The following is a 55,701-nucleotide window of genomic DNA, read 5'->3' as shown; positions in this document are numbered from 1 at the left end:
ACCCTCTCTTTAACAGGGCCTAGACTCCCGTGCGTACAGATCGTCGAACGGGTTCGAGGGAGCGAGGGACGGACATGGCGGATCTGCCGGAATCGACTGTTCTCGCGTCGGACTACTTCGACAGCTATTCAGTGGTCGGACTGCTCGCTGTGATCGGCGTGCTGTTCGTCGCCGTCGCCTTCGGGGCCGGCCGGCTGCTGCGCCCCGTGGTCCCCACACCGGAGAAGCTCCTGACGTACGAGTGCGGCGTGGACCCAGTGGGTGAAGGATGGGCACATACCCAGGTCCGTTATTACGTTTATGCCTTCCTGTACGTGATCTTCGCCGTCGACTCGATCTTCCTGTTTCCGTGGGCGACCGTATTCGCCGCACCCGGATATGGGGCGACGACTCTGGTGGAAATGTTCATCTTCCTCGGTTTCCTGGCCGTGGGACTGCTCTACGCATGGAAGAAGGGCGTCCTCGAATGGACGTGACGAGCCCGCCGCCCCCCGAGCACCGGCCCGCAGCGGGGTCGGGGCCGGAGCAGGAGCCCGGCGCGGTTTCCGAACCGCAGCCCGTTCCGACGTTCCTGCCGGAACCCAAGCGGCTCGGCGTCCTGTCGCGCCTGGCTCCCGAGCCGATGAAGGTGGTCCTGAACTGGGGCCGCCGCTACAGCCTCTGGGTTTTCAACTTCGGGCTCGCCTGCTGCGCCATCGAATTCATCGCCGCCTCCATGGCCCGCCACGACTTCATCCGGCTCGGCGTGATCCCGTTCGCGCCGGGCCCGCGCCAGGCCGACCTCATGATCGTTTCCGGCACGGTGACGGACAAGATGGCCCCGGCCGTGAAGCGGCTGTACGAGCAGATGCCCGAACCCAAGTACGTCATCTCCTTCGGCGCCTGCTCCAACTGCGGCGGCCCGTACTGGGACTCGTACTCCGTGACGAAGGGCGTCGATCAGATCATTCCGGTCGATGTCTACGTCCCCGGCTGCCCGCCCCGGCCGGAGGCGCTCCTCCAGGGCATCCTCAAGCTTCAGGAGAAGATCGCACGCGAGTCGCTGGGTGAGCGGTACGCGACGGGCGGCGGCAGCCGTCCCTCCACCGCCGCACTGCGCAGCGGCCTGGTCGCCGCCCCGCCGACGCCCGGGGAGGAGCAGAAGTGACCGGCACGGAAAACCACGACGCGGAAAGTCACGACCGGAAAATCCGCGACCGGAAAAGCTATGACCGGGAAGGCTATGACCGGCTGCCGGACGCCGCCGCCGAGTTCTTCGGCGAGGACGCGACGGCGGAGTACGCGTACGACCTGCTGACCGTCGACGTACCCGCCGCCTCCTGGATCGCCGCCCTCGAAACGGCCCGCGACCGGCTGGGCTGCACCTACTTCGACTGGCTGAGCGCGGTCGACGAACCGGGCACCGGCTTCCGTGTCTGCGCCCATGTCGCCGCCCTGGCCGAGGGCAGGGTCCGTCGGCTCTTGATCCGTACGACCGTTCCGCACGAGTCGGCGGTCCTTCCCACTGCCATTGACGTCTACGCGGGTGCCGCCTGGCACGAGCGTGAGACACACGAGATGTTCGGCATCGGCTTCGAAGGCCACCCGCATCTGGTGCCGCTGCTGCTGCCCGAGGGCTTCGAGGGCCACCCGCTGCGCAAGGACTTCGTGCTGGCGGCGCGCGTCGCGAAGGCCTGGCCGGGCGCGAAGGAGCCGGGTGAGTCGGAGCACGGCGGCCCGAAGCGGCGCACGATGCTGCCGCCCGGTGTCCCCGATCCGAACGAATGGGGCCCCCTGAAGGGCCAGCTCCCGCCCGCCCCGTCCCGCCCGGCCCGCACCGCGCGCGCGGCGGGCGACCGCCCGGTACGCCGCGCCCGCAGCGTGAGCGAGGGCTCGGCGAGCCAGCAGCCGGAGCCGACAGCACCGGCCACGGAATCCACTCCTCCCGCAACCCCGCGCCGCACCCGCAGCGCGTCCCAGGGTTCCGCCAGCCAGCAGCGCGATGCGACGGGTGGGGCGGGGCCCGAAAGCAGCGACGCCCCCTGGCACCATGCCCGCCCGACCTTCGACACCACCCCGGACCCGGGTACTCCCCAGCCCCTCCGGCGATCGAGGAGCGGGGGGCCGGGAGCGGAGCCCCCGGTTCGGGAAGGGACGGGTAAGGAAGGGACGGGCAAGGGACAGGCCCCGCGCAGCACCACCCCCACTTCCGACACCACCCCCACCCCCACTTCCGACACCACCCCCACCCCCACCTCCGACACCACCCCCACCCCCACCTCCGACACCACTGCCGAGACGACCACCGAACAGCCCACCCCGCCGGCCCCGGACCCCGCGCCCGAGCCAGCCCCCGACCGCCCCGCCGGAGGCGATACCGCGTGAACGACGTACTCGACGTCGCCCTCCGCCTCGCCATCGTCTTCGCCGTGTTCATGGTCCTCCCTCTCGTCGTGGGGCAGACCGAGCACAAGGTGATGGCCCATATGCAGGGCCGCCTCGGCCCCATGTACGCGGGCGGCTTCCACGGCTGGGCCCAGCTTGTCGCGGACGGCGTGAAGTTCGCGCAGAAGGAAGACATCGTCCCGGCCGAGGCCGACCGCCGTATCTTCCAGCTCGCGCCGGCCGTCGCGCTGCTCCCGTACCTCCTCGTACTTGTCGCCATCCCGATCGGCCCCAGCGAGGGCGCGGTCGGCCAGGTCGTCGACGCGGGCATCTTCTTCGTGCTCGCCGTGATGGGCGTCGGAGTGCTCGGCTCGCTGATGGCGGGCTGGGCATCGGCCAACAAGTTCTCCCTCCTCGGGGGCCTCCGTACCGCCGCCCAGCTGCTGGCGTACGAACTGCCGATGCTGCTCGCCGCCGCCTCCGTCGCGATGGCGGCGGGCACCGTCTCCCTCCCCGGCATCGTCAATGCCTTCGAGTGGTGGTGGCTGCCCTGGCAGATCGTCGGTGCCCTGGTCTTCTTCGTGGCCGGTCTCGCCGAACTGCAGCGCCCGCCGTTCGACATGCCGGTCGCGGACTCGGAGATCATCTTCGGCGCGTACACCGAGTACACCGGTCTCCGCTTCGCGCTGTTCCTGCTCGCCGAATACGCGGGCATCGTCGTCCTGTGCGGACTGACCACCGTCCTTTTCCTCGGCGGCTGGCACGGCCCGTTCGGCGCCGACGGACTCGGCTGGGTCTGGACGCTCCTCAAGACCGCGGTCCTCGCCTTCGTCGTCATCTGGCTGCGCGTGAGCTACCCCCGGCTCCGCGAGGACCAGCTGCAGAAGCTCGCCTGGACCACCCTCATCCCGCTCGCTCTCGCGCAGATCGCGCTCACCGGCATTGTGAAGGTGGCGATCAACTGATGGCTGCATCGCTCCCGCCCTCCCGTCCCCGCATCCCTGGCACAGGCCTGGCCAAGGGCCTGGCCGTCACCCTGCGGACGATGACGAAGAAGACGGTCACCGCGCAGTACCCGGACGTCCAGCCCGAGCTCCCGCCCCGCTCCCGCGGTGTCATCGCACTGTTCGAGGAGAACTGCACGGTCTGCATGCTCTGCGCCCGTGAGTGCCCGGACTGGTGCATCTACATCGACTCCCACAAGGAGACGGTGCCCGCCGCCACCCCGGGCGGGCGCGAGCGCAGCCGCAATGTCCTCGACCGCTTCGCGATCGACTTCTCGCTCTGTATGTACTGCGGTATCTGTATCGAGGTGTGTCCCTTCGACGCCCTGTTCTGGTCGCCGGAGTTCGAGTACGCGGAGACGGACATCCTCGAACTCACTCATGAGCGCGACAAGCTCCGCGAATGGATGTGGACGGTGCCGGAACCGCCCGCGCTCGACCCGGGCGCGGAGGAGCCGAAGGAGATCGCCGCCGCCCGCAAGACGGCGGAGAAACTCGAAGCCCAACGCGCCCAGGAGGCGCAGCAGACCCAGCAGGCCCAGAAGAAGGCAGAGGGGAAGGAGTGACACTCGCAGCCGCCGCAGCCCATTCCGCCCACTCCGGCTTCCTCTCCCCGACCGGCATCGAGATAGCTTTCGTCCTCGTCGGCATCGCGACCCTCGGCGCGGCCCTCATCACCGTCACGACCAAGCAGCTGGTGCATGCCGCCCTCTGGCTGGTCGTGGCGCTCGGTGGTCTCGCCGTCGAGTACCTCCTGCTCACCGCGGAATTCATCGCCTGGGTGCAGGTACTGATCTACGTCGGTTCCGTGGTCGTCCTCCTCCTCTTCGGGCTGATGCTCACCAAGGCCCCCATCGGCCGCTCCCCGGACGCCGACTCGGGCAACCGCTGGGCGGCCCTCGCTGTGGCGGTCGCCTCCGCCGGCACGCTCGTCTGGGTCGTCGTCGACGCCTTCCGCACCACCTGGATCGACCTGGACGGACCGGCCCAGGGTTCCACCGAGGTGACCGGCTCCTTCCTCTTCCGGCACTGGGTGCTGCCGTTCGAAGCGCTCTCCGTGCTGCTGCTCGCCGCCCTCGTCGGCGCGATCGTCCTGTCCCGCAAGCGCAGTAAGGAGCAGAGCTGATGCACCTCGCCTATCCCGCCGTGCTCGCCGCTCTCCTCTTCTGCACCGGGCTGTACGGAGTGCTCGCCCGCCGCAACGCGATCCTCGTCCTGATGTCCGTCGAGCTGATGCTCAACGCCGTCAACCTCAACCTGGTCGCCTTCGACGTCTGGCTCCGCGACACTCTGCACTCCGGCCAGGCCCTCACCCTCTTCACCATCGCCATCGCGGCGGCGGAGATCGGTATCGGCCTGGCGATCGTCCTCGCCGTCCACCGCAACCGCGGCAGCGCGGACGTCGACCGCCTCCGCGACACCGCCGAGACCGACGCCGCGGAAGCCCTCCCCGGCGACGAGGCCTCCAAGATCCACGGCACCGATGACCAGGCCACTGCTCCGGCAGGGAAGGCAAAGAAGGCAGAGGCCACCGCGTGACCACCACGACCCTCGCCGTTCTCGTCCCCCTCCTTCCGTTCCTGGGCGCCGCGGCCGGTCTCCTTCTCGGACGCACCGCCCCCGGCTTCGTACGACCCCTCGCCGTCCTGCCCACCCTCACCGCCTTCGCGCTCTCCGTCGTCGTCGCCTCGCGCCAGGGCGGCGGCCGGGCCATCGACGCGGCGACGCAGCTCACCCCCACCGGCTCGGTCCCGATCGATCTCGCCCTGCACCTCGACGGCTTCGCGGTCCTCGTCGCCGTCCTCGTCGGGCTCGTCGCGAGCTGTGTGCAGATCTACTCGACCGCCTATCTGCGCGACGACCCCCGCTACCCCTCGTACGCGGCCCTTGTCTCCCTCTTCACCTCCGCGATGCTGCTCGTCGTCTACTCCGGCGACCTGATGGTGCTCCTGGTCGGCTGGGAGATCATGGGCATCTGCTCGTACTTCCTCGTCGGCCACTACTGGGAGACGCCCGAGGCCCGCGCCGCCTCCCTCAAGGCCTTCCTGGTCACCAAGCTCGGCGACATCCCCTTCCTGATCGGTCTGTTCGCGCTCGCCGCCGACACCGGAACATTCCGCATCACCGGCATCCTGGGCGCCGTCGCGAACGGTGGCCTGGACCACCCCACCGTCATCGCCCTGCTGCTCCTCGCGGGCGTCGCGGGCAAGTCCGCGCAGTTCCCGCTGCACACCTGGCTGCCCGACGCGATGGCCGGTCCCACCCCCGTCTCCGCGCTGATCCACGCCGCGACTATGGTTGCCGCCGGTATCTACTTCGTGGCCCGGCTCCTGCCTGTCTTCGCCGAGTCCGGCACTGCCCTCGTGGTCCTCGCCGTGATGGCGGCGATCACGATGATCGGTTCGGGACTCGCCGCCCTCGCCCAGGACGACATCAAACGCGTCCTCGCCTATTCGACCATTGGCCAGCTCGGCTACATGGCCGGTGCCCTGGCCGTCGGCGACCGCGGTGCCGCCGTCTTCCACCTCCTGTCCCACGGTGCGTTCAAGGCCGTACTCTTCCTCGCGGCGGGCGTCGTCATCCACGCCGCCGGGACCAACTCGCTGGCCGCCATGTCCCGCATGGGCGGCCTGACGAAGCGCATCCCGGACGCCTACTGGACGATGACCGTCGCCCTCCTCGCGCTCGCCGCCATCCCGCCGTTCGCCGGCTTCTTCTCCAAGGAAGCCGTCCTCGTCGCCGCCGAGCACACCGCGCTCGGGGACCGGAACGTCGCCCCGGCCGCCGCCGGCTGGACCGTCCTCGTCGCCGGGCTGCTCGCCGCCGTCCTCACCGCCGCGTACGCCACCCGCCTCTGGCTCCTCGCCTTCCGGGGCCGTGGTGCCGAGGCCCCCGACCACGGCAGGCAGCCCGTCGCGATGACCGCCGTCCTCTGGGTCCTTGCCATCCCCACCATCGCCTTCGGACTGACCGTCGGAGCGATCACCGACTGGTTCGACGGCCACAGCCTCGCCCCGTCCGTGACCACCGCCGTCCTCTCCACGGGCGTCGGCCTCGTCGGCGGCCTCGTCACCTACGCCGCCTGGCGCCACACCTCGGCGCTCGCCGCCCGCACCGCCGTGGGCACGGTCGTCGCCCACCCCGACGCCGAACCCGCCCTCGTCGAGGCCCAGGCCATGACGGCGCACACCGCCGCCTACGGCGCCGATGGGGACGTCCCCGACCCGGCCGACCCCGGCCGCCTGCTGCTCGGCCCGTTCCACCGCCTCGCCGCCGCCGGCTTCCACCTCGACGCGCTGTACACAACCCTGTTCGTCCGCCCCGTCCAGGCGGCGGCGAGCCTCGTCCGCTTCCTGGACCGCGAGGTCGTCGACACCTACGTACGCGGCTCCGGCACCGGCGCACGCTGGCTCGGCACCGCCGTCCGCCGCGCCCAGACCGGCAACGTGCAGACCTACCTCAGCGCACTGCTCGCCGGTTCCCTGGTCCTGGCGATCGCCGCCGTCGTCTTTGCCAACGTCAACGTCGGGTCGTGAGCAGTGATCGATATCAGCGAGTCCGTGATGCAGTTCCTTCTCGCGTTCATCGTCGTCGCCCCGCTCATCGGCGCGGTGGCCGCTCTCCTGCCGGCCCCGCCCGGACTGAAGGGCACCGGGCCCGACCAGGCCGTGCTCCGCCACGGCGTGACCGTCACCGGCGCGGTCCTCATCGCCGCGATCGTGCTCGCCGTCGGCTTCGACCACGACCACCCGTCGAAGATGCAGGCCACCACCGACATCAGCTGGATCCCGGCGCTCGATGTCCGCATCCACCTCGGCATCGACGGCATCTCGCTCCCCCTTCTCGTACTGACCGCGCTGCTGACCTTCCTCTGCGCGCTCTACAGCTACTTCAAAATGCCCGAGGGCCCCTCCCCGAAGGCATTCGTCGCACTCGTCCTCGTCCTCGAGTCCGGCACCCTCGCGACCTTCGCCGTCCTCGACCTGCTGCTGTTCTTCCTGGCCTTCGAGATGGTCCTCATCCCGATGTACTTCCTCATCGCCCGCTGGGGCGGTGAGAGGAAGCAGGCCGCGGCCTGGAAGTTCATCCTCTACACACTGCTCGGCTCGGTGATCATGCTGCTGGGCCTGCTGCTCGTAGGACTGAAGAGCGGCACCTTCGACATGGTGGCACTCGCCACTGACAACGGCCGTGGGCTCACCTCGTCCGTGCAGGTCATCGCCGTTCTCGCGATCGGCATCGGGCTCGCCGTGAAAACCCCGATGTGGCCGCTGCACAGCTGGCTCCCGGACGCCCACACCGCCGCTCCGACCGTCGGCTCGGTCCTGCTCGCGGGCGTCCTGCTGAAGATGGGTACGTACGGATTCGTCCGCATCCTGCTCCCCATCGCCCCTGACGGGATGCACACCTTCGCGCCCTACCTCGCCGCCTTCGCGGTCGTCGGCATCATCTACGGATCACTCGCCTGCCTGGCGCTGGCCCGCCCCGGCTCCAAGGGCGACCTCAAGCGCCTGATCGCGTACTCCTCCGTCGGCCACATGGGCTTCGTACTCCTCGGCATCGCGAGCATGACCCCCACCGGCGTCAACGGCGCACTCTTCGCCAACATTGCCCACGGTCTCATCACCGGCCTGCTGTTCTTCCTGGTCGGAGCGGTCAAGGACCGGTACGGCACCGCCGACCTCGACACCCTCTCCGGCGCCACCGGGGCCGCGCTCTACGGCCGGGCACCCCGCCTCGGCGGCCTCCTCGCCTTCGCCGCCGTCGCCTCCCTGGGCCTGCCCGGGCTCGCCGGATTCTGGGGCGAGATGCTTGCCCTGTTCGGCTCCTTCGACCCTGCCGAAGGCCTCAGCCGCCCCGCCTTCCTCACCTTCATGTCGATCGCCGCGTTCGGCACCCTGCTCACTGCCGCGTACATGCTGATCGTCGTACGTCGCGTCTGCATGGGCGAGAAGCGGGAAGAGACGCACAAGCTCGCCGATGTCCAGACGTACGAATTCGCCGCCTGGACCCCGCTCGCCGCCCTCACCGTCCTCACCGGCCTATGGCCCGCCGTCCTCCTCGGCCTCACCGACCCGGCCGTGCAGAAGCTCCTCGCAGGAGGTAAGTCGTGACCACAGCCGTCGTCACCCCGGGCGTCGTCACCACAGCGGCCGAGAGCACCACCAGCCTCATCCAGTCCGTCGACTGGCTCGCCATCGCGCCCCCGGTCGTCGTCGCGGCCGCCGCCCTGATCGTGCTGGTCGCCGACCTCTTCTTCCCCGAGGAACGCAAGCCGCTCCTCGGCTGGGTCACCATGGCCGGACTCGTTGCCGCACTCGCCCTCCTCGTCCCACTGCGCGACGGAAACCGCTCCACCTTCTGCCTCAACACCGCGACCACCGGCACCGGCTCCACCGGGGCCTGCAGCTACACCGCCGACCACTTCGCTCTCGTCATCCAGGGCCTCGTACTCGGCGGCGCCCTGCTGACCGCCCTGCTCTCCCTCGACGACACACGCAAACTCCCCGCGGGCGAGTTCTGGTTCCTCCTGCTGTCCTCCGCTTCGGGCGCCGTACTCCTGCCCGCCGCCCGCGACCTCGCCACCCTCGTCATCGCCCTCGAAGTCGCCTCGCTGCCCGCCTTCGCCCTCGTCGGTATCAAACGCGGCGACCGGCGGTCCTCCGAAGCCGCGCTGAAGTTCTTCCTCTCCTCCGTCGTCGCGACCGCCGTCATGCTGCTCGGTGTCAGCTTCGTGTACGCCACCACCGGCACCCTGCACCTCACGGAGATCGCCGCCCGTCTCGACGACGTACCCGGTCAGCTCGACACCCTCGCCGAGGCGGGCGTCGTCCTCACCCTCGTCGGCTTCGCCTTCAAGACGGCCGCAGCCCCCTTCCACTTCTGGGTTCCCGACACCTACATCGGCGCCCCTTTGCCGATCGCTGCCTACCTCTCGGTCGTCGGCAAGGCGGTCGGCTTCTCCGGCCTCATCCTCGTCACCGTGATCGCGTTCCCGGCGTACGCCGACGTCTGGGGACCGGCCCTCGCCGTCCTCGCCGCGCTCACCATGACGATCGGCAACGTAGCCGCCCTGCGCCAGAACGCCACCCGTGCCCGCAGCGCCGTACGCCTGCTCGCCTGGTCGTCCGTCGCCCAGGCCGGCTACCTCCTGGTGCCGATCGCCGCCGCCGCGTACTCCAGCGACGAGCACATCGGCTCCACCGTCGCGTACGCCCTCATGTACGCCGTCGTGAACCTCGGCGCGTTCGCGGTCGCCGCCCTCGTCGCCCGTACGAACCCCGGCAACCGAGTCTCGGACTACCGCGGCCTGCACGCCACCCGCCCCCTCGCCGCCCTGGCGATGGCCTTCTTCCTGCTCTGCCTGGCCGGCTTGCCGCCCGGCATCGTCGGCCTCTTCGCCAAGGTCACGGTCTTCTCCACGGCCGTCGACGCGGGTCTGGGCTGGCTCGCGGTCGTCATGGCCGTCAACGTCGTGATCGCGCTCTACTACTACCTGCAGTGGACCGCGGCGCTCTTCCGCGCCCCGGAAGAGACCCCGGCGGGCGAAGCCGTACCCGCCCCCACCAAGCACCGCGCCCCGGCCGCCCTCACCGTCGCGATCTCCCTCACCGCAGTCGTCGGCGTCGTGCTCTCCGGTGCTCCGCAGACGGTCCTCAGATTCGCCGCCGTCAATCTCTTCTGACGTACTCGAGATCGGTTTGCCCGGAACAACCCGCACAGGGCAAGGTCATGCCCGCACACCCCCACACGCACCCATATCCCAGAGGAGCAAGAGCAGTGCTGCACGGCTTCAAGGACTTCATCCTGCGCGGAAACGTCATCTCCATGGCCATCGGGCTGGCCGTCGGATCCGCGTTCACCGCAGTTGTCACCGGATTCAGCACCGCCTTCATCACCCCGCTCATCGGCCTCGCCACCGGTTCCGTCGGTGACTTCAGCGCGGCGGAGTTCTCGATCAGGGGCACCGTCTTCCCTTACGGGAAGTTCCTCGCTGCCGCCATTGCCTTTCTGATCACCGCGGCGGTGCTCTACTTCTGCGTCGTCGTTCCCATGACGAAGGTCCAGAACCGTTTCTCCAAGGCCGACGAGAAGGTCGGCATCAAGGCCGCCATGCGCGACTGCCCCCGCTGCTACACCGAGATTCCGGCCATCGCTTCCCGCTGCGCCCACTGCACCAGCGAGATCAAGCCGGATCCCGAGGCCCTCGCACTCGCCGGCCTCCCCGCTCAGCGCTGAGCCGCCCGGCACGGACCGGCACACGCGCAGCCCCCCTTCCACCCGTACGGCCCAGAGCCCGATCCGGCCGCACGTGCCCGACAGGCCCTGTCCTGCGGCCGCGCGCACAAGGGAACTAGCTTTCCTCGCCTGGCGTTGACCTGTACAGAAGGCTCCACTGGGGGAGTGGACACCAACAAGCAAAGGGTTCCCCTGCTGGACCACTTGGAGGGCGTACCGTGCACCGCCGGCACAACGGGCTGAGAACCGCCGTACTCCTCGGGGGCCTGTCCGCACTCATCATCGTCATCGGAAGCTTTTTCGGACGTACAGGCCTGATCGTCGCGCTCCTCGTAGCCGTCGGCACCAACGTCTACGCGTACTGGAACAGCGACAAGCTGGCTCTCAGGGCCATGCGAGCCCGCCCCGTCAGCGAATTCGAGGCGCCACAGCTCTACCGCATGGTCCGCGAGCTCTCCACTGCGGCCCGCCAGCCCATGCCCCGGCTCTACATCTCGCCGACGCAGGCTCCCAACGCCTTCGCCACCGGCCGCAACCCGCGCAACGCGGCGGTCTGCTGCACCGAGGGCATCCTGCGGATCCTGGACGAGCGGGAGCTGCGTGGCGTCCTCGGCCACGAGTTGAGCCATGTCTACAACCGCGACATCCTGATCTCGTCCGTCGCCGGAGCACTCGCCTCCGTCGTCATGTTCTTGGTCAACTTCGCTTGGCTGATCCCGGGGGGCCGGTCCAACGAGGGCAAGGGACCCGGCATCCTCGGCATGCTGCTGATCATGATTCTCGGACCGCTCGCCGCCTCCGTGATCCAGCTGGCCGTGAGCCGCTCCCGCGAATACGAGGCGGACGCCTCGGGCGCCCAGCTGACCGGCGACCCGCTGGCTCTCGCCGACGCCCTGCGGAAGCTCGACGCGGGCACGAAACAGCTCCCTCTGCCCCCCGAGCCGAGGATCGAGACCGCGAGCCACATGATGATCGCGAATCCCTTCGGGCCCGGAAAGGGCATGTCCAAGATGTTCTCGACGCACCCGCCGATGGCGGAGCGCATCGCCCGACTGGAGCAGATGGCAGGTCATCGTCCGTGAGGAAAATCCTCGCGGACGCCCCTCAGCGCGTACTCGTCGTTCTCCCCCGCGGGGCCATTGAACCTAAGCCTCAGGAGAGCCTGCGGCCAAGGTGCTGTTCGGGCTGCTGGACGAGTTCTTGGCGGGACGCGAGGACAATGGCAAGCAGTCGTGAGAGACAACGGCAAGCAGTCGTGAGAACCGTCGGGGCAGCGATGTGGCCGTGGGTCAGGTCCCGCACTCGCAGCAGATGAACGGCCTTTGACCAGGCGAACCGGCCGGAGGCCGTGCTCATATGCGCGGTCCGTACGGCTCCGCCGTTCTCCTAGCGGGCGCCGAACGCTTCGTCGGACGGGACCACCTCTCGGCCCAGCGGCATGAGCGAGATGGGGATCATCTTCAGGTTCGCCCAGCCGAAGGGGATTCCGATGATCGACACGAACAGCGGAATGCTCGTGATCAGATGCCCCAGCGCGAGCCACCACCCGGCGAAGACGAGCCAGATCACGTTACCGGCGCACGAGGGCGCACCCGCGTCGGGCCGCTCCACAGTGGTCCGCCCGAATGGCCACAGCACATAGCCGGCGATTCTCAGGGACGCGATGCCGAACGGAATCGTCACGATCAGAAGGAAGCAGATGATTGCGGCGACCAGGTACCCGAGGGCCATCCAGAACCCACAGAACACCACCCACAGGACGTTCAGGATCAGCTGGACGAGCTTCATAATCAAGCCTTCCGCAAGGTTCGTCCGTCAGGGCTGTTCACAGCCAGTATCGATCCCGGAGACGAGGAGCCGGAACCGGAGAGGTCCGGCCCGATTGTCAGTGCCGTCGTCCACCATGAACCCATGAACGACACCGAGCGGACCGAGCAGTTGCTGGCAGCCGCGGAGAAGACCGCGCACACCGCCCCGCGCTGGGGCACGTACCCCCTCCCGGCCCCCCTGCCCGCCGAGGGCGTTGTGCGCGCCGAAGCCGCCCTCGGCTTCACCCTGCCGCCGCTGCTCACCGCCTTGTACACCCGGATCGCCAACGGCGGCTTCGGACCGGAGTACGGCCTGATGCCGCTGATCGGCGACCGGGCCCCGGACGGGGAGGAGTCCGTCGTCGCGCAGTACCTCGCCCACCGCCGGACCGTGACCGAGGAGGGCGGGTGGCCGTGGCCGGAGGGCGTACTGCCGATATGCAGCCTGGGCTGCGGGATGTACTCCTGTGTGGACTGCCGCAGCGAACACACCACGGTCCTGCTCTTCGAGCCGAACGCCGACGAGCCGGAGCACGCCTGGTACGTGGATCAGCCCGACCTCGCCCAGTGGCTGAGCAGCTGGCTGGACGGCACCGCGTGGTACGCCGAGGAGTCCGAGGACGATGGGGTCGAGATGGCGCCCTGGCCGGATTTCAACGCTCGTACATGACCCATGAGCGAGCGGGGTACGACCCGTTCGCGTGCGGCGCACTGCAACCCCCCGACCGGCACGGACGTCTTGGATTCCAAAACCGGGTGACGGGTAGGTTCGTACGCATGAGCATCATTGGTTGGATCATTCTCGGCCTGCTTGCCGGGGCCATAGCCAAGGTCCTGCTCCCGGGCCGCGATCCGGGCGGCCTGGTCGGCACCACCCTCATCGGGGTCATCGGCGCCTTCCTCGGCGGCTGGATGTCGTCGCGCTTCCTCGACCGCCCGATCTCCAACGACTTCTACGACACAGCCACGTGGGTCGCGGCCATCGGAGGTTCGCTGGTCCTGCTGATCGTCTACCGGCTGCTCTTCGGCAACTCCCGCGAACGTCGCTGACGCCCGTCAACCCGGGGCGCCCAGCCCGGTCTCGCGCAGGGTCAGATTGAGCCGGCCACGGCTCATCCCCGTAGCAGCATCGGCCGTGCCCGGGCAGACCTTCGGGACACCGTGGAACGCAAAGCGTGAAGGCCCGCCGAAGACGAACAGGTCGCCGGAGGCCAACTCCACATCCGTGTAGGGTTTTCCGCGGTTCTCCGTGTTCCCGAAGCGGAAGACACAGGTGTCGCCGATGCTGAGTGACACCACCGGAGCGCCGGACCGTTCCTCCTTGTCCTGGTGCATGCCCATCCGCGCCGCACCGTCATAGAAGTTGATGAGGGCGGTGTCCGGTGCGTACGTCCGGACCGGGCTCTTGTCCCCGTACGCCTCGGCCAGCGCCTCCCGCCCCAACTCCGCCAGCCAGTCGGGAAATTCGGCGACCCGCGCACCATTCACATCGTCAGCCGTACGCGAATACCGGTATGGCTGCCAGTGCCACCCCAGACAGACCGTCTGTACGGACATCACCCCGCCACCCGGCAGCACCGTGTGCCGCAGGGGCACAGGCCCCCGCGCCCATTCCCGGCAGGCCGCCACCAACTCCCGTTGGCGCTCCGGCGGCAGCCAATCGGGCACATGCACGGCCCCCGGCGCGACGACGGCGCGCGGCCGCGGAAAGAGCCCGGACATGTCAGCGCACCGCCAGGGCGCCTTCCAGCCCCAGAAGCTGTTCCTTGCGCTCCAGGCCGCCCGCGTAACCCCGCAAGGCCCCGTCCGCGCCGATCACGCGATGGCACGGCCGCACGACCAGCAGAGGATTGCGCCCGATCGCCGTGCCCACGGCCCGCACGCCCGCCCCGGGCGCGCCGATCCGTTCGGCGATCTGCCCGTACGACACGGTCTCCCCGTACGGGACGGTGTCCAGCGCCGCCCACACCCGCCGCTGGAAGTCGGTGCCCCGACCGTCCGCGTACACGATGTCGAAGCGGGTCAGCCGGCCCTCGAAGTACTCCCGCAGCTGTGCGGCGATCTCCGCGAAGGCCTCCGGCGCGTGGACCCACCCGTCCTGGACGACCGCGGCGCCCTTCTGACCGGGCAGTGAGAGCGAGGCGAGCGCGACCCCTCCGGCGGCTTCGGCGCCGGAGGCCGCCTCGCCGACCAGCAGCAGTTCACCCAGCGGGCTGTCGACCGTTGCGTACATGGTCATGACCCGTCCCTCTCCTTGCCCGTCCTGCCGGAAATCGATCCGATCGTCGTCCGACATGGACAAGTCTGCTTCCCCCGCTCCGCCGCGACCGGCGGTATTCGGACATCGCATCCCGTGCGCGGAGCGGAGCGGCGCATCCCGCTCAGCGCCACCCCGCGCCCGGAAGGCGCAAGACTTGCCGGAGATCTGCCGGAGATCTGCCGGAGACCGGCTGGTTCCCTATCGGTAATTCACGAACTGCACGGCGAAGTCGAAGTCCTGGCCCTTCAGCAGCGCCTGCACGGCCTGCAGGTCGTCCCGGCTCTTCGAGCTGACCCGCAGCTCATCGCCCTGGACCTGCGCCTTGACGCCCTTGGGGCCCTCATCGCGAATGATCTTCGCCACCTTCTTGGCGTTCTCCTGGGAGATGCCCTCCTCGATCGTGGCGAAGATCTTGTACTCCTTGCCGGACAGCTGCGGCTCGCCCGCGTCCAGCGACTTCAGCGAGATGCCGCGCTTGATCAGCTTGGACTGGAAGATGTCGAGGATCGCCTTGACCCGCTCCTCGCCGTTCGCCTCCATAAGGATCTTCTCGCCGGACCAGGAGATCGAGGCGCCGGTGCCCTTGAAGTCGTAACGCTGCGAGATTTCCTTGGCGGCCTGGTTGAGGGCGTTGTCGACCTCCTGCCGCTCGACCTTCGAGACGATGTCGAAACTGGAGTCGGCCATGACGTGTGGCTCCTTGTATCGGGGGTGCTGGGAAACAGGGTGCGTACGGGTGGCGGCAGGCCTGCCGGCCCCGCTCCGCCGATCAAAGCCTAGCCACCCATGCCCGATCGGGCCGCTGATCAATCCAGTGGCGTAGCACCCCCGGGCATCGGGTATCGTTTACGTCGTTGCCACGGAGCACCGCCGAAAAGCGGTTCTCACGGCAGCAATCCCTGGCGGTGTGCCCGAGTGGCCAAAGGGAGCAGACTGTAAATCTGCCGGCTCAGCCTACCCAGGTTCGAACCCTGGCGCCGCCACATGGCAAGGCCCCTGTCCTAGGACAGGGGCCTTCTTTGTTGCTGCTGCGAGCTCTGTTTCCGCTGTGAGGGTCGTGAACATGGAACCTGTGCTGGTCAGCGCCTGTCTGCACGGTGTGCCCTGCCGCTTCGACGGCCGCGACAAGGCCTTTGCCGCAGTGGCCGAGGCCATCGGGGACCGCCGCCCTGTCGCCTTCTGCCCCGAGGTCGCTGCCGGACTGCCCACCCCGCGCCGTCCCGCCGAGATCGTCGGCGGCGACGGCCACGACGTGCTGGACGGCCGCGCCCGCGTCGTCGACGACACCGGGCGCGACGTGACGGAGGAGTTCGTGGACGGCGCCCGGCGGGCGCTGGAGGCCGCGTGCGGGGCCGGGTGCTCCGAGGCGCTGCTGATGGCGCGCAGCCCTTCCTGCGGGCGCGGCACGGTCTATGACGGCACGTTCACGGGCGAGCTCCGCGAGGGCGACGGCGTCACCGCCGCCCTACTGGAGCGCCACGGCATCACGGTCCGCCCGGCGCCGACCTGCTGACACCGGGGCGGTCCGCCTCGGTGTCAGCAGGTCGGACAGCCCCTGCGATGTACGGCTCAGTTTCCGGCGATGTCCTTCACAGCGACCGCCACCGGCATGCTCCCCGAGATCAGTTCCAGGGTCAGCCCCGCCGTCGCAGGGGTCTCCAGCAGCTCCAGCAGCGCCGCCGCCACATCGTCGCGCGGCACCGGTCCGCGGCCGGTCGAGGCGGTCAGCAGGACCATCCCCGTGCCCGCGTCGTTCGTCAGCATTCCGGGGCGCAGGATCGTCCAGTCGAGTGCGGTCCTGGAGCGCACGTACGCATCCGCGGCGCCCTTCGCCCGCAGGTAGGCGTCGAAGACCTCGTCGCCCGGGTGGTCGGGGTCGGCGCCCATCGACGAGACCACGACATAGCGCCGTACGCCCGCCCGTTCAGCCGCGTCCGCGAACAGCACCGCCGCGCCGCGATCCACCGTCTCCTTGCGTTCCGGGCCGCTGTTCGGGCCCGCACCGGCCGCGAAGACCGCCGCGTCGGCGCCGCGCAGCACCTCCGCCACCCCGTCCACGGAGGCCGATTCGAGATCCAGGACGACCGGTTCGGCGCCTGCCGCCCGGAGGTCCTCGCTCTGTTCCGGATTACGGATGACGCCTACGGCCTCGTCCCCGCGCGCGGCAAGCAGCCGCTCCAGCCGCAGCGCGATCTGACCATGTCCACCTGCGATGACAATGCGCATGGTCACGACCGTACGCCGCAGCGGGCCGCCGCGCTCAGGGCCCGCCGCAGGAACCGGAATCCGGCCGGCCCTGGCGGGGCAGACCGAGGGCGACGACGGTCTCCGAGTCGCAGTACTCGCGCACCGCGCTCGTCCGCGTCACCACCCGGCCGCGATGCACCACGATCCGGCTGTAGGCGAGCGACAGCACGCCCGAGAGCTGCTCCCCGCGTACGGCGAGCAGCTCGGCCGGGAAGCCCGCCTCGACCCGGACCTCGGGCAGCCCCATCGCCTTGCGTGCGACCGAGGAGACCGCCTCGTACGCCTCGTCGGCCCGCATCCCGCTCTGCGAGGCCAGCAGGTAGGCGGCCTCCAGGGGATCCCCGCGGCCCACAGGGTTCGCGACGTCCCGCAGCGCTCCGCTGCCCGCCGCGACCCGTACTCCGGCCGCACGCAGCAGCCGTACGGGGGCGGCGCCCCGGCCCTCCACCCCGCAGCAGCCGCCCTGGGGGAGGCAGATCACCGTCACCCCGGCCGCGGCGAGCTGGTCGGCGGCGCGGGCCGCGGCCTGAGGGGGGAGCCGGGAGAGGCCGGCGCACGGGCCGATGGAGACGCCGGGCCGCAGCCCGCCGGCCATGGCGGCCAGTCGGCCGAGCCGGGCCGGATCGCCACCGTCGGTGTGCAGGTCAACGGGGCAGCTCTGTTCGGCGGCGATCTCCAGGACGGCCTCCGCGTACCCCGCCGGGTCCGGGTCGAGGTCGGGGCAGCCGCCGACCGCGCCGGCCCCCATCTTCACCGCCTCGCGCAGCATGGCCAGGTTGTCGGCGCCCGCGACGCCGGTGAGGAGCCGGGGCACGGCGACGGGGGTCAGTTCGGCGAGTCCACGCAGCGAACGGCGTGCCTGCAGTACGGCTTCGAGGGAGGTGAGGCCCTGGACGTCCCCGATCCGGACATGCGCGCGCAGGGCGGTGGCGCCGTGGCCGAGTTGCAGCAGTGCGGCCTCGGTGGCGCGGCGCTGGATGTCCGCGGGGCGGTGCGACACGGGTCCCGGGGTGTCGGGGCCCGCACCGCCGGCGGTGAGCGCGGTGTCGCTGTGGGCGTGGGGTTCGGCGGAGGCGGGGAGCAGCAGATAGCCGCGCAGGTCCACCCGCGGACCAGGTGTGGTGAGGCTGCCCGCGGTGCCGACGGCCTCGATGCGGCCGCCGCCGAGCCGTACGTCCACGATGCGGCCGTCGGTGAGACGGGCGCCGCCGAGCACCAGGGTGCCGGTCTCGGCGGCGGCGGTGTCGGGGCTGCTGGTCGCATCGGCCGCGTCGGCGGCGTGGTCGTCCGGCTGCCGGGGCTGGCTGTCGGGCATCGCGCTCCTGGGAAGGGGTACAAGATCACGCAGAGTGAGTCGAGCCTAGGGGCGCGTTCGGTCCGGTTCGAGGAGGAGCGAAATAGTCGTACCGGTGTGGCCCTGAGAGGTATCAGGGGCACCTGTGTGCGGCGGGAGTCGCAGCGGCCCATGGGGGCCGAGGCGCTGCTCAAGCGGCTGAGGGGTGGCCGGAAGGCGGCAGATCGAAGGATCGGTGAGGTGTCGATCGCGGGCGCCGGACGGGCTCCGAAACGGATTTGGGCGATCGGCGACCAACCGTGTAATGTCTTCATCGCTCGCCCCAATAGCTCAGTCGGTAGAGCGTCTCCATGGTAAGGAGAAGGTCTGCGGTTCGATTCCGCATTGGGGCTCTGGTGATCGGGAAACCCCGCTTCGGCGGGGGGACTCGTCATCAAAGCGGTGTAGCTCAGTCGGTAGAGCAAGCGGCTCATAATCGCTGTGTCACCGGTTCAAGTCCGGTCACCGCTACTTACGGTAGCCGATTGTGGGGTCGGTCCTTCGATCGGCTACTCTTTTTTGCGTTCATCCGTTCATCCGTCCGTCCAAGGAGCACTCACGTGGCTGCCACCGACGTCCGCCCGAAGATCACGCTGGCCTGCGTGGAGTGCAAGGAGCGGAACTACATCACCAAGAAGAACCGGCGTAACAACCCGGACCGTCTTGAGATGAAGAAGCACTGCCCGCGCTGCAACTCGCACACTGCACACCGCGAAACGCGCTGAAACAGGCTCGTACACGAGGCCGTCCCCACTGGGGGCGGCCTCGTGTCGTTGTATGGGGGCTGTCCTTCGGCCTTTTCATCTTTCATCAGGAGGTAGCGAGCTCATGGCGCTCGACCAGTCCTTCGTGGGGCGGACCTATCCGCCCACCCCGCCGTACGAGGTCGGCAGGGAGAAGATTCGCGAGTTCGCCGAGGCGGTGGGCGACACCAATCCGGTGTACGTCGATCCCGAGGCCGCCAAGGCGCTCGGCCACAGCGATGTGATCGCGCCGCCGACGTTCGTCTTCTCGATCACCTTCAAGGCCGCGGGGGAGGTGGTGCAGGACCCGCAGCTGGGCCTGGACTACAGCCGTGTGGTGCATGGTGACCAGAAATTCACCTATGTGCGCCCGGTGCGGGCGGGGGACCGGCTGACGGTCACCTCGACGATCGAGGGCATCAAGTCCTTGGCGGGCAACGACATCCTGGACATCCGTGGCGAGGTCCACGACGAGTCCGGCGCGCACGTCGTGACTGCGTGGACGAAGCTGGTGGCGCGCGCCGCCGAGGAGGCGTGATGACGGCGAAGGTGGCTTACGAGTCGGTCGAGGTCGGGACGGAGCTGCCGGCGCAGTCCTTCCCCGTGACCCGGGCGACGCTGGTGCAGTACGCGGGTGCTTCCGGCGACTTCAACCCGATCCACTGGAACGAGAAGTTCGCCCGCGAGGTCGGACTGCCGGATGTGATCGCGCACGGCATGTTCACCATGGCCGAGGCGATCCGGGTGGTCACGGACTGGGCCGGTGACCCGGGTGCGGTCGTTGAGTACGGGGTGCGGTTCACCAAGCCGGTCGTCGTGCCGAACGACGACAAGGGCGCCCTGATCGAGGTCAGCGCCAAGGTGGCCGCTCTGCTGGACGACAAGCAGGTGCGGGTGGACCTGGCGGCCGTGAGCGAGGGCAAGAAGGTACTGGGCATGTCCCGCGCCGTGGTGCAGCTCGGCTGAGACCGTTGAGCGTGGCGTAAGGGGCACTGTCCATGGGGTGGTGCCCCTTACGCATGCGTGGTGCCCCGATGCGCCGCACATATGCGGGCGCCCCGACACGCTGCTCGACGGGCTGGTGCCGGTGTGGTGGCGCCGGCCGACCTCGTCGCCCTGCTGATCCCGGGCCGCTGCTGCGGCCCCGGCCCCGGAGTCCGGGGCGGCCGAGCGGCGCGTCTTCGTGGCAGCCCGGTCGGAGGTCACCCGACAGGCTCTCAGCTTGTTGTTCAACCCAGCAGATTCGAACACGTCTGACCGGTGCTTTCAGGCGCGATCAACGCGCCCGCGACGGGGTCGAATCGGGTGAAAACGCCCAGTCGGCACGGCAGAGAGCCGTGTTCGAATGGCGAGGTCAAATCTCAAGCTGAGCCACGGCTTCGCGCGTACGGTCGGCGGCCCCGCCCGAGCGGTGGGGTCACGGACCGTACTCTTGTCCCCGTGCAGGAACTCCACGACGCCCCCCTCGCCCCCCTGACCACCTTCCGGCTCGGCGGCCCCGCCGCCCGCCTCCTCACGGCGACGACGGACGCCGAGGTGATCGAAGCCGTGCGCGAGGCCGACGAGAGCGGCACCCCGCTCCTCGTCATCGGCGGCGGCAGCAACCTCGTCATCGGAGACAAGGGCTTCGACGGCACCGCCCTGCGCATCGCGACCGAGGGCTTCGCCCTGGACGGTACGACGCTGGAACTGGCCGCCGGGGAGGTCTGGACGGACGCCGTCGCCCGCACTGTCGAAGCCGGTCTCGCGGGCATCGAGTGTCTGGCCGGAATCCCCGGCTCCGCAGGTGCGACGCCGATCCAGAACGTCGGCGCCTACGGTCAGGAGGTGTCCTCCACCATCACGGAGGTCGTCGCCTACGACCGGTGCACCCGCGAAACGGTCACCATCCCGAACGCCGAGTGCGCGTTCTCGTACCGGCACAGCCGCTTCAAGGCCGAACCCGACCGCTTCGTGGTGCTGCGTGTCCGCTTTGAGCTGGAAGAGGCGGGTGGCCTGTCCGCGCCCCTGAAGTACCCCGAAACGGCCCGCGCCATGGGCGTCGAACAGGGCGAGCGCGTGCCCGCCGCGGCCGCCCGCGACACGGTGCTCAGGCTCCGCGCCGGCAAGGGCATGGTGCTGGATCCGAGGGACCACGACTCCTGGTCGGCCGGCTCTTTCTTCACCAACCCGATCCTGGAGGAGGCGGAGTACGAGGCCTTCCTCGCCCGCGCCAAGGACCGGCTCGGTCCCGAGGTGACGCCCCCCGCCTTCCCCGCAGGCGGGGGACGCATCAAGACCTCCGCGGCCTGGCTCATCGACAGGGCCGGCTTCACCAAGGGATACGGCACCGGACCGGCCCGTATCTCCACCAAGCACACCCTCGCGCTGACCAACCGCGGTGGCGCGACCACCGAGGACCTTCTCGCGCTCGCCCGTGAGGTCGTCGCCGGGGTCCACGCGGCCTTCGGCGTCACGCTCGTCAACGAACCCGTGACGGTCGGCGTGAGCCTGTAGAAGGCGCATCAGAAGCCACGCCCATGCCCTGCTTCCCCGCGGCCGGATCGTCGATCAGCGTCGGCATCGCGTGCGCCACATCGGCCCGTGAGGGGACCGGCCGCTGCGCGGATCGCTGCCGTAGACCTTCCGGTACGTCCCCGTCAGCGGCCCGTTGGTGAGCTTCGGCGGCCGTACGGACATCCAGTCCGTCGCACTCCGGGCCGGCCGGCCTCCACCAACGTCAGGTCCGCGTAGACCCCCCTGAGGATCGCGCCGACCGCCTTCAGAACCAGCCGGTCGAGCAGCGGATCGTCCGCGGGCTACGCCGAGCCCGGGCTCAAGGAGCGCCACAACGCGGCTATGAGGGAGCTGGGCACCGGCCCACACATACCCATCCGCGGCGTTGACGCGCATCTGCGCTCCGAACAGGCCGCCGACCGGGTTGGCGGGCAGACGCGGACACCTACGCGGCCGCGTCGCTGCTCCCGGGAGCCTGCGCGCGGCGGGCGTTCGTCTACGAGGCCACGGAGGGCGGAGCGCCGCCGCGGTCCCTCGACGAGTTCGCCGCGTCCGTGGCCAGGGCGCTGATACGCGGGATCGGGGCGTAGGCCGGGCCGGGCCGGCGGCCGGGTGAGTCGGAGCCCTGGCTCGTCGGCTTCGACAGCCAGTCGTCGATGCCGGCCAGGAGCCCCGTCCGTACCGCGGCCGGGGCCGCGGAGCCGCGTACCGACTGCCGGGCCAGTTCGGCCAGCTCCTCGTCCGTGAACGCGTGGTGGCGCCTTACGAAGTCGTACTGCGCTGCCAGCCGGGAGCCGAAGAGCAGCGGATCGTCCGCACCCAGCGCCATCGGTACCCCGGCCTCGAACAGTGTGCGCAGGGGCACGTCCGCGGGCTTCTCGTAGACGCCCAGCGCCACGTTCGACGCCGGGCACACCTCGCAGGTCACCCCGCGCTCCGCCAGCCTGCGCAGCAGTCGGGGGTCCTCGGCGGCCCGTACGCCGTGCCCGATCCGGGCCGCGTCGAGATCGTCCAGACAGTCCCGCACGCTCGAAGGGCCCGCCAGCTCGCCGCCGTGCGGGGCCGCCAGCAGACCGCCGTCGCGGGCGATGGCGAAGGCCCGGTCGAAGTCCCGGGCCATCCCGCGGCGCTCGTCGTTGGAGAGCCCGAACCCGACGACACCCCGGTCCACGTACCGCACCGCGAGCCGGGCCAGTGTCCGGGCGTCCAGCGGATGCTTCATCCGGTTCGCCGCGATCACCACCCGTATCGGCAGACCTGTCTCGCGCGACGCGCTGTCGACCGCATCCAGGATGATCTCGATCGCCGGGATCAGCCCGCCGAGCAGCGGGGCGTACGAGGTGGGGTCGACCTGGATCTCCAGCCAGCCGGAGCCGTCCGCGACATCCTCCTGGGCCGTCTCGCGCACCAGCCGCTGGATGTCCTCGGGGGCCCTCAGACAGGACCGGGCGATGTCGTAGAGCCGCTGGAAGCGGAACCATCCGCGCTCGTCCGTGGCCCGCAGCCTGGGCGGCTCGCCGCCGGTCAGGGCCTCCGGCAGGTGCACGCCGTACTTGTCGGCGAGTTCGAGCAGGGTCGTGGGCCGCATCGACCCGGTGAAATGCAAGTGCAGGTGGGCCTTGGGCAACAGCCGTACATCGCGCTCCATTCCAGGATCCTGCCGCACGCGTGGGGTCCAGCGGTAGCCGCTTTCCCTATCGAGTTGAGCCTCGAAAAAGAATGCGACCCCCGGCCGGAGCCGGGGGTCGCAGATCCTGAAAGCAGTACGTACTAGGCCTTGGCCTCGCCCAGCAGCTTCTGGAGCCGCGAGACCCCCTCGACGAGGTCGTCGTCGCCCAGGGCGTACGAGAGCCGCAGGTAGCCCGGCGTGCCGAAGGCCTCGCCCGGTACGACCGCGACCTCGGCCTCGTCCAGGATGAGCGCCGCCAGCTCGACCGTGGTGGCCGGGCGCTTGCCGCGGATCTCCTTGCCGAGCAGCTCCTTCACCGAGGGGTATGCGTAGAAGGCGCCTTCGGGCTCGGGGCACAGCACGCCGTCGATCTCGTTGAGCATCCGGACGATGGTCTGCCGACGCCGGTCGAAGGCGGTACGCATCTCGGCGACCGCGTCCAGGTTCCCGGAGACGGCGGCCAGTGCGGCGACCTGGGCGACGTTGGAGACGTTGGACGTGGCGTGCGACTGCAGGTTGGTCGCGGCCTTGACGACATCCTTCGGGCCGATGATCCAGCCCACCCGCCAGCCGGTCATCGCGTACGTCTTGGCGACACCGTTGACCACGATGCACTTGTCGCGCAGCTCGGGCACGATCGCGGGCAGCGAGGTGAACTTCGCGTCGCCGTAGACCAGGTGCTCGTAGATCTCGTCGGTCAGCACCCACAGGCCGTGCTCGACGGCCCAGCGGCCGATCGTCTCGGCGTCGGCCCTGCTGTACACGGCGCCGGTCGGGTTCGACGGGGAGACGAACAGGACGACCTTCGTACGCTCGGTGCGCGCCGCCTCCAGCTGCTCGACGGAGACCCGGTAACCGGTGGTCTCATCGGCCACGACTTCCACCGGGACACCGCCGGCCAGTCGGATCGACTCGGGGTAGGTGGTCCAGTACGGAGCCGGGACGATGACCTCGTCGCCCGGGTCGAGGATCGCGGCGAACGCCTCGTAGATGGCCTGCTTGCCGCCGTTGGTCACCAGGATCTGGGAGGTGTCGACCTCGTACCCGGAGTCGCGCAGCGTCTTCTCCGCAATGGCGGCCTTGAGCTCCGGGAGCCCTCCCGCCGGGGTGTAGCGGTGGTACTTCGGGTTGCGGCAGGCCTCGACCGCGGCCTCGACGATGTAGCCGGGGGTCGGGAAGTCGGGCTCACCGGCACCGAAGCCGATCACCGGACGGCCGGCGGCCTTGAGAGCCTTCGCCTTGGCGTCGACGGCGAGGGTGGCGGACTCGGAGATGGCACCGATGCGGGCGGAGACCCGGCGCTCGGAGGGAGAGGTTGCAGCGCTCATGACCCCCATGGTCCCAGACCGCGTTCCCTGTCGGCACAGGGGTTTCAGGGACCGGACACGACTCGGACAGCATGCGGACAACATGCGACCGGGAGTGGTCGGAAGCTATCTGTTCGACGTGGGGCCTCTGAGCACGTACACTCACCTGTCGTTGGCCTTCACCAGCCGCACCGTTCCCGCACCCGGGGCATCCGGGGAAGATGCGGTAGGTTGGTGGAAACCACAAAGGGTCGTAGCTCAATTGGTAGAGCACTGGTCTCCAAAACCAGCGGTTGGGGGTTCAAGTCCCTCCGGCCCTGCTACACACTCCTTCGCCAGGATGTGTGCGCATGTACGTACTTCAATGCACCGCCGTGCGGCTCCACCGGGCGCGGCACGGCCATGACCCGGAATCAGGTGAGAAGCGTGACGGACGCCGTGGGCTCCATCGACATGCCTGATGCCGAGGATGAAGTGCCCGAGTCGAAGAAGAAGACCCGAAAGGGCGGCAAGCGCGGCAAGAAGGGTCCTCTGGGCCGTCTCGCGCTGTTCTACCGCCAGATCGTCGCCGAGTTGCGCAAGGTCGTCTGGCCGACTCGCAGTCAGCTGACGACATACACCACAGTGGTGATTGTCTTCGTCGTCATCATGATTGGTCTGGTGACCGTGATTGACTTCGGATTCCAGCGGGTCATCAAGTACGTCTTCGGCTGATCCCGCGGAGGGCGCCTCATGGGCGCCCCTTTCGCATGTTCCACCCATTTGTATCCAGGAAGAAGCAGCCACCGTGTCTGACCCGAACCTGAACGACGCCGTCGAGCCGACGGCGGGCGCCTTCGAGTCCGCCGAGGACGAGCTCGACATCGTCGAGGCGGCGGACGCCGAGGAGCCGGACCAGGCCGAAGCTGCCGACGCCGCCGCAGGTGAGCCCGCCGAGCAGGCCGCCGTGCACACCGAGGACGACGACGAGGCAGCGGAGGCCGACTCCGGTTCCGAGAGCGACGAGGACGACGACGAGCCCGCCGAGAACGACGACGAGGCCGGAGAAGAGGCCGAGTCGGCCGCCCCCGTCGACGCCGTCGCGGCCCTGCGCGAGGAACTGCGCGGCCTTCCCGGCGAGTGGTACGTCATCCACACGTACGCCGGTTACGAGAAGCGCGTGAAGGCCAACCTGGAGCAGCGCGCCGTCTCGCTCAATGTCGAGGAGTTCATCTACCAGGCCGAAGTGCCCGAGGAAGAGATCGTCCAGATCAAGAACGGCGAGCGCAAGAACGTCCGCCAGAACAAGCTCCCGGGTTACGTCCTGGTACGCATGGATCTGACGAACGAGTCCTGGGGCGTCGTCCGTAACACCCCCGGCGTCACCGGCTTCGTGGGCAACGCCTACGACCCGTACCCGCTGACCCTGGACGAGATCGTCAAGATGCTCGCCCCCGAGGCCGAGGAGAAGGCCGCCCGCGAGGCCGCGGAGGCCGAGGGCAAGCCGGCTCCGGCCCGCAAGGTCGAGGTGCAGGTGCTCGACTTCGAGGTGGGCGACTCGGTCACCGTCACCGACGGCCCGTTCGCGACGCTGCAGGCGACGATCAACGAGATCAACGCCGACTCGAAGAAGGTCAAGGGTCTCGTCGAGATCTTCGGCCGCGAGACCCCGGTCGAGCTCAGCTTCGACCAGATCCAGAAGAACTAGCGGCTTCCCGCCAGTTTCTGGACACATGCCTACCCAGCAGGTCAGACCGGCTACACAGCCGGTCTGACCTGCTCGGTTTTTGGTCGCGCAGCCATACCCGTTATCGTTGTGCGGTATGCCTCCATCCGGATGACCGGACGGCGGCGAAACACTCTCACTAGGACCCGGAGAGAGCAATGCCTCCCAAGAAGAAGAAGGTCACGGGGCTTATCAAGCTCCAGATCAACGCCGGTGCGGCCAACCCGGCCCCGCCGGTCGGCCCCGCGCTCGGCCAGCACGGCGTCAACATCATGGAATTCTGCAAGGCCTACAACGCCGCGACCGAGTCGCAGCGTGGCATGGTCGTGCCGGTGGAGATCACGGTCTACGAAGACCGTTCCTTCACCTTCGTCACCAAGACTCCGCCGGCCGCGAAGCTGATCCTCAAGGCCGCGGGCGTGGAGAAGGGCTCCGGCGAGCCGCACAAGACCAAGGTCGCCAAGCTGACGGCTGCCCAGGTCCGTGAGATCGCCACGACGAAGCTCCCCGACCTGAACGCCAACGACCTCGACGCCGCGTCGAAGATCATCGCTGGCACCGCCCGTTCCATGGGCATCACGGTCGAAGGCTGATTCAGCCCCTCACGTCCTCAGTGGTAGGGCCAAGCGCTGGCCCGCACCACGACTCCACACCCTGAAACCACAGGAGTAGAAGTGAAGCGCAGCAAGAACCTCCGCGCTGCGGACGCCAAGATCGACCGGGAGCGCGTCTACGCCCCGCTCGAGGCTGTCCGTCTCGCCAAGGAGACCGCCACCACCAAGTTCGACGGCACTGTCGAGGTCGCCTTCCGCCTGGGTGTCGACCCGCGCAAGGCCGACCAGATGGTCCGTGGCACCGTGAACCTCCCGCACGGCACCGGCAAGACCGCCCGGGTCCTGGTCTTCGCGACCGGTGACCGTGCTGCGGCCGCGGAAGCCGCGGGCGCCGACATCGTCGGCGCCGACGAGCTGATCGACGAGGTGGCGAAGGGCCGTCTGGACTTCGACGCCGTCGTCGCCACCCCGGACCTCATGGGCAAGGTCGGCCGCCTCGGCCGGGTGCTCGGTCCGCGTGGTCTGATGCCGAACCCGAAGACCGGCACCGTCACCCCCGATGTCGCGAAGGCTGTCAACGACATCAAGGGCGGCAAGATCGAGTTCCGCGTCGACAAGCACTCGAACCTGCACTTCATCATCGGCAAGGTCTCCTTCGACGAGACGAAGCTGGTCGAGAACTACGCCGCGGCGCTGGAGGAAGTCCTCCGTCTGAAGCCGTCCGCCGCCAAGGGCCGCTACATCAAGAAGGCCGCACTGGCCACCACGATGGGCCCCGGCATCCCGCTGGACGCCAACCGCACCCGTAACCTCCTCGTCGAGGAGGACCCGGCCGCCGTCTGAGCCTCAGCGCTCGGCAGCAAGCCGCGTCACGCGTGACTTTGACGGGCCCCGCAACCTTTCGAGGTGCGGGGCCCGTCCTCGTATCCGTATAACCGGTGGCTGTGTCGGAGCTGTGCGTTAGCGTGAGGCTTCGATAGCCGAACGAGGGGTGGAAGCGGACATGAGGACCAGTACCGTGCGACGCGTGAGTCTGTCGGTGGCGGTGGCGGCTGCGCTGACGTCGGTTGCGGCCTGCGGCGGTTCGGACGGCAGCGGATCGGACGGCGGCGACAACCGCGGCAGCGCCGTGGTGAAGGCCGACCCGATAGCCGCGCTGCGGGACGTACAGAAGAAGACCGGCGGGGAGAGCTCGGCGAAGGTCGAGGGCACCACCCAGATGGGCAGCACCATGTCCATGAAGCAGACCGGCACCATCGACTGGACCGACGGTCTCACCGGCACCATGGAGATCACGTACACCGGCGGCAGCATGGCGGACGCCATGAAGCAGAACGGTGGCAGCGGCACGATGCAGGCCCGCTACTTCAAGGACGGCTACATCGTCAACATGGGCGACGCCTTCGCCCAGCAGGCCGGCGGCAAGCACTGGATCAGCTACCCCTACGCCGACCTCGCCAAGCTCGCGGGTGCCTCCGGCGAGGCGATGAAGCAGCAGATGCAGAACACCACCCCCGACCAGGGCGTGAAGTCTCTGCTGGCCTCCGGTGACGTGAAGAAGGTCGGCCAGGAGGACGTGCGCGGAGTCTCCGCCACGCACTACTCCGGCACCGTCGACGTCGCCGAGCTGACCGCGAAGAACTCCGCACTCGACGCCGACCAGCTCGAACAGCTGAAGAAGCAGCTGAGCGACGCCGGGATCACCACGGAGAAGGTCGACATCTGGGTCGACGAGAACGATCTGCTGGTCAAGAAGACCGAGCGCGGCCAGATGAAGACCGGCGAGCTCAATTCGACGGTGTACTACAGCGACTACGGCACGAAGGTCTCGGTCGAGAAGCCCCCGGCCGGCGACACGGTCGACTTCGCCGACCTCGTGAAGCAGCAGCAGGGGACCGGTTCGGGCACGAACTGAGACGGTCGGTCCAAACCTCCCGCACCACCTGAAGAGGGACGGATTTGCTCGGCGCGACCCCGGTCGCGTACTCTCCTACAGAAGCCAAAGACCGCTGGTCGTTGCTGTGCTCTCGCAAGAGGGATACAGCGACCGAAGGATCCGTTGAGTACGGGCGACCCGCGCAGGTGACTGTGGAAAGCTCCCGGACTTCGTTCGGTCGAGCTACGCCCTGGCGCCCGCGCCGGGGCGTTTCGTCTTTCCCGGCCCCTTCTGAGCGGTCCTCATCACCCGGAAGGAGGCCGACGCTCATGGCAAGGCCCGACAAGGCTGCCGCGGTAGCCGAGCTCGCGGACCAGTTCCGCAGCTCGAACGCCGCTGTGCTGACCGAGTACCGGGGTCTCACCGTGGCGCAGCTCAAGACGCTGCGTCGTTCGCTCGGTGAGAACGCCCAGTACGCCGTGGTGAAGAACACGCTGACCAAGATTGCGGCCAACGAGGCCGGGATCGACGCGCTGGACGACCACTTCACTGGTCCGACGGCGGTTGCCTTCATCACCGGTGACCCGGTGGAGTCGGCGAAGGGTCTTCGTGACTTCGCCAAGGAGAACCCGAACCTCATCATCAAGGGCGGTGTCCTTGATGGCAAGGCGCTGTCCGCCGATGAGATCAAGAAGCTTGCGGACCTCGAGTCCCGCGAGGTTCTGCTCAGCAAGCTGGCCGGTGCCTTCAAGGGCAAGCAGTCTCAGGCTGCTCAGCTCTTCCAGGCGCTGCCGTCGAAGTTCGTCCGCACCGCGGAGGCGCTTCGTGCCAAGCAGGCCGAGCAGGGCGGTGCCGAGTAATTCGGCTCGCGCATTGATCGCCGCCCGCCAGGGCGACGGTCGCAGCGGGCCGAACGTACGCCCGCCTACATGTACATCCGGCACCAGCCGAATTAGTGGAAGGACGCCATCATGGCGAAGCTGTCCCAGGACGACCTGCTCGCGCAGTTCGAAGAGATGACCCTCATCGAGCTCTCCGAGTTCGTGAAGGCCTTCGAGGAGAAGTTCGACGTCACCGCCGCCGCCGCGGTCGCCGTTGCCGCCCCCGGTGCCCCCGGTGCCGCCGCTGAGGCCGTCGAGGAGCAGGACGAGTTCGACGTCATCCTCACCGGCGCCGGCGAGAAGAAGATCCAGGTCATCAAGGTCGTGCGTGAGCTGACCTCGCTGGGTCTGAAGGAGGCCAAGGACCTCGTCGACGGCACCCCGAAGCCGGTCCTCGAGAAGGTCGCCAAGGAGGCCGCCGAGAAGGCTGCCGAGTCCCTCAAGGCCGCCGGCGCTTCCGTCGAGGTCAAGTGACTCAGGGAGTCTGCTGACTCCTTCTGACTGCCTGTGCCGCACGGCACGGACGTCAAAACGCGAAGGGCGATCACCCATCCGGGTGGTCGCCCTTCGGCGTACCCGCGGCGGCTGCCTTGCTCTTCCGGCGGCGACGAGTATGGTGATCTTCGCCGTTGCCTCTCGGGGTCGGACGGCCGGCGCCGGGAGGCGGTCGGGTGAGGACCTCGGAGCGCTGTCCCGGTGGTGGGGCCTTGACGAACCGCACGCGGCGCGCAATTCTCAGGACGCGTCGTCACATCGATCCGAATCCGAGGCATGGATCGTGGGCGAAGAGGGCAGTAAAGAAGAGCGCACCGCGCGCAAGGGCTAGTCATAGGTGTTGAGAACAGCTGTTGAGAGCAACGTGGGTCTCTGAGAACCCCGACTGGACATCAGTGTGCCGTTTGGCTACACTGACCCTTTGCGCTGCCTGTTAGCTGCCTCCTGCCCGTCACCAGGGGCATGCCCACGCTTGAGCACCGACGACTGATCGTCTCTGACCTGGCCATTCTTGGTCGAATCAGGAACAGACTGTCTCCGTGTCCAACTTGGGACCGGTACGCGCGTAGTGAGTCCGAGCCCTCGGAAGGACCCCCTCTTGGCCGCCTCGCGCAACGCCTCGACCGCGAATACGAACAACGGTGCCAGCACCGCCCCGCTGCGCATCTCCTTTGCAAAGATCAAGGAGCCCCTCGAGGTTCCGAACCTCCTCGCGCTGCAGACCGAGAGCTTTGACTGGCTCCTCGGCAATGCCGCCTGGAAGGCTCGCGTCGAGGCTGCTCTGGACAGTGGACAAGACGTCCCCACCAAGTCCGGCCTGGAGGAAATCTTCGAGGAGATTTCACCGATCGAGGACTTCTCCGGGTCGATGTCGCTTACGTTCCGCGACCACCGCTTCGAGCCCCCGAAGAACTCGATCGACGAGTGCAAGGAGCGCGACTTCACGTTCGCCGCCCCGCTCTTCGTCACGGCCGAGTTCACCAACAACGAGACCGGCGAGATCAAGTCCCAGACGGTCTTCATGGGCGACTTCCCGCTCATGACCAACAAGGGCACCTTCGTCATCAACGGCACCGAGCGTGTCGTCGTGTCGCAGCTGGTCCGCTCGCCGGGTGTCTACTTCGACTCCTCCATCGACAAGACGTCCGACAAGGACATTTTCTCCGCCAAGATCATCCCGTCCCGGGGTGCCTGGCTGGAGATGGAGATCGACAAGCGCGACATGGTCGGTGTCCGTATCGACCGCAAGCGCAAGCAGTCCGTCACCGTTCTTCTGAAGGCTCTCGGCTGGACCACCGAGCAGATCCTCGAGGAGTTCGGCGAGTACGAGTCCATGCGCGCCACCCTGGAGAAGGACCACACCCAGGGTCAGGACGACGCGCTGCTCGACATCTACCGCAAGCTCCGCCCGGGCGAGCCGCCCACGCGCGAGGCTGCTCAGACGCTGCTCGAGAACCTCTACTTCAACCCGAAGCGCTACGACCTCGCGAAGGTCGGCCGCTACAAGGTGAACAAGAAGCTCGGCGCCGACGAGCCGCTGGACGCCGGCGTTCTCACCACCGACGACGTCATCGCGACCATCAAGTACCTGGTCAAGCTGCACGCCGGTGAGACCGAGACGGTCGGCGAGTCCGGTCGTTCGATCGTCGTCGAGACCGACGACATCGACCACTTCGGCAACCGTCGTCTGCGCAACGTCGGCGAGCTCATCCAGAACCAGGTCCGTACGGGTCTCGCCCGTATGGAGCGTGTCGTGCGTGAGCGCATGACGACCCAGGACGTCGAGGCGATCACGCCGCAGACCCTGATCAACATCCGGCCGGTCGTCGCCTCCATCAAGGAGTTCTTCGGCACCAGCCAGCTGTCCCAGTTCATGGACCAGAACAACCCGCTGTCGGGTCTGACGCACAAGCGTCGTCTCTCGGCTCTGGGTCCCGGTGGTCTGTCCCGTGAGCGGGCCGGCTTCGAGGTCCGTGACGTGCACCCGTCCCACTACGGACGCATGTGCCCGATCGAGACCCCTGAAGGCCCGAACATCGGTCTGATCGGTTCGCTCGCCTCGTACGGCCGCGTCAACGCGTTCGGCTTCATCGAGACGCCGTACCGCAAGGTCGTCGACGGCCAGGTCACCGACGAGGTCGACTACATCACGGCCGACGAGGAAGACCGCTACGTCATCGCCCAGGCGAACGCGACCCTCTCCGAGGAGCTGCGTTTCACCGAGCCCCGCGTGCTGGTCCGCCGCCGTGGCGGAGAGGTCGACTACGTGCCCGGCACGGACGTCGACTACATGGACGTCTCGCCGCGCCAGATGGTGTCCGTCGCGACCGCGATGATTCCCTTCCTGGAGCACGACGACGCCAACCGTGCCCTCATGGGCGCGAACATGATGCGTCAGGCGGTACCGCTGATCAAGTCGGAGGCCCCGCTCGTCGGCACCGGCATGGAGTACCGCTGCGCCACCGACGCCGGTGACGTGCTGAAGGCCGAGAAGGACGGTGTGGTCCAGGAGGTCTCCGCGGACTACATCACCGTGACCAACGACGACGGCACGTACACCACGTACCGCATCGCCAAGTTCATGCGCTCCAACCAGGGCACCTCGGTCAACCAGAAGGTTGTCGTCTCCGAGGGCGACCGGGTCGTCGCCGACCAGGTCCTCGCCGACGGTCCGGCCACCGAGAACGGTGAGATGGCCCTCGGCAAGAACCTGCTCGTGGCGTTCATGCCGTGGGAGGGTCACAACTACGAGGACGCGATCATCCTGTCGCAGCGCCTCGTGCAGGACGACGTCCTCTCCTCGATCCACATCGAGGAGCACGAGGTCGACGCCCGTGACACCAAGCTCGGCCCGGAGGAGATCACCCGGGACATCCCGAACGTCTCCGAAGAGGTCCTCGCCGACCTCGACGAGCGCGGCATCATCCGTATCGGTGCCGAGGTCGTCGCCGGTGACATCCTCGTCGGCAAGGTCACGCCCAAGGGTGAGACCGAGCTGACCCCCGAGGAGCGTCTGCTCCGCGCGATCTTCGGTGAGAAGGCGCGCGAGGTGCGCGACACCTCGCTGAAGGTCCCGCACGGCGAGATCGGCAAGGTCATCGGCGTCCGCGTCTTCGACCGCGAAGAGGGCGATGAGCTGCCGCCGGGCGTGAACCAGCTGGTCCGCGTCTACGTCGCGCAGAAGCGCAAGATCACCGACGGTGACAAGCTCGCCGGCCGTCACGGCAACAAGGGCGTCATCTCGAAGATCCTCCCGATCGAGGACATGCCGTTCCTGGAGGACGGCACCCCGGTCGACATCATCCTCAACCCGCTGGGTGTCCCGTCCCGAATGAACCCGGGACAGGTCCTGGAGATCCACCTCGGCTGGCTCGCCAGCCGCGGCTGGGACGTCTCCGGCCTCGGTGACGAGTGGGCCAAGCGCCTGCAGTCCATCGGCGCCGACCAGGTCGCCCCCGGCACCAACGTCGCCACCCCCGTCTTCGACGGTGCGCGCGAGGACGAGATCTCCGGTCTCTTCGAGGCCACGATCCCGAACCGCGACGGCGACCGGCTGGTGCAGCCCTCCGGCAAGGCCCAGCTGTTCGACGGCCGCTCCGGTGAGCCGTTCCCGGACCCGGTTTCGGTCGGGTACATGTACATCCTCAAGCTCCACCACCTCGTCGACGACAAGCTGCACGCTCGTTCGACGGGTCCGTACTCCATGATCACCCAGCAGCCGCTGGGTGGTAAGGCTCAGTTCGGTGGACAGCGCTTCGGTGAGATGGAGGTGTGGGCCCTTGAGGCTTATGGCGCCGCATACGCCCTCCAGGAGCTCCTGACGATCAAGTCCGACGACGTGACCGGCCGCGTGAAGGTCTACGAGGCCATCGTCAAGGGCGAGAACATCCCTGAGCCGGGTATCCCTGAGTCCTTCAAGGTGCTCATCAAGGAAATGCAGTCGCTCTGCCTCAACGTGGAGGTGCTGTCCTCGGACGGCATGTCCATCGAGATGCGCGACACGGACGAGGACGTCTTCCGCGCGGCGGAGGAGCTCGGTATCGACCTGTCCCGGCGCGAGCCGAGCAGCGTCGAAGAGGTCTGACGGGTTGGTCGGCCGCCCCGCCCAGGGGCGGCCGGCTCTCCCCGGACCCGTTCAGACCATTGCTGAAGTGCCCCATTTTCTCGCTTGATGCGAGGGGCTCGAACCCCCGAAAGAGGGATTGACGACAAGTGCTCGACGTCAACTTCTTCGACGAGCTGCGGATCGGCCTTGCCACCGCGGACGACATCCGGACCTGGTCGCACGGCGAAGTGAAGAAGCCGGAGACCATCAACTACCGCACGCTCAAGCCCGAAAAGGACGGACTCTTCTGCGAGAAGATCTTCGGTCCGACCCGGGACTGGGAGTGCTACTGCGGCAAGTACAAGCGTGTCCGCTTCAAGGGCATCATCTGTGAGCGGTGTGGCGTGGAGGTCACGCGCGCCAAGGTGCGCCGTGAGCGCATGGGCCACATCGAGCTTGCCGCTCCCGTCACCCACATCTGGTACTTCAAGGGCGTCCCGTCGCGCCTCGGCTACCTCCTCGACCTCGCGCCGAAGGACCTCGAGAAGGTCATCTACTTCGCCGCGTACATGATCACGTTCGTGGACGAGGAGCGCCGTACGCGTGACCTGCCCTCGCTGGAGGCGCACGTCTCCGTCGAGCGTCAGCAGGTCGAGAACCGTCGCGACGCCGACCTCGAGGCCCGCGCCAAGAAGCTCGAGACCGACCTGGCCGAGCTCGAGGCCGAGGGTGCCAAGGCCGACGTGCGCCGCAAGGTGCGCGAGGGTGCCGAGCGCGAGATGAAGCAGCTGCGCGACCGTGCGCAGCGCGAGATCGACCGTCTCGACGAGGTGTGGAGCCGCTTCAAGAACCTCAAGGTCCAGGACCTGGAGGGCGACGAGCTGCTCTACCGCGAGCTGCGTGACCGCTTCGGCACGTACTTCGACGGCTGCATGGGTGCCGCTGCTCTGCAGAAGCGCCTGGAGTCCTTCGACCTCGACGAGGAGGCCGAGCGCCTCCGCGAGATCATCCGTACCGGCAAGGGCCAGAAGAAGACCCGTGCGCTCAAGCGTCTCAAGGTCGTCTCCGCGTTCCTGCAGACCAGTAACAAGCCCAAGGGCATGGTGCTCGACTGCGTGCCGGTCATCCCGCCGGACCTGCGTCCGATGGTGCAGCTGGACGGTGGCCGCTTCGCGACCTCCGACCTGAACGACCTGTACCGCCGTGTGATCAACCGCAACAACCGCCTCAAGCGTCTCCTTGACCTCGGTGCCCCCGAGATCATCGTGAACAACGAGAAGCGGATGCTGCAGGAGGCCGTCGACGCGCTGTTCGACAACGGTCGCCGCGGTCGCCCGGTCACCGGTCCCGGTAACCGCCCGCTCAAGTCCCTCAGCGACATGCTGAAGGGCAAGCAGGGTCGATTCCGTCAGAACCTTCTCGGTAAGCGTGTGGACTACTCCGCGCGTTCCGTGATCGTCGTCGGCCCGCAGCTCAAGCTGCACCAGTGCGGTCTGCCGAAGGCCATGGCGCTGGAGCTCTTCAAGCCGTTCGTGATGAAGCGCCTGGTCGACCTGAACCACGCGCAGAACATCAAGTCGGCCAAGCGCATGGTCGAGCGCGGCCGCACCGTGGTGTACGACGTCCTCGAAGAGGTCATCGCCGAGCACCCGGTGCTGCTGAACCGTGCACCGACCCTGCACCGCCTCGGTATCCAGGCCTTCGAGCCGCAGCTGGTCGAGGGCAAGGCCATCCAGATCCACCCGCTCGTCTGCACCGCGTTCAACGCGGACTTCGACGGTGACCAGATGGCCGTGCACCTGCCGCTCTCCGCGGAGGCGCAGGCCGAGGCCCGCATCCTGATGCTGTCCTCGAACAACATCCTGAAGCCGGCCGACGGTCGTCCCGTCACCATGCCGACCCAGGACATGGTGCTGGGCCTGTTCTTCCTCACCACGGACGAGGAGGAGCGCAAGGTCGTCGGCCAGGGCCGTTCCTTCGGTTCCACGGCCGAGGCGATCATGGCCTTCGACGCCCGCGAGCTGTCGCTCCAGGCGAAGGTCGACATCCGCTTCCCGGTGGGCACCATCCCGCCGCGCGGCTGGGTGCCGCCGGTCGCCGAGGAGGGCGAGCAGGAGTACCAGCAGGGCGACACGTTCCGGCTGCGTACGTCCCTGGGCCGCGCGCTCTTCAACGAGCTGCTGCCCGAGGACTACCCGTTCGTCGACTACTCGGTCGGCAAGAAGCAGCTCTCCGAGATCGTCAACGACCTCGCCGAGCGCTACCCCAAGGTCATCGTGGCGGCGACGCTCGACAACCTGAAGGCGGCGGGCTTCTACTGGGCGACCCGTTCCGGTGTCACCGTGGCCATCTCCGACGTCGTGGTCCCCGAGGCCAAGAAGGCGATCGTCGCCGGCTACGAGGCGCAGGACGAGAAGGTCCAGAAGCAGTACGAGCGCGGTCTCATCACCAAGGACGAGCGCACGCAGGAACTCATCGCGATCTGGACCAAGGCGACCAATGAGGTTGCCGAGGCGATGAACGCGAACTTCCCCAAGACGAACCCCATCTTCATGATGGTTGACTCGGGTGCCCGAGGAAACATGATGCAGATGCGTCAGATCGCCGGTATGCGTGGTCTGGTGTCCAACGCCAAGAACGAGACGATTCCGCGTCCCATCAAGGCGTCCTTCCGTGAGGGCCTCACCGTTCTGGAGTACTTCATCTCCACGCACGGTGCCCGTAAGGGTCTGGCGGACACCGCCCTGCGTACCGCCGACTCGGGTTACCTGACCCGTCGTCTGGTGGACGTCTCGCAGGACGTGATCATCCGCGAGGAGGACTGCGGCACCGATCGCGGCCTCAAGCTGAAGATCGCCGTCAAGGGTGAGGACGGCGTGCTCCGCAAGACGGAGGATGTCGAGACCTCGGTCTACGCCCGCATGCTCGCCGAGGACGTCGTCGTCGACGGCAAGGTCATCGCGCCTGCCAACGTCGACCTCGGTGACGTCCTGATCGACGCCCTGGTGGGCGCCGGCGTCGAGGAGGTCAAGACCCGTTCGGTCCTGACCTGTGAGTCCGCGGTCGGCACCTGTGCCTTCTGCTACGGACGCTCGCTCGCCACCGGCAAGCTGGTCGACATCGGTGAGGCGGTCGGCATCATCGCCGCCCAGTCCATCGGTGAGCCCGGTACCCAGCTGACGATGCGTACCTTCCACACCGGTGGTGTGGCCGGTGACGACATCACCCAGGGTCTGCCCCGTGTCGTCGAGCTCTTCGAAGCCCGTACGCCCAAGGGTGTCGCCCCGATCTCGGAGGCGGCAGGCCGCGTCCGTATCGAGGAGACCGAGAAGACCAAGAAGATCGTCATCACGCCGGACGACGGCAGCGACGAGACGCCGTTCCCGATCTCGAAGCGTGCCCGTCTGCTGGTGGGCGAGGGCGACCACGTCGAGGTGGGCCAGAAGCTCACCGTGGGTGCCACCAACCCGCACGACGTGCTGCGGATCCTCGGTCAGCGCGCGGTCCAGGTCCACCTGGTCGGCGAGGTCCAGAAGGTCTACAACTCGCAGGGTGTGTCGATCCACGACAAGCACATCGAGATCATCATCCGGCAGATGCTGCGCCGCGTGACGATCATCGAGTCCGGCGACGCGGAGCTGCTGCCGGGCGAGCTCGTCGAGCGTTCGAAGTTCGAGACCGAGAACCGTCGTGTGGTCACCGAGGGCGGTCACCCCGCCTCCGGCCGTCCGCAGCTGATGGGTATCACCAAGGCCTCGCTCGCCACCGAGTCGTGGCTGTCGGCGGCGTCCTTCCAGGAGACGACCAGGGTCCTGACCGACGCGGCGATCAACGCCAAGTCGGACTCCCTGATCGGCCTCAAGGAGAACGTCATCATCGGTAAGCTCATCCCGGCCGGTACGGGTCTGTCCCGCTACCGCAACATCCGGGTCGAGCCGACCGAGGAGGCCAAGGCCGCGATGTACTCGGCCGTCGGCTACGACGACATCGACTACTCGCCGTTCGGCACGGGCTCCGGCCAGGCCGTTCCGCTGGAGGACTACGACTACGGTCCGTACAACCAGTAAGCGAGTCGCTTGATCGACCGAAGGGCGGTCACCCGTTGTGCACGGGTGGCCGCCCTTCGGCGTGTGTCGATGTGCCGCACCGGCGGTGGTGGCTACAGGTAGTGCCGCAGATGGTGCAACCGGGTCGGGAAGTCGGGGTGGGTGGAGAGCAGCCGCGCGGGCGTCGACTCCCGCTCCATCCGCTCTCCCATGACGGCGAGCGCCTTCTGCCGCGCCCGGATCTCGTTCGCGTGCATCGTCTGCAGCACCTCGGCCAGCTTCGGTGCGAATCCGAGCGCGGCGGCGTGGCGGTCGGCACGCAGTTCGGCACGGCGTCCCACTGCCGCCGACAGATACGGAAACACGAGAAGCAGCGGAAGCCCGTACAGGACCGCGGCGGCCGTGGAGGCGAGCCCGCCGATCGCCAGGAGCAGGACGCCGACGATGAGGTAGACGGCACACCTGGCCGGCGTGACGACGGAGCGGGCCATTGCGCGGAGGGCGCGCCAGGCAGCCCGGCCCGGCAGCCCGTACCAGTGGCCCAGCAGCGACGACCACGCATGCCCCCCGGTGTGGTGACCGAGTTCATGGGCGAGTACGGCGGCCAGCTGGCCACTCGGCAGCTGTTCCAGCGCGAACCGGGTGACCCCCACGATGTGGCCTGCGGCGGCGAACGCGTTGAGATCGTCGCTCTCCTCGATCCAGAGCTGGTACAGCGCTCCGTCGATCCCGGCGATGGCCGTCACCTCCCGCCAGACCGGCTCCAGCCGCGCGGCCTCCTGGGGCATCGGGCGCCGGAGCCTGAGCAGGTAGCGGGCGAGAAGGTCCTCTGTGGGCCGGTGGAAGACCAGGGCGCCGGATGCCAGCCAGAGCACGGCCGGTGTCCAGAACGGCAGCCCGATGCAGCGGTCCAGGATCGCGCTCACGAGCAGCACCACCAGCGTGCTCATCAGGAAGGCCGGCAGTGCCAGTGCCAGTCGGCCGAGTGCGGTGACATCCACGTGCCGCTGGTGCGCGGTGTAGTACACGCGTCGGCCCGGCCCGTGCTCGTAGATCAAGTCATCGGGCGCGGGTGGTGCGGTGGCGGTCGGGTCCGGGCCGTGGGCCGGGGGCGGTGCGGTCCCGCGGTTGGGCGGTGACTGCCCAGGTCCGCCATCCGCCGGTACGGGCCCGTCGCCCGGGCCCTGGGGCTGAGTTGCTGGTCGGGTCATGATCGTCCTTTGGGGTGAGGAGCGTCAGCCGAGAAGCAGCGAGGTGGGGAGCAGGACGGCGCCCACGGAATAGGCGAGCAGGCCCACACGTATCCACTGGTGCTTGCGTACGGCAATCCGGCTGGTTTCGGTCAGGGCCATGACGAGCGCGGTGGCCGGGGCGCTCTCGGTGGCGTCGAGCGCTTCCGCCAGCCGGTTCTGGCGGGCGGCGCGTCGGACGTCCGCGAAGTAGGTGAGCGGGGCGCCGGGGGTCCAGGTGCTGCCGCGGTAGCGCGGGAGCACGGCCATCAGCATGGAAAGCAGTGCGGTCGCCAGCCCGCCGGTGCCGATCCACCACAGCGCCGTGCCGGGGCCGGAGAGCGCGTCCGGGCGCCATTCGCTGCCGGCCAGCCAGCCGCTGATCACGCCCGCGGTCATGCCGAGCGCGGCGACCAGCACGGACGCCTTGCTGTCTGCCCGTGCAATCTCGGATCGCAGATCGAGAAGGAGCCGCGTCCCGGCGTCGATGTTCTGGGCCGGTGGGATGTCGGTCATGCGCTGCGGTCCTCCTGGTCCGGCGCTTCAGCCATGTCCGCAGGCTCGGCTGCGTCGGTTGCTCCGCCCCGGTCCGCCGTCCCGGCGGCGTCGGCCGTCGTCTCCTCGGCGGGGAGGGGGGCGGGGGCCGGCCTGGGGAGGGGAGAGGCTGCGGCAGTCGCCGACCCGGCCTTCGGCACACCGGTCCTGTCGGCTGCTTCGCGCACGCCCTCCGCGCCTGCCGACGGCGTGGCCGTGCTCGTCGGCCTCAAGGGAGCGCTGCCATAGCCCGGCGGCGGCTGCCAGCCCGGGAAGGCGCTCAAGGGGGCGCCCGACTCCGGATCGGCCCTGCGAAACGGTGTCGCGTCGAGCCGGTGTGCGTCCCAGCTGTTTGCGTCGATGCCGTCAGCTCGGTCGGTTCGGTCGAAGTCCGGCTGGGATGTGCGCCGCATGACCGCCCCCGGTACTGCATGCGGCGCGTCTTCCGGCATCGACACGGTCAGCCGGCCTGCGGCCGTGCTCTGCGCGGTGACCCCGGGCAGGTGCTGGTTCAGCACGTCGATCAACGCCTGGAGTGCCTTCTTCTTCGGCGCCTCCAGCTCGTGACTCTCCGCGCTGTCGCCGTTCAGCAGCTCGCCGGCCAGCTCCATCTGAGCTTTGATCATGTGCAGTTGGTCCTGGCGCAGGCTGTTCACCACGAGCTTGGTGTCTTCGGGATGGTCGGCCAGATGGAGCGCCCATGCGCGGACCCCACCCTGCTCCAGGTGCTTTTCGTAGAAGGCGATCTTTTCCGCGTTCACCTGCTGCAGCTCCAGCTGCCGACGGGCCCGGTCGACCGCCTCCGCATGCTGCCACTTCTGCTGCCGCAACCTCAGTTCGTGCTGCTGCTCCTCGAAGTCGGCCGTTCGCCCCCACTGCAGTTCGTCCTGCTCCCTGATGCGCCGGTCGATCGCGGCATCGTGCTCCCTGCCGCGCCGCTCGGTGTGGACCTGCTCGGTGGCCGTGTGGTCGATGGACCTCATGCGCCGTACGTGGTCGATGGCCCCCTGGTCCCCACGCAGCCGTACGGTCCAGGTCACCGCGAGCCCTGCCCCGGTGCCGAGCGCACCCTGCGCGCGCACCTCCCGCAGCAGCGCCTGCTCGGCGTCCGCGCTCCGGGAGACGGTGTAGCGGCGGGTGACGGGCCGGGCCGCCTGTTCCAGCTCGCTGATCAGCAGTCGTGGTACGTCACGGTGTCGGCTCATCACGAACCGCGCGGGATAGACGACCTGCCACGACAATTCGACGAACCCCTCGAACTCGAAGGCGTCGTCGTCGCTCGGCAGGCCGATCTCCTCGCGCACGGGGTGGACGCCCATGTCGACCTCGTACACCGAGGTGTACCGCTTCGCGGCGGCCCCGGCCCGGGTGGGCCGGACCGGAGGGAGGTAGGTGTCGTACGAGCCGTCGGGGGCCGAGAAGACCAGGGCGTGGTCGATGCGGGTGAGCGGCCGGCGGGCGAATCCGAAGCGGGACAGCTGCCGGACAGTGACCACGGGGTCGGTCAACCGCGTGCCGCGGTCGGCCTGTTGGTCCCAGTCGGGAAGTCGGCGGAACTCGGGCATGGTGCCTCTCCTGTTGCTGTGGATGAGGTCGTACGGATCAGGGATGCGGGAGAACGGCCAGCAGTCGGCCTGCGACAGGCGGGGGATCGGTGCCGTCCTCGCCGGGCATGGTCCGCAGGAGATGGCTGAGCCGCTGGTGCTCCGACGACGTGGTGATGAGCGAGGGCAGCAGAGCGGCGAGCGCCCACTCCGTGCCGGGGTCGTGGTCCGCCGACAGCACCCAGCGGCGCAGCACGTCGAGGGCGTTCCGGGTGTGGCCGCGGCTCTCCAGAGCGGTGCGCCACAGCTCGGCGATGCCGGTGACGGCCGGTGTCCGCGCGGCCGAAGCCCGTACGTACCAGGAGAGTACGAGCGGCTGTCCGTGGCGCTCGTCCTGCTCGGTCCGACGACAGGCGCTGATGAAGCCGCCGAGCGCGAGTTCGGTTGCCGGACGGTCGTCGTGCAGCGTCCTGAGCAGCCCGGCGAGCACGTCGTCACCCGCCGGCGAAAGCAGCAACAGTTCTACGGACTCGCCCAATTGCCCCGGCAGATCCTCGTCCGGCTCCGACCGTTCAGCCTGGTGCCGGGCCGCCGCGCGCAGCGCCGCCAGGGTCTCGGAGGGGCGCTCCGGGCCGATCAGCCCATGGGCGCGGATGGCCACCCAGCGCAACGTCGAATCGTCGCTCTCACACCAGGCGTCCAGGATGCGCGGCACGTTGGGAGTACCCAGGAAGTGGGTGAGCGTGAGCGCGTTGACGGCGACGAGGCGGTGCCGGTAAAGGTTGGAGGAAGCCCACGGCTCGATGACCAGTGCCATGGCGGACGGCAGATCGGTGTGGGCGAGGACGGCGACGGTGGAGGCGGCGCGGGTGCGGACGAACGGTCGCCCGTCCCCTGCCAGCCGTTGCAGCCAGCGCACGAGCGCGGGCCGTGCCGAGGGGTGACCGGTCCACATCTCGCGCAGCAGCACGAGCGAGGTCCGCTCGTCCCGGTAGGCGGCCTTCACCTGTCGGACCGGACCCCACTCGGTGGCCTCCTCGGCCTCGAACCGACGCGCTCGGGCCAACTGGAGCCGTTTGCCGATGTGCGTGCCGAAGACCGGGACGGTAGGGAACCGCGCCCCGTTCTCGGTCTCCTGGAGGAAGGCGTAGAGCAGATCGCTCAGTTCCGCAGTCAGGGCGTACGGGCCCTCGTCGAAGGCGGCCAGGGCAACGAGGAACGCCTTGTCCCGCAGGTGCAGTACGGTCCCGTCGTCCTCGAACCACTCCTGGACCTGGTTCTCCAACGCGATCAGGGAGAAGTCCCCGAGCCCTGCGGCGTCGGCCTCCCCGGCCGCGTACCTCGCCACAAGCCGGGCGAACTCGGCGGCCTCGCGCGGCTGATGGTTGCGTTCGAGGAACGCGGTCACGGCAGGCAGGGACAGCAGCTCCGCCACGTTGTCCTCGCCCACCAGCACGCCCAGGTGAGCGGTGAGGACGTCACGTGGCAGGGGAGCCCGCCAGCTCACCACCGGTACGTCCTCCAGCAGGGCCGTCGGCCCCACGGTGATCACCAGATACGCGTCCTCGCCCAGTTCCTTGCGGGCGGCCAGCAGGTCCGCCTCGCGCAGCGGCCGGCCAGGCTCGGTGATCAGATCGCAGAGGACATGGCCGGTTCGGCCGCCCCGCGCCTCACCGCCGCCGAGACTGGCGGTGAGCTGCCCGGGGGTGGTGTCCCGGCCGATCGCCTGGACCGGGTGGGCGCCGACCCGGTGCAGCAGCATGAGCGCGGCGGTCCGCCGGCCCGCGTAATAGGGACCCGAGACCACCAGAACATGGTCCTCGCGCAGCCGGTCGACCAACGCCTCGAAGTCGGCGTACGCGGGCACGAAACAGGCCGACAGCTCCTCCAGGGTGGACTGCGCGATCTCGCCCGAGGCGTGGAGTGCGGAGGACGTGCCGAACTGGTAGATGATCTCGGTCTTGTCGAGCAGGATGTCGCCGTAGAAGGTGCCGCCGCCGATGCCGTGGTTGATCCCGCCGAAGACGCCTCCGTCGACCCGGGCGCTGTCCCCGAATCCCATGGTCCGCGGGGTGTGGTTCGCCAGATCCCGTCGGGCCGCCCAGGCGGGCTGTGGCTGGTCGGTCTCCTCGGCAACCTCCCCGTCGGCCTGGCGGCTTTCCTGCGCCTCGGCGGCCTGGTCGCCCCCTGCCGGAGGCTGGGGGCCGTGCGGCTGTTCCTCGGTACTCATCGGCGGTCCTCCCGGCCTCCGTCGCCGAGGTGGATGTCCCCGGAGAAGGTGCCGCCGCCGATGCCGTGGTTGATCCCGCCGAAGACGCCCCCGGTGACCGTGGCGCCGCCGAAGTCGAAGGCCTGGGCCGGTGCCTGCGGGGCGTGCGGCGCAGCGCCTGAGGCCGACGGGATGTCCACCCGCGCGCTCGCGGGGCGCGGGCTCTCCCACGGAACCGGACCGTGCAGCCACGCCGCGAGTGGGCCGTTCTTGCTGTCCACCGTGACGGAGCGGAACTCCTCGGCCGGTACGCCGGTGTGGCTGTGCCGCACGATCCCCCGGTAGACCGGATCGGACACACACAGCGCGAAGTCGCCCGGGCGCTCCCGCAGCGCGGTCTTCAACAACTCCGCGTCCAGCAGCCTGCACGCGTGGTTGAGATCGCTGCCGACCCATCCGTCGAGCCGGTCCACGGCGACGTACCCCGAGGCGACCACTGCGCGCAGACGCATCTGAGCCGAGGTGGAGGCGCGCCGGTTCTGGCTGCGCAACTGGGCCGGTACCTCGGTCAGCAGCGCCCGCAGCAGGGCGATCACCGAGCAGTTGGCGTCGATCAGCTCCATCACGGAGTCACCGCGGTCTGCCCGCCGGCGCCGGGTCTCGTCGATTCCGGCGGCCAGCAGCACCCGGTCGTTGAGGTCGTAGAGCATGCGGCGCAGATACGCCTGCTCGACATCGTCCCGTTCGCTGTACTTTTCGATGTCGAGCAGCAGGATCGTGCTGTTCACGGGATCGTTCATGGGTTGCCTCTCGCTCGGGTCTCCGTGGGCCGAAGACACGAGCGTGGGGCCGATGGGGCTGTGGCGGTGAGGGCGGATGACTCACTCGCAGTGTGACCGCGTGCACAGAGTCACGCGGCCGCATTCCCTCCGAGAAGCGCGCGGGGACCGCTCTACGGAGTCCGCGGGGTTTCGTGGTGGACGACCGGTCGGACGGAGTCCTGTGCCCGCGCGATCCGGCGGAGCGCGTCCGGCCGCACGATCACCATCGCCCGCCGCCCCGTCAGCACGATGCCCCGCTCGCGCAGGTCTTTCAGCAGCCGCTGGACCATTTCCCTGGACGCCCCGACCGCCCCGGCCAGCTCCTGTTTGCTGAGCGGTATGTCGAGTTCGATGCCTTCGTCCGTGCGGCCACCATGGGTGTGCGCCAGATCCAGGAGCAGGACGGCGAAGCGCTCCCGTACCGTCATCGCCGCGAACTCCAGGCTGCGCCGGTCCGCGGCGCGCGTCCGGTCGGCGGTCAACGCCAGGAGCGTGAGGGAGACCTTGGCGGAGCCGGCCACGAACGCGCGGAATTTCTCGTGCGCAACGACTACGGCCCGTACAGGGGAGAGCGCAGTCACCGTCGCCGAGCGTGGCCGCCCGGTCAACGCGGCCGATTCGCCCACGATGTCGCCGGGGCCGCGCAGGGCGTGCAACGCCTCGTAACCGTTCGGCGCGGATGTGGTGACCTTCGTCCAACCGTTGATGATCAACAGGACGTACGCGGACGGTTCGTCCTGCCTGAGCAGAGGGGTCCTGGAAGCGAAACTCAGTTCGCGGCCCAGTCCGAGCAGGGACACTCGGTCCTCGCGTTCCAGGCGCGCGAGAAAGGGCACCCGGTCGTCGAGTCCGTCGCCATCGGGTGCGTACGCCGCCGCCATCCCGTCCCCCGATCGTCCATTGCGCGGTTCAATGTACTGAGAACGCGTATTGCCGGACCGCCAAGGTCGTTTTCCTGCCGTGCGCCCACGGTCGGCTGTCTCAAACCTGTCGGCCATGAGCTGCGGAAGTCCGGCGTGTCCCGGTGGACCGCATTTGTTTTGACCGGAGTCGATGAGGTAGGTACGCTCAGACCTTGTGCCTGGGGTGTGCCTGGGCTCCTGTGCGTGTCCTCAACCGCATGGCGAGTCCGTCAGTGGCCACCGCAATCTGCGCCCCTTCTGCCTTGCGGCAGGAGCCTGCAGCATTCGACACACCCGACCGCGTGGGTCGGTGACGTTCCAGGTTAGTTTCACGATCGGCACACAGAAACCGGAGAAGTAGTGCCTACGATCCAGCAGCTGGTCCGGAAGGGCCGGCAGGACAAGGTCGAGAAGAACAAGACGCCCGCACTCGAGGGTTCGCCCCAGCGCCGCGGCGTCTGCACGCGTGTGTTCACGACCACCCCGAAGAAGCCGAACTCGGCACTCCGTAAGGTCGCGCGTGTGCGTCTGACCTCCGGTATCGAGGTCACGGCCTACATCCCGGGTGAGGGACACAACCTGCAGGAGCACTCCATCGTGCTCGTGCGTGGTGGCCGTGTGAAGGACCTGCCGGGTGTTCGTTACAAGATCATCCGCGGCTCGCTCGACACCCAGGGTGTCAAGAACCGCAAGCAGGCCCGCAGCCGCTACGGCGCCAAGAAGGAGAAGTAAGAATGCCTCGTAAGGGCCCCGCCCCGAAGCGCCCGGTCATCATCGACCCGGTCTACGGTTCTCCTCTTGTCACCTCGCTGATCAACAAGATCCTGCTCAACGGCAAGCGTTCCACTGCCGAGCGGATCGTGTACGGCGCCATGGAAGGCCTCCGCGAGAAGACCGGCAACGACCCGGTCATCACGCTGAAGCGCGCGCTTGAGAACGTCAAGCCCTCGCTCGAGGTCAAGTCCCGCCGTGTCGGTGGCGCCACCTACCAGGTGCCGATCGAGGTCAAGCCCGGTCGCGCCTCCACCCTCGCGCTGCGCTGGCTCGTGGGTTACTCCCGCGCCCGCCGCGAGAAGACCATGACCGAGCGCCTCATGAACGAGCTGCTCGACGCCTCCAACGGTCTTGGCGCTGCTGTCAAGAAGCGCGAGGACACCCACAAGATGGCCGAGTCCAACAAGGCCTTCGCGCACTACCGCTGGTAGTCGCTACCCACATCGAGACCGAGAGAAGATTGAGCCTTATGGCCACCACTTCGCTTGACCTGGCCAAGGTCCGCAACATCGGGATCATGGCCCACATCGACGCGGGCAAGACGACCACCACTGAGCGGATCCTGTTCTACACCGGCGTTTCGTACAAGATCGGTGAGGTCCACGACGGCGCTGCCACGATGGACTGGATGGAGCAGGAGCAGGAGCGCGGCATCACGATCACGTCTGCCGCGACGACCTGCCACTGGCCGCTCAATGATGTTGACCACACCATCAACATCATCGACACCCCGGGTCACGTCGACTTCACCGTCGAGGTGGAGCGTTCGCTCCGCGTCCTCGACGGCGCCGTCACCGTGTTCGACGGTGTGGCGGGCGTCGAGCCGCAGTCCGAGACCGTCTGGCGTCAGGCGGACCGCTACGGCGTGCCGCGTATCTGCTTCGTCAACAAGCTCGACCGCACCGGTGCCGACTTCTTCCGCTGCGTCACCATGATCACGGACCGCCTCGGCGCGACCCCGATCGTGATGCAGCTCCCCATCGGCGCCGAGGCCGACTTCACGGGCGTCATCGACCTCGTGACGATGAAGGCGTTCGTCTACCCCGCGGAAGCGACCAAGGGCGAGGCGTACGACATCGTCGACATCCCCGCCGAGCTCGCGGAGAAGGCCGAGGAGTACCGGGCCAAGCTCCTCGAGGCTGCCGCGGAGAACGACGAGGCGCTCATGGAGCTCTACCTGGAGGGCGAGGAGCCCACCGCGGAGCAGCTCTACGCGGGCATTCGTCGCATCACCATCAACTCGGGCAAGGGCGGCGAGACCACCGTCACCCCCGTGTTCTGCGGCACCGCGTTCAAGAACAAGGGCGTCCAGCCCCTGCTCGACGCCGTTGTGCGCTACCTCCCCTCGCCCCTGGACGTCGAGGCCATCGAGGGCCACGACGTCAAGGACCCCGAGGCCGTCGTCAAGCGCACGCCGTCCGACGACGAGCCGCTCGCGGCGCTGGCGTTCAAGATCATGAGCGACCCGCACCTCGGCAAGCTCACCTTCGTCCGGGTTTACTCGGGCCGCCTGGAGTCCGGCACCGCGGTGCTGAACTCCGTCAAGGGCAAGAAGGAGCGCATCGGCAAGATCTACCGCATGCACGCGAACAAGCGTGAGGAGATCGATTCGGTGGGCGCCGGCGACATCATCGCCGTCATGGGCCTCAAGCAGACCACCACCGGTGAGACGCTGTGCGACGACAAGAACCCGGTGATCCTGGAGTCCATGGACTTCCCGGCACCGGTGATCCAGGTCGCCATCGAGCCCAAGTCCAAGGGTGACCAGGAGAAGCTGGGTGTCGCCATCCAGCGCCTCTCGGAGGAGGACCCCTCCTTCCAGGTCCACTCGGACGAGGAGACCGGCCAGACCATCATCGGTGGTATGGGCGAGCTTCACCTCGAGGTGCTCGTCGACCGCATGAAGCGCGAGTTCCGCGTCGAGGCCAACGTCGGCAAGCCCCAGGTCGCGTACCGCGAGACGATCCGCAAGGCCGTCGAGCGCATCGACTACACCCACAAGAAGCAGACCGGTGGTACCGGTCAGTTCGCCAAGGTGCAGATCGCGATCGAGCCCATCGAGAGCGGCGAGACCTCGTACGAGTTCGTCAACAAGGTCACCGGTGGCCGCATCCCCCGTGAGTACATCCCCTCGGTGGACGCGGGTGCTCAGGAAGCCATGCAGTTCGGCATCCTGGCCGGCTACGAGATGGTGGGCGTCCGCGTCATCCTTCTCGACGGTGGCTACCACGAGGTCGACTCCTCCGAGCTGGCGTTCAAGATCGCCGGTTCGCAGGCGTTCAAGGAGGGTGCCCGCAAGGCGTCCCCCGTGCTCCTCGAGCCGATGATGGCCATCGAGGTGACCACGCCCGAGGACTACATGGGCGATGTCATCGGTGACATCAACTCCCGCCGTGGCCAGATCCAGGCCATGGAGGAGCGCAGCGGCGCTCGCGTCGTGAAGGGCCTCGTGCCCCTTTCGGAGATGTTCGGCTACGTCGGAGACCTCCGCAGCAAGACCTCGGGTCGCGCAAGCTACTCGATGCAGTTCGACTCCTACGCCGAGGTTCCGCGGAACGTCGCCGAGGAGATCATCGCGAAGGCCAAGGGCGAGTAACTCTCCCGAGCTCACGCTTTAGGCTTGTCACCGGAGCCTGGGGGCATTCGTCGCGGAGCGCAAGCAATGCGGCGATCGCCCCCGGCCCCGGCATCCCAGCAAAGATCACCTGGCGCCGATGAAGCAAGGCGTACAGAACCACTCCACAGGAGGACCCAGTGGCGAAGGCGAAGTTCGAGCGGACTAAGCCGCACGTCAACATCGGCACCATCGGTCACATTGACCACGGTAAGACGACCCTCACGGCCGCCATTACCAAGGTGCTGCACGACGCGTACCCGGACCTGAACGAGGCCTCGGCCTTCGACCAGATCGACAAGGCTCCCGAGGAGCGCCAGCGCGGTATCACGATTTCGATCGCGCACGTCGAGTACCAGACGGAGCAGCGTCACTACGCGCACGTCGACTGCCCGGGTCACGCGGACTACATCAAGAACATGATCACGGGTGCGGCGCAGATGGACGGCGCCATCCTCGTGGTCGCCGCCACCGACGGCCCGATGCCGCAGACCAAGGAGCATGTGCTCCTGGCCCGCCAGGTCGGCGTTCCGTACATCGTCGTCGCCCTGAACAAGGCCGACATGGTGGACGACGAGGAGATCCTGGAGCTCGTCGAGCTCGAGGTCCGTGAGCTCCTCTCCGAGTACGAGTTCCCGGGCGACGACCTGCCGGTCGTCAAGGTCTCGGCGCTCAAGGCCCTTGAGGGCGACAAGGAGTGGGGCCAGACCGTCCTCGACCTGATGAAGGCCGTCGACGAGTCGATCCCGCAGCCCGAGCGCGACGTCGACAAGCCGTTCCTGATGCCGATCGAGGACGTCTTCACGATCACCGGTCGTGGCACCGTCGTCACCGGTCGTATCGAGCGTGGTGTCCTGAAGGTCAACGAGACCGTCGACATCGTCGGTATCAAGCAGGAGAAGACCACCACCACGGTCACCGGCATCGAGATGTTCCGCAAGCTGCTCGACGAGGGCCAGGCCGGTGAGAACGTCGGTCTGCTCCTCCGTGGCATCAAGCGCGAGGACGTCGAGCGCGGCCAGGTCATCATCAAGCCCGGTTCGGTCACGCCGCACACCGAGTTCGAGGCCCAGGCCTACATCCTGTCGAAGGACGAGGGTGGCCGTCACACCCCGTTCTTCAACAACTACCGCCCGCAGTTCTACTTCCGTACCACGGACGTGACGGGCGTTGTGACCCTTCCCGAGGGCACCGAGATGGTCATGCCGGGCGACAACACCGTCATGAACGTCGTGCTGATCCAGCCGGTCGCCATGGAAGAGGGCCTGAAGTTCGCCATCCGTGAGGGTGGCCGGACCGTGGGCGCCGGCCAGGTCACCAAGATCGTCAAGTAATTACCTGACTGTCTGACCTGGTTGCTCCGCACAGAGCACCAAGAAGGGCCCCGGCCCGCCGCGCAAGCGGTGGACCGGGGCTTTTCGGCATGTTCTGAGACTCCTCAGGTGCGCCAGAGCCAGGGCAGGGCGTCGGGTCCCAGAGCAGTGCGGGCCCGTCCAGCGCCACCGGCCCGCGCTCGCGTACGGAGATCCCTTGGGCGGTACGGAGTTGGATCAGGCCCTGTTCGGTGCGGCCGAGCAGCACCGGGCCGCCCGGCGACCCCCCGGCGGACACCGGCCCGTACCCGTGGAAGCCCACCCGGTCCTCGAGCAGCCGCCCGTATCCGTCCACAGCCCGTCCTCGACCGGCCGCAGGGTGACGCAGCCCGCGAACTCTCCGTCCGCGACGACGACCGAGGCGTGCTCCGGTGCGTAGACGTCCCGCAACCGTTGCCGTACGCGGTGCTCGTCGTAGCGCCCGAGTCGCTCCAGGTCGGGGCGCATCACGGTGGCCCTGAGCTCGGCCATCGCCTCGACATCCTCGGGGCGGGCCGGGCGCAGGGCCCAGGTCGTGGTGTTGCTCGTTGGCATGGTCGGATTCTCGCCGACCGCTGTCACCGCATGGTGGGCTGGTACCTGCGGGTCTGTGGGTAGGCGGGGCGCAGCCACCGGGATGAGCTACTCCTCGGCGAAGATCTCCTCGGCAGAGGTGGTGGTGACGGCTCGCATGAGCCACTGGCGCAGAGTCTCGGGGTCGCCGCAATCGGTGATCCGCCCACGAACCTTGTCGGGAACGGCGATGCCGCGCTCCTCCAGTACGAGCAGGATGTCCTCGGCGCGGCCTTGCGCGCGGCCTTGTGCTCGGCCTTGTGCTCGGCCTTCGTCCCGGATTTCTTCCGACATGAAGGACGTGTAGAAGGAGAGGTCCACGGCCACCAGGTTCCTCCAGTGCTGTGCGGCCGGGCGGTTGCCCAGGCCCTGTGCGGTGAGTTCGACGATGGGGTCGGCGATGGTTTCCGGTGTGTCCCGCAGTGCGGCGGACAGGGTTTTCAGTATGGCACCGACGTCCGGATTGTCGGCGTGTGTGATCGCGGCCAGGGTGGCGAGCGCGAGGTCTTTGCGGGCTTCGGCCACCTCGGTGATGACGGGCATGTTGTGCGGGCCCGCGACGAGGGGGTACAGGGTGAGCGTCTGCCATTGACGGAGGCCGATGGAGATGGGGCGTGCGGCCCATTCGGCGGTGGCGTGGTCCTGGCAGACGACCAGGAGCAGGGTCGGCAGCCGGTATTTGTTGTTGAGGTAGGTGACGTAGTACGGCCAGCTGACGGTCTTGTCGGGGTCCTTCTTGCCCTGGGCCTCGATGGCGAGGAGGAAGGATCCGTCATCCTCGGTTTCGATCCGCAGCAGGGTGTCCACGCGGCGTTCGACCGGCCGGGCCTCGGTGAGGTCGGTGGACATGAGGGTGACTGAGGTGGGTGGTGGGATGGCGACTCCGAGCACCTCGGAGACGCGGGAGAAGAGGTCGGGGTACTCCTGGAAGATGCGGTGCATTGCCTCGTGGGGCGAGCTGACCATGGAGGTCCGTTCGGGTTGTGGGTGATGTTCCGGTCAGGCAGCTGTGTGCAGTTCGGCGCGGCAGTCGCGGCAGTGGCCGGGGTGGCGGGAGCGGAAGGCGCGGTCGCAGCGGTCGCAGTTCTGGAGCGGGATGACGATGACGCCGGGGCGAGTGAGTGCGATGTCCTGAGCGCCCGGCAGCGGTGGTGGCAGGAGTGCCGTGATCCGGTGGCGCAGAAGCTTGGCCGGGTGCTTGAGGGGTACGGGGAGGTCGGTGGTGAGGGCGTGGCGGATGGTGTCGGGGTGGGCATCGCGTTCGAGCCAGGTGGCGACGCCGGGGGCGAGGGTGTGGATGTCGTTCTCGGATAGGACGAGTTGAGGTGCGTGGCGGCGCAGGTCGGCGAGGAGCGCGGTGGCCACGCGCTGGAGCTCCGGCGTGAGTTCCTGTGGCTGGGGGAGCGGCGGTGGCGGTGTGGTGCGCGTGGTGGGGGCCGGTACGAGGACGGGAGCTGGCAGTGGCAGCGGCAGCGGCAGTGGCTGTGGTTGCGGTGTGAGCGCCGGGGTGGGGCGAGCTTCGGGGGCGGTCTCGCGTGGTGGTGGCTGTGGTGTGGGCAGCGGGGCTGCCGGTTTGCTGCGCTTGGTCCTTGGTTGCGGCGCTGCGGTGGTGGACGCGTCGGTGCTCGGCTGGTTGTACGAGACGGTGCGGGTGACGATGCGGCCGTCGGGGAGGCGTACGCGGCTGCGGTGGAGGTAGCCGGTGGCTTCGAGTTCGCGCAGGGCGGCGGCGATGCGGGTTTCGCTCTCGGGGAAGCGTTCGGCGAGGTGTTTGATGCCGATCCTGGCTCCGGCGGGGAGCGACTGGATGTGGGTGGCGAGCCCGATCGCGGCGAGGGAGAGTCCGCGGTGCTGGGCGAGGTGGTTGCCGATGACGGTGAAGCCCGCGGCGTGCCGGAAGTTGATGTGGATGACACCGGATGACGGCGTGGTGTCTCCGGGTACGGGGGACGGGGCGCGCGAGGGCGCGGTAATCTGCTGGGTATCCATCGGGAAGCTCCTACTTCCTCGGTGGTCAGGCCCCCGGTTGAGAGTGCGAATCTCGTCGGGGGCCGTCGCATGTCTGGAGTTGTCGCGGCGAGCATATGCCAGCCAACCCGCATGAAATCCAGCCCAGTTGTCCTATTTCACCCGAGTGAGTGACGGCGGTTGGGTTTGGGTGGGGAGGGTGATTTCCCCAGGTTCTTTAAAGCTTTATGTGTCGTGGAGCGCGGGGACGTGGTTCACCGGGGCGTGGGTTTCCACGACGCGGTGGAGCGGTCGCGGTACGAGGTCGAGTTCGGCCCAGATCGTCTTGCGCGGGACGGGCCCGGGGGTGACACCCCAGCGGTCGGCGAGAGCTTCGACGATGAGGAGGCCGCGCCCGGACTCAGAGTCGTCGGCGGGAGCGGACGTGGTGCCGGGCGTGGGAGGCAGTTGCTCGCCCCGGGTGTCGGTCACCTCGATCCGCAGGAGCTCGTCGCGGTGGGTGGTGAGGGTGAGTTGGAAGTCCCGGCCGGGCACGCGGCCGTGGACGGCGGCGTTGGCGGCCAGCTCGGCGACGATGTGCGCGGCCGGTTCGCAGACGATTCCCCAATCGCCCAGATGCGCCGTGGCGAGGAGTCGGGCGAGCCTGGCGCCCCGGCGGGTGGGGGAGAGCAGCACGGTGAACTGCCGGACGTGAGCGGAATGTTCGGTTCGGGTGATTTCTTGGGTCACGTCTCTCAGCGTGGCCAGGCGTGCCTACCGTGAAGAGCGATGAGCCCCATGCGTACGGAGGTTGTCCCGTGCTTGTCCAGTGCTGTCCCGGCTGTCCGGGGTGACGTACCGGGGACATCAGGAGTTGGGGCAAGAACGGTAAGCGCGTCGGAAGTGGGGCACGGATGAGCGTGGATGAGGCCGGTACGGAGCGCGGTGACACCGGGGCGGACGAGCCTGGTTGGGACGTTGACCCGGACGACGAGTCGGTGGTGGCGGTGGTTGCCGCGGTGGGGCGCCAGATCAAGGCGTGGCGGGAGGCGGCGGGGCTGCGCGCCGCAGAGTTGGGCGCTGCGATCGGGTACGGGGAGGACCTCGTCTACAAGGTGGAGGGCGGCCGGCGCATCCCCCGGCCGGAGTTCCTGGACGGGGCGGACGAGGTGCTGGGCGCGGGCGGGAAGCTCGCCATGATGAAGCAGGAGATGGCGGAGGCCCGGTACCCGAAGAAGATCCGGGACCTGACGAAGCTGGAGGCCAAGGCGGCCGAGATTGCGGCCTACGTGGCGCACGGCCTGCATGGGCTGTTGCAGACTCCGGGCCATGCGAGGGCACTGTTCGAGGCCAGGCAGCCTGCGTACTCGCAGGACGAGGTGGAACGGATGGTGGCTGCGCGCATGGCCCGGCAGTCGATCTTCGAGCGGTCGCCTGGACCTGCTCTCAGTTTCGTCCAGGAGGAGTCGGCGCTCAGGCGCCCCATCGGGGGCGCGACGGAGTGGCGGCGTCAGCTCGAACGGCTCTTGGAGATCGGGCAGTTGCGCAATGTCACCCTTCAAGTGATGCCTACGCACCGCGAGGCGCATCCCGGCATGGACGGGGACATCAGAGTGCTGAAGTTCAGAGACGGTTCGGCAGTGGGGCGTTCGCACGGGGCGTTCAGTGGGCGCGGGGTGACCGACCCGAAACAGCTCCGTATCCTCGAACTGCGGTATGGCATCATCCGGGCCGAGGCTCTCACGCCCCGAGAGACTCTGGCCCTCATCGAGCGAATGCTGGGAGAGACATGATCCGCAGAACTTTCGCGCAGGACGTTTCCGAGTTGGCCTGGTTCAAGAGCAGCTACAGCAGCGACGGCAATGAAGGTGACTGCGTCGAGGTCGCGGTGGCCCTCGACTCGGTGCACGTGCGCGACTCCAAGGACATCGAAGGCCCTCGCCTCGCCTTCGCGCCAGGTGCGTGGGCGGGCTTCGTCTCGTACGTGTAGGAGAGCTGAGCAGCCGCGCCCCGACGCCCGCCGAGCCGGGTGTCGGGGCGCGCTGATGTTCAGCGGGGGCGGAAGGGGCGCCGTCCGTCCTGTCAGAAGGAGGACGCCGGGTTCCCGGCCGACCGAAGAACGGACAGCGCCACGGGGCGGGCGTCGTCCCGTGGCTCATCGCAGGCCCCGTACCTCGCTCCCGTCGGCCCGGCGCAGTCCCGTCTCCGGGATGCCGCGCAGCAGCTCCGCGCCGATCTCCGCGAGCCGGGCGCCATCGGGCGGGGTGCGGCCCAGGCCGATCGCGTACTGGACGTGGGAGGCGTCGGCGGAGTACGGCCGGGGCCAGGCATGGGCGTCCGGGGAGCCCGCCTCCGCGAGGGCGGCGAGCAGGGCCAGCAGCCGGCCGCGGAAGCGCCCCTCGGCCGCGCCGTGCCGCACGGAGACGATCGCCCAGGCGGCGTGACGCCGACGCAGCGGCGGCGGGGCGCAGAGCAGGGAACGCGGTACGGGGCCGTCGTCGGCGACGGACTCCAGGATCTCCCAGGCGCGGAAGAGTTCCTCGGCGACGAGGTCGCGGCCGGCTGGGGAGACCTGTGTGGTGCAGGAGCGGACGGGGGCGGTCGGGGTCAGCACGGTGAGGGGGAGTCCGTCGGTCCCGCCTGAGCCGACGGTCCCGCCCGCCGTGCCGGAGCCGACCGCATGGTCCCAGTCCCAGGTCGCCCAGGTCGCGAAGAAGTGCCGGAGCAGGGGGAGCGGCGGCAGATCGCCGGTCTCATGGGCGGTGCGGGCCGCCAGTACGGACCAGGCGAGGCCGGGCAGCCCACCGCACGGTGCGGAGTCCAGACCGCGTGCCCGGGCCCAGGCCTTCACCTCGCGCGCGAGGCGGGTGAACGCGGCCCGGTGCGGGTCCGCCGCCGCGAGCACCGCGTCCGCGTCGCTCACCGCGCTGAGCGCCGTGGCCGCCGCCTCGCCCAGTTCGGCGCGCCGGGCCACCGCCACGTCCGGGGAGAGGCCACCGGTCGCGACGGTCACCAGGTCCACCCGGAGCCCGTCGAGGGAGAAACGCAGACCGGGCACGCGCGCACCGGTCACCTCGCGCAGATCGACGGCCTCCGGCAGGGCAGCGGCCAGCCGCTCCCGTATCCCCGG

51 protein-coding genes, 4 tRNA genes and 4 pseudogenes (1 of these 59 running past the window's edge) are annotated in these 55,701 nt (G+C 68.6%); 39 read left to right on the top strand and 20 right to left on the bottom strand.

Annotation, left to right across the window (positions count from 1 at the left end):
* The first annotated feature begins 74 nt into the window (after positions 1–74).
* The 12 genes from ACZ3IC_RS13560 (at position 75) to htpX (ending at position 11,689) form a co-directional block, all read left to right on the top strand.
* Positions 75–476 carry an NADH-quinone oxidoreductase subunit A gene (locus ACZ3IC_RS13560; RefSeq protein WP_467415690.1) on the top strand — a complete coding sequence of 134 codons (402 nt, stop codon included), beginning with the start codon at positions 75–77 and terminating at the stop codon, positions 474–476.
* Complete coding sequence (locus tag ACZ3IC_RS13555) at positions 467–1,147, top strand: NADH-quinone oxidoreductase subunit B (RefSeq protein WP_467415688.1); 681 nt, start codon at positions 467–469, stop codon at positions 1,145–1,147. Before ACZ3IC_RS13560 ends, ACZ3IC_RS13555 begins: the two co-directional genes overlap by 10 nt.
* A 41-nt stretch (positions 1,148–1,188) precedes the next feature.
* Complete coding sequence (locus ACZ3IC_RS13550; protein WP_467416085.1) at positions 1,189–2,364, top strand: NADH-quinone oxidoreductase subunit C; 1,176 nt, start codon at positions 1,189–1,191, stop codon at positions 2,362–2,364.
* The gene (locus ACZ3IC_RS13545) at positions 2,361–3,329 is read left to right on the top strand and encodes a complex I subunit 1/NuoH family protein (RefSeq protein WP_467415687.1); all 969 of its coding nucleotides are present in this window, start codon (positions 2,361–2,363) and stop codon (positions 3,327–3,329) included. The genes ACZ3IC_RS13550 and ACZ3IC_RS13545 overlap by 4 nt, the downstream gene beginning before the upstream one ends.
* Positions 3,329–3,934 (top strand): NuoI/complex I 23 kDa subunit family protein, encoded by a 606-nt coding sequence (locus ACZ3IC_RS13540; RefSeq protein ID WP_467415685.1) that lies wholly within the window; start codon positions 3,329–3,331, stop codon positions 3,932–3,934. The genes ACZ3IC_RS13545 and ACZ3IC_RS13540 overlap by 1 nt, the downstream gene beginning before the upstream one ends.
* Entirely contained in the window at positions 3,931–4,494 is a 564-nt protein-coding gene (locus tag ACZ3IC_RS13535; RefSeq protein WP_467415683.1) for an NADH-quinone oxidoreductase subunit J family protein, read from the top strand. Before ACZ3IC_RS13540 ends, ACZ3IC_RS13535 begins: the two co-directional genes overlap by 4 nt.
* Positions 4,494–4,907, top strand: coding sequence for an NADH-quinone oxidoreductase subunit NuoK (gene nuoK, locus ACZ3IC_RS13530; protein ID WP_467415681.1), 414 nt, complete (start codon positions 4,494–4,496; stop codon positions 4,905–4,907). The genes ACZ3IC_RS13535 and nuoK overlap by 1 nt, the downstream gene beginning before the upstream one ends.
* Positions 4,904–6,904 (top strand): NADH-quinone oxidoreductase subunit 5 family protein, encoded by a 2,001-nt coding sequence (locus ACZ3IC_RS13525; protein WP_467415679.1) that lies wholly within the window; start codon positions 4,904–4,906, stop codon positions 6,902–6,904. Before nuoK ends, ACZ3IC_RS13525 begins: the two co-directional genes overlap by 4 nt.
* A 27-nt stretch (positions 6,905–6,931) precedes the next feature.
* A complete protein-coding gene (locus ACZ3IC_RS13520; RefSeq protein WP_467416082.1) occupies positions 6,932–8,482 on the top strand; it encodes a complex I subunit 4 family protein in 1,551 nt (516 codons plus the stop codon).
* Entirely contained in the window at positions 8,479–10,053 is a 1,575-nt protein-coding gene (locus ACZ3IC_RS13515; RefSeq protein WP_467415676.1) for an NADH-quinone oxidoreductase subunit N, read from the top strand. The genes ACZ3IC_RS13520 and ACZ3IC_RS13515 overlap by 4 nt, the downstream gene beginning before the upstream one ends.
* Before the next feature lie 95 nt (positions 10,054–10,148).
* The gene (mscL, locus tag ACZ3IC_RS13510; RefSeq protein ID WP_467415675.1) at positions 10,149–10,607 is read left to right on the top strand and encodes a large conductance mechanosensitive channel protein MscL; all 459 of its coding nucleotides are present in this window, start codon (positions 10,149–10,151) and stop codon (positions 10,605–10,607) included.
* Between the two features lie 218 nt (positions 10,608–10,825).
* Positions 10,826–11,689 carry a zinc metalloprotease HtpX gene (gene htpX / locus ACZ3IC_RS13505; RefSeq protein WP_467415674.1) on the top strand — a complete coding sequence of 288 codons (864 nt, stop codon included), beginning with the start codon at positions 10,826–10,828 and terminating at the stop codon, positions 11,687–11,689.
* A 304-nt stretch (positions 11,690–11,993) separates the two neighbouring features.
* Here htpX and ACZ3IC_RS13500 read toward each other — a convergent pair whose 3' ends face one another.
* A complete protein-coding gene (locus ACZ3IC_RS13500; RefSeq protein WP_467415671.1) occupies positions 11,994–12,395 on the bottom strand; it encodes a YccF domain-containing protein in 402 nt (133 codons plus the stop codon).
* 123 nt (positions 12,396–12,518) lie between these two features.
* Between ACZ3IC_RS13500 and ACZ3IC_RS13495 the strand changes: the two genes are divergently transcribed.
* Positions 12,519–13,085 carry an SMI1/KNR4 family protein gene (locus ACZ3IC_RS13495; protein WP_467415670.1) on the top strand — a complete coding sequence of 189 codons (567 nt, stop codon included), beginning with the start codon at positions 12,519–12,521 and terminating at the stop codon, positions 13,083–13,085.
* Between the two features lie 107 nt (positions 13,086–13,192).
* Positions 13,193–13,465 (top strand): GlsB/YeaQ/YmgE family stress response membrane protein, encoded by a 273-nt coding sequence (locus ACZ3IC_RS13490; protein ID WP_467415669.1) that lies wholly within the window; start codon positions 13,193–13,195, stop codon positions 13,463–13,465.
* 6 nt (positions 13,466–13,471) lie between these two features.
* Here ACZ3IC_RS13490 and ACZ3IC_RS13485 read toward each other — a convergent pair whose 3' ends face one another.
* The 3 genes from ACZ3IC_RS13485 to ACZ3IC_RS13475 all read right to left on the bottom strand — a co-directional run bounded on the left by ACZ3IC_RS13485 (position 13,472) and on the right by ACZ3IC_RS13475 (position 15,362).
* Positions 13,472–14,137 carry an alpha-ketoglutarate-dependent dioxygenase AlkB family protein gene (locus tag ACZ3IC_RS13485; RefSeq protein WP_467415666.1) on the bottom strand — a complete coding sequence of 222 codons (666 nt, stop codon included), beginning with the start codon at positions 14,135–14,137 and terminating at the stop codon, positions 13,472–13,474.
* Between the two features lies 1 nt (position 14,138).
* Positions 14,139–14,654, bottom strand: a complete 516-nt coding sequence (locus tag ACZ3IC_RS13480; RefSeq protein ID WP_467415664.1) for a methylated-DNA--[protein]-cysteine S-methyltransferase — start codon at positions 14,652–14,654, stop codon at positions 14,139–14,141.
* 219 nt (positions 14,655–14,873) lie between these two features.
* A complete protein-coding gene (locus ACZ3IC_RS13475) occupies positions 14,874–15,362 on the bottom strand; it encodes a YajQ family cyclic di-GMP-binding protein (RefSeq protein WP_030926258.1) in 489 nt (162 codons plus the stop codon).
* Between the two features lie 214 nt (positions 15,363–15,576).
* On the opposite strand from ACZ3IC_RS13475, the gene ACZ3IC_RS13470 reads away from it, so the two are divergent.
* Positions 15,577–15,658: transfer RNA gene (locus ACZ3IC_RS13470), tRNA-Tyr, on the top strand.
* A gap of 80 nt (positions 15,659–15,738) precedes the next feature.
* Complete coding sequence (locus ACZ3IC_RS13465; RefSeq protein WP_467415661.1) at positions 15,739–16,188, top strand: 2-thiouracil desulfurase family protein; 450 nt, start codon at positions 15,739–15,741, stop codon at positions 16,186–16,188.
* 56 nt (positions 16,189–16,244) lie between these two features.
* Here ACZ3IC_RS13465 and ACZ3IC_RS13460 read toward each other — a convergent pair whose 3' ends face one another.
* Complete coding sequence (locus tag ACZ3IC_RS13460) at positions 16,245–16,901, bottom strand: SDR family oxidoreductase (RefSeq protein WP_467415659.1); 657 nt, start codon at positions 16,899–16,901, stop codon at positions 16,245–16,247.
* A gap of 34 nt (positions 16,902–16,935) precedes the next feature.
* A complete protein-coding gene (locus tag ACZ3IC_RS13455) occupies positions 16,936–18,237 on the bottom strand; it encodes an amidohydrolase family protein (protein WP_467415657.1) in 1,302 nt (433 codons plus the stop codon).
* Between the two features lie 298 nt (positions 18,238–18,535).
* Between ACZ3IC_RS13455 and ACZ3IC_RS13450 the strand changes: the two genes are divergently transcribed.
* The 6 genes from ACZ3IC_RS13450 to ACZ3IC_RS13425 all read left to right on the top strand — a co-directional run bounded on the left by ACZ3IC_RS13450 (position 18,536) and on the right by ACZ3IC_RS13425 (position 21,494).
* Positions 18,536–18,608: transfer RNA gene (locus ACZ3IC_RS13450), tRNA-Thr, on the top strand.
* A 45-nt stretch (positions 18,609–18,653) separates the two neighbouring features.
* A tRNA-Met gene (locus tag ACZ3IC_RS13445) sits at positions 18,654–18,726 on the top strand.
* A gap of 89 nt (positions 18,727–18,815) precedes the next feature.
* Complete coding sequence (gene rpmG, locus ACZ3IC_RS13440) at positions 18,816–18,980, top strand: 50S ribosomal protein L33 (RefSeq protein ID WP_003956487.1); 165 nt, start codon at positions 18,816–18,818, stop codon at positions 18,978–18,980.
* A gap of 103 nt (positions 18,981–19,083) precedes the next feature.
* The gene (locus ACZ3IC_RS13435; RefSeq protein ID WP_467415655.1) at positions 19,084–19,536 is read left to right on the top strand and encodes an FAS1-like dehydratase domain-containing protein; all 453 of its coding nucleotides are present in this window, start codon (positions 19,084–19,086) and stop codon (positions 19,534–19,536) included.
* A complete protein-coding gene (locus tag ACZ3IC_RS13430; protein ID WP_467415654.1) occupies positions 19,536–19,964 on the top strand; it encodes a MaoC family dehydratase in 429 nt (142 codons plus the stop codon). The genes ACZ3IC_RS13435 and ACZ3IC_RS13430 overlap by 1 nt, the downstream gene beginning before the upstream one ends.
* 474 nt (positions 19,965–20,438) lie before the next feature.
* Positions 20,439–21,494 carry a UDP-N-acetylmuramate dehydrogenase gene (locus ACZ3IC_RS13425; RefSeq protein WP_467415653.1) on the top strand — a complete coding sequence of 352 codons (1,056 nt, stop codon included), beginning with the start codon at positions 20,439–20,441 and terminating at the stop codon, positions 21,492–21,494.
* Here the strand turns inward: ACZ3IC_RS13425 and ACZ3IC_RS13420 are convergent.
* A pseudogene (locus tag ACZ3IC_RS13420) lies at positions 21,460–21,796 on the bottom strand (NAD(P)H-binding protein); the annotation flags it as partial. The gene ACZ3IC_RS13425 and the pseudogene ACZ3IC_RS13420 overlap by 35 nt on opposite strands.
* A 1-nt stretch (position 21,797) precedes the next feature.
* Between ACZ3IC_RS13420 and ACZ3IC_RS13415 the strand changes: the two are divergent.
* Positions 21,798–22,084, top strand: a pseudogene (locus ACZ3IC_RS13415) (TetR/AcrR family transcriptional regulator); the annotation flags it as partial.
* Between the two features lie 38 nt (positions 22,085–22,122).
* Here the strand turns inward: ACZ3IC_RS13415 and ACZ3IC_RS13410 are convergent.
* Positions 22,123–23,142: pseudogene (locus ACZ3IC_RS13410) on the bottom strand (adenosine deaminase); the annotation flags it as partial.
* A 122-nt stretch (positions 23,143–23,264) separates the two neighbouring features.
* Positions 23,265–24,491 carry a pyridoxal phosphate-dependent aminotransferase gene (locus ACZ3IC_RS13405; RefSeq protein ID WP_467415650.1) on the bottom strand — a complete coding sequence of 409 codons (1,227 nt, stop codon included), beginning with the start codon at positions 24,489–24,491 and terminating at the stop codon, positions 23,265–23,267.
* A gap of 226 nt (positions 24,492–24,717) precedes the next feature.
* Here ACZ3IC_RS13405 and ACZ3IC_RS13400 point away from each other — a divergent pair.
* From ACZ3IC_RS13400 to ACZ3IC_RS13355, 10 genes are all read left to right on the top strand, one after another.
* Positions 24,718–24,790: transfer RNA gene (locus tag ACZ3IC_RS13400), tRNA-Trp, on the top strand.
* A 106-nt stretch (positions 24,791–24,896) separates the two neighbouring features.
* Positions 24,897–25,184, top strand: coding sequence for a preprotein translocase subunit SecE (secE, locus tag ACZ3IC_RS13395; protein ID WP_467415649.1), 288 nt, complete (start codon positions 24,897–24,899; stop codon positions 25,182–25,184).
* A 73-nt stretch (positions 25,185–25,257) separates the two neighbouring features.
* Positions 25,258–26,157, top strand: a complete 900-nt coding sequence (gene nusG / locus ACZ3IC_RS13390; protein WP_467415646.1) for a transcription termination/antitermination protein NusG — start codon at positions 25,258–25,260, stop codon at positions 26,155–26,157.
* A gap of 176 nt (positions 26,158–26,333) precedes the next feature.
* Complete coding sequence (gene rplK, locus ACZ3IC_RS13385) at positions 26,334–26,768, top strand: 50S ribosomal protein L11 (RefSeq protein ID WP_006126872.1); 435 nt, start codon at positions 26,334–26,336, stop codon at positions 26,766–26,768.
* A gap of 81 nt (positions 26,769–26,849) precedes the next feature.
* Positions 26,850–27,572, top strand: a complete 723-nt coding sequence (rplA, locus tag ACZ3IC_RS13380) for a 50S ribosomal protein L1 (protein WP_019765122.1) — start codon at positions 26,850–26,852, stop codon at positions 27,570–27,572.
* A 160-nt stretch (positions 27,573–27,732) separates the two neighbouring features.
* Positions 27,733–28,644 carry an SCO4651 family lipoprotein gene (locus ACZ3IC_RS13375; RefSeq protein WP_467415644.1) on the top strand — a complete coding sequence of 304 codons (912 nt, stop codon included), beginning with the start codon at positions 27,733–27,735 and terminating at the stop codon, positions 28,642–28,644.
* 290 nt (positions 28,645–28,934) lie between these two features.
* Positions 28,935–29,465, top strand: coding sequence for a 50S ribosomal protein L10 (gene rplJ / locus ACZ3IC_RS13370; protein ID WP_467415643.1), 531 nt, complete (start codon positions 28,935–28,937; stop codon positions 29,463–29,465).
* Positions 29,466–29,576: 111 nt separating this feature from the next.
* Complete coding sequence (gene rplL / locus ACZ3IC_RS13365) at positions 29,577–29,960, top strand: 50S ribosomal protein L7/L12 (RefSeq protein WP_093897231.1); 384 nt, start codon at positions 29,577–29,579, stop codon at positions 29,958–29,960.
* A gap of 619 nt (positions 29,961–30,579) precedes the next feature.
* The gene (gene rpoB / locus ACZ3IC_RS13360; RefSeq protein ID WP_467415640.1) at positions 30,580–34,065 is read left to right on the top strand and encodes a DNA-directed RNA polymerase subunit beta; all 3,486 of its coding nucleotides are present in this window, start codon (positions 30,580–30,582) and stop codon (positions 34,063–34,065) included.
* Between the two features lie 128 nt (positions 34,066–34,193).
* A complete protein-coding gene (locus tag ACZ3IC_RS13355; RefSeq protein WP_467415639.1) occupies positions 34,194–38,093 on the top strand; it encodes a DNA-directed RNA polymerase subunit beta' in 3,900 nt (1,299 codons plus the stop codon).
* A gap of 92 nt (positions 38,094–38,185) precedes the next feature.
* Here ACZ3IC_RS13355 and ACZ3IC_RS13350 read toward each other — a convergent pair whose 3' ends face one another.
* The 6 genes from ACZ3IC_RS13350 to ACZ3IC_RS13325 all read right to left on the bottom strand — a co-directional run bounded on the left by ACZ3IC_RS13350 (position 38,186) and on the right by ACZ3IC_RS13325 (position 45,290).
* Positions 38,186–39,283, bottom strand: a complete 1,098-nt coding sequence (locus ACZ3IC_RS13350) for a M48 family metalloprotease (RefSeq protein ID WP_467415637.1) — start codon at positions 39,281–39,283, stop codon at positions 38,186–38,188.
* Between the two features lie 24 nt (positions 39,284–39,307).
* Complete coding sequence (locus ACZ3IC_RS13345; protein ID WP_467415635.1) at positions 39,308–39,817, bottom strand: Pycsar system effector family protein; 510 nt, start codon at positions 39,815–39,817, stop codon at positions 39,308–39,310.
* Entirely contained in the window at positions 39,814–41,400 is a 1,587-nt protein-coding gene (locus ACZ3IC_RS13340) for a hypothetical protein (protein WP_467415634.1), read from the bottom strand. The genes ACZ3IC_RS13345 and ACZ3IC_RS13340 overlap by 4 nt, the downstream gene beginning before the upstream one ends.
* Before the next feature lie 37 nt (positions 41,401–41,437).
* Positions 41,438–43,609 (bottom strand): hypothetical protein, encoded by a 2,172-nt coding sequence (locus tag ACZ3IC_RS13335; RefSeq protein WP_467415631.1) that lies wholly within the window; start codon positions 43,607–43,609, stop codon positions 41,438–41,440.
* Positions 43,606–44,388 carry a hypothetical protein gene (locus tag ACZ3IC_RS13330; protein WP_467415630.1) on the bottom strand — a complete coding sequence of 261 codons (783 nt, stop codon included), beginning with the start codon at positions 44,386–44,388 and terminating at the stop codon, positions 43,606–43,608. The genes ACZ3IC_RS13335 and ACZ3IC_RS13330 overlap by 4 nt, the downstream gene beginning before the upstream one ends.
* A 152-nt stretch (positions 44,389–44,540) precedes the next feature.
* Positions 44,541–45,290 (bottom strand): Crp/Fnr family transcriptional regulator, encoded by a 750-nt coding sequence (locus ACZ3IC_RS13325; RefSeq protein WP_467415629.1) that lies wholly within the window; start codon positions 45,288–45,290, stop codon positions 44,541–44,543.
* 381 nt (positions 45,291–45,671) lie between these two features.
* On the opposite strand from ACZ3IC_RS13325, the gene rpsL reads away from it, so the two are divergent.
* The 4 genes from rpsL (at position 45,672) to tuf (ending at position 50,033) form a co-directional block, all read left to right on the top strand.
* Positions 45,672–46,043: a 30S ribosomal protein S12 gene (gene rpsL, locus ACZ3IC_RS13320; protein ID WP_003948652.1), complete on the top strand. Its 372-nt coding sequence runs from the start codon at positions 45,672–45,674 to the stop codon at positions 46,041–46,043.
* A gap of 2 nt (positions 46,044–46,045) precedes the next feature.
* Positions 46,046–46,516: a 30S ribosomal protein S7 gene (gene rpsG / locus ACZ3IC_RS13315; protein WP_093897234.1), complete on the top strand. Its 471-nt coding sequence runs from the start codon at positions 46,046–46,048 to the stop codon at positions 46,514–46,516.
* 38 nt (positions 46,517–46,554) lie between these two features.
* A complete protein-coding gene (fusA, locus tag ACZ3IC_RS13310; protein WP_467415626.1) occupies positions 46,555–48,681 on the top strand; it encodes an elongation factor G in 2,127 nt (708 codons plus the stop codon).
* A gap of 158 nt (positions 48,682–48,839) precedes the next feature.
* The gene (gene tuf, locus ACZ3IC_RS13305; RefSeq protein ID WP_467415625.1) at positions 48,840–50,033 is read left to right on the top strand and encodes an elongation factor Tu; all 1,194 of its coding nucleotides are present in this window, start codon (positions 48,840–48,842) and stop codon (positions 50,031–50,033) included.
* Between the two features lie 324 nt (positions 50,034–50,357).
* Here the strand turns inward: tuf and ACZ3IC_RS13300 are convergent.
* The 4 genes and pseudogenes from ACZ3IC_RS13300 to ACZ3IC_RS13285 all read right to left on the bottom strand — a co-directional run.
* Positions 50,358–50,606 (bottom strand): annotated as a pseudogene (locus ACZ3IC_RS13300) (GNAT family N-acetyltransferase); the annotation flags it as partial.
* Positions 50,607–50,693: 87 nt separating this feature from the next.
* Positions 50,694–51,590 (bottom strand): RpnC/YadD family protein, encoded by an 897-nt coding sequence (locus ACZ3IC_RS13295; protein ID WP_467415621.1) that lies wholly within the window; start codon positions 51,588–51,590, stop codon positions 50,694–50,696.
* 33 nt (positions 51,591–51,623) lie between these two features.
* Entirely contained in the window at positions 51,624–52,613 is a 990-nt protein-coding gene (locus tag ACZ3IC_RS13290) for a helix-turn-helix domain-containing protein (protein WP_467415620.1), read from the bottom strand.
* 204 nt (positions 52,614–52,817) lie between these two features.
* A complete protein-coding gene (locus tag ACZ3IC_RS13285; RefSeq protein WP_467415618.1) occupies positions 52,818–53,321 on the bottom strand; it encodes an ATP-binding protein in 504 nt (167 codons plus the stop codon).
* Positions 53,322–53,485: 164 nt separating this feature from the next.
* Here ACZ3IC_RS13285 and ACZ3IC_RS13280 point away from each other — a divergent pair, with 164 nt between their 5' ends.
* Positions 53,486–54,364, top strand: a complete 879-nt coding sequence (locus tag ACZ3IC_RS13280) for a helix-turn-helix domain-containing protein (RefSeq protein WP_467415616.1) — start codon at positions 53,486–53,488, stop codon at positions 54,362–54,364.
* The gene (locus ACZ3IC_RS13275) at positions 54,361–54,561 is read left to right on the top strand and encodes a DUF397 domain-containing protein (RefSeq protein ID WP_467415614.1); all 201 of its coding nucleotides are present in this window, start codon (positions 54,361–54,363) and stop codon (positions 54,559–54,561) included. Before ACZ3IC_RS13280 ends, ACZ3IC_RS13275 begins: the two co-directional genes overlap by 4 nt.
* A gap of 165 nt (positions 54,562–54,726) precedes the next feature.
* Here ACZ3IC_RS13275 and ACZ3IC_RS13270 read toward each other — a convergent pair whose 3' ends face one another.
* Positions 54,727–55,701: the end of a poly(A) polymerase gene (locus ACZ3IC_RS13270; protein ID WP_467415613.1), read on the bottom strand. The gene runs 1,266 nt beyond the window's last position; the window shows 975 of its 2,241 coding nt (coding positions 1,267–2,241); its start codon lies off the right edge, out of view; its stop codon occupies positions 54,727–54,729.

This window comes from Streptomyces sp. NPDC002958 (assembly GCF_055563255.1).
The sequence above is the reverse complement of the archived record's forward strand: the minus strand, read 5'-3'. Positions and strand labels throughout refer to the sequence as shown.

What these genes read in the sequence shown, in the direction of transcription:
- rplJ (WP_467415643.1), top strand. Translation starts at nt 28,935, where the DNA reads ATGGCAAGGCCCGACAAGGCTGCCGCGGTAGCCGAGCTCGCGGACCAG.
- ACZ3IC_RS13480 (WP_467415664.1), bottom strand. Translation starts at nt 14,654, where the DNA reads ATGACCATGTACGCAACGGTCGACAGCCCGCTGGGTGAACTGCTGCTG.
- ACZ3IC_RS13430 (WP_467415654.1), top strand. Translation starts at nt 19,536, where the DNA reads ATGACGGCGAAGGTGGCTTACGAGTCGGTCGAGGTCGGGACGGAGCTG.
- rplK (WP_006126872.1), top strand. Translation starts at nt 26,334, where the DNA reads ATGCCTCCCAAGAAGAAGAAGGTCACGGGGCTTATCAAGCTCCAGATC.
- ACZ3IC_RS13540 (WP_467415685.1), top strand. Translation starts at nt 3,329, where the DNA reads ATGGCTGCATCGCTCCCGCCCTCCCGTCCCCGCATCCCTGGCACAGGC.
- ACZ3IC_RS13495 (WP_467415670.1), top strand. Translation starts at nt 12,519, where the DNA reads ATGAACGACACCGAGCGGACCGAGCAGTTGCTGGCAGCCGCGGAGAAG.
- rpsG (WP_093897234.1), top strand. Translation starts at nt 46,046, where the DNA reads ATGCCTCGTAAGGGCCCCGCCCCGAAGCGCCCGGTCATCATCGACCCG.
- ACZ3IC_RS13330 (WP_467415630.1), bottom strand. Translation starts at nt 44,388, where the DNA reads ATGAACGATCCCGTGAACAGCACGATCCTGCTGCTCGACATCGAAAAG.
- ACZ3IC_RS13345 (WP_467415635.1), bottom strand. Translation starts at nt 39,817, where the DNA reads ATGACCGACATCCCACCGGCCCAGAACATCGACGCCGGGACGCGGCTC.
- fusA (WP_467415626.1), top strand. Translation starts at nt 46,555, where the DNA reads ATGGCCACCACTTCGCTTGACCTGGCCAAGGTCCGCAACATCGGGATC.
- ACZ3IC_RS13435 (WP_467415655.1), top strand. Translation starts at nt 19,084, where the DNA reads ATGGCGCTCGACCAGTCCTTCGTGGGGCGGACCTATCCGCCCACCCCG.
- ACZ3IC_RS13275 (WP_467415614.1), top strand. Translation starts at nt 54,361, where the DNA reads ATGATCCGCAGAACTTTCGCGCAGGACGTTTCCGAGTTGGCCTGGTTC.
- ACZ3IC_RS13465 (WP_467415661.1), top strand. Translation starts at nt 15,739, where the DNA reads ATGGAACCTGTGCTGGTCAGCGCCTGTCTGCACGGTGTGCCCTGCCGC.
- ACZ3IC_RS13325 (WP_467415629.1), bottom strand. Translation starts at nt 45,290, where the DNA reads ATGGCGGCGGCGTACGCACCCGATGGCGACGGACTCGACGACCGGGTG.
- ACZ3IC_RS13475 (WP_030926258.1), bottom strand. Translation starts at nt 15,362, where the DNA reads ATGGCCGACTCCAGTTTCGACATCGTCTCGAAGGTCGAGCGGCAGGAG.
- ACZ3IC_RS13460 (WP_467415659.1), bottom strand. Translation starts at nt 16,901, where the DNA reads ATGCGCATTGTCATCGCAGGTGGACATGGTCAGATCGCGCTGCGGCTG.
- ACZ3IC_RS13280 (WP_467415616.1), top strand. Translation starts at nt 53,486, where the DNA reads ATGAGCGTGGATGAGGCCGGTACGGAGCGCGGTGACACCGGGGCGGAC.
- ACZ3IC_RS13485 (WP_467415666.1), bottom strand. Translation starts at nt 14,137, where the DNA reads ATGTCCGGGCTCTTTCCGCGGCCGCGCGCCGTCGTCGCGCCGGGGGCC.
- ACZ3IC_RS13455 (WP_467415657.1), bottom strand. Translation starts at nt 18,237, where the DNA reads ATGCCCGACAGCCAGCCCCGGCAGCCGGACGACCACGCCGCCGACGCG.
- nuoK (WP_467415681.1), top strand. Translation starts at nt 4,494, where the DNA reads ATGCACCTCGCCTATCCCGCCGTGCTCGCCGCTCTCCTCTTCTGCACC.
- ACZ3IC_RS13340 (WP_467415634.1), bottom strand. Translation starts at nt 41,400, where the DNA reads ATGCCCGAGTTCCGCCGACTTCCCGACTGGGACCAACAGGCCGACCGC.
- ACZ3IC_RS13290 (WP_467415620.1), bottom strand. Translation starts at nt 52,613, where the DNA reads ATGGATACCCAGCAGATTACCGCGCCCTCGCGCGCCCCGTCCCCCGTA.
- ACZ3IC_RS13490 (WP_467415669.1), top strand. Translation starts at nt 13,193, where the DNA reads ATGAGCATCATTGGTTGGATCATTCTCGGCCTGCTTGCCGGGGCCATA.
- ACZ3IC_RS13350 (WP_467415637.1), bottom strand. Translation starts at nt 39,283, where the DNA reads ATGACCCGACCAGCAACTCAGCCCCAGGGCCCGGGCGACGGGCCCGTA.
- rplL (WP_093897231.1), top strand. Translation starts at nt 29,577, where the DNA reads ATGGCGAAGCTGTCCCAGGACGACCTGCTCGCGCAGTTCGAAGAGATG.
- ACZ3IC_RS13375 (WP_467415644.1), top strand. Translation starts at nt 27,733, where the DNA reads ATGAGGACCAGTACCGTGCGACGCGTGAGTCTGTCGGTGGCGGTGGCG.
- ACZ3IC_RS13555 (WP_467415688.1), top strand. Translation starts at nt 467, where the DNA reads ATGGACGTGACGAGCCCGCCGCCCCCCGAGCACCGGCCCGCAGCGGGG.
- ACZ3IC_RS13295 (WP_467415621.1), bottom strand. Translation starts at nt 51,590, where the DNA reads ATGGTCAGCTCGCCCCACGAGGCAATGCACCGCATCTTCCAGGAGTAC.
- ACZ3IC_RS13405 (WP_467415650.1), bottom strand. Translation starts at nt 24,491, where the DNA reads ATGAGCGCTGCAACCTCTCCCTCCGAGCGCCGGGTCTCCGCCCGCATC.
- ACZ3IC_RS13335 (WP_467415631.1), bottom strand. Translation starts at nt 43,609, where the DNA reads ATGAGTACCGAGGAACAGCCGCACGGCCCCCAGCCTCCGGCAGGGGGC.
- ACZ3IC_RS13520 (WP_467416082.1), top strand. Translation starts at nt 6,932, where the DNA reads ATGCAGTTCCTTCTCGCGTTCATCGTCGTCGCCCCGCTCATCGGCGCG.
- ACZ3IC_RS13560 (WP_467415690.1), top strand. Translation starts at nt 75, where the DNA reads ATGGCGGATCTGCCGGAATCGACTGTTCTCGCGTCGGACTACTTCGAC.
- ACZ3IC_RS13500 (WP_467415671.1), bottom strand. Translation starts at nt 12,395, where the DNA reads ATGAAGCTCGTCCAGCTGATCCTGAACGTCCTGTGGGTGGTGTTCTGT.